This window comes from Psychrobacter sp. CX97 (assembly GCF_057396285.1).
In genome coordinates, this window is record NZ_JBXYJE010000004.1 from 173,015 (window position 1) to 219,853 (window position 46,839).

At 40.0% G+C, this 46,839-nt stretch carries 36 protein-coding genes and 1 rRNA gene; 20 read left to right on the forward strand and 17 right to left on the reverse strand.

All coding sequences use genetic code 11. From position 1 onward, the window contains the following. Positions 1 to 40 precede the first annotated feature (40 nt). Positions 41 to 1,321, forward strand: coding sequence for a lytic murein transglycosylase (locus AC2SLL_RS04980; protein WP_486530572.1), 1,281 nt, complete (start codon positions 41 to 43; stop codon positions 1,319 to 1,321). A 215-nt stretch (positions 1,322 to 1,536) separates the two neighbouring features. After that, entirely contained in the window at positions 1,537 to 2,277 is a 741-nt protein-coding gene (locus AC2SLL_RS04985; protein WP_486530573.1) for an SIMPL domain-containing protein, read from the forward strand. Between the two features lie 51 nt (positions 2,278 to 2,328). On the opposite strand, the gene AC2SLL_RS04990 is transcribed toward AC2SLL_RS04985, so the two are convergent. Next, on the reverse strand, positions 2,329 to 3,222 hold the full coding sequence (locus tag AC2SLL_RS04990) for an acyl-CoA thioesterase (RefSeq protein WP_486530574.1): 894 nt from the start codon (positions 3,220 to 3,222) through the stop codon (positions 2,329 to 2,331). 384 nt (positions 3,223 to 3,606) lie between these two features. On the opposite strand from AC2SLL_RS04990, the gene plsB reads away from it, so the two are divergent. Then, positions 3,607 to 6,486 carry a glycerol-3-phosphate 1-O-acyltransferase PlsB gene (plsB, locus tag AC2SLL_RS04995; RefSeq protein WP_486530575.1) on the forward strand — a complete coding sequence of 960 codons (2,880 nt, stop codon included), beginning with the start codon at positions 3,607 to 3,609 and terminating at the stop codon, positions 6,484 to 6,486. A gap of 156 nt (positions 6,487 to 6,642) precedes the next feature. On the opposite strand, the gene ettA is transcribed toward plsB, so the two are convergent. Beyond that, positions 6,643 to 8,304, reverse strand: coding sequence for an energy-dependent translational throttle protein EttA (gene ettA / locus AC2SLL_RS05000; RefSeq protein ID WP_486530576.1), 1,662 nt, complete (start codon positions 8,302 to 8,304; stop codon positions 6,643 to 6,645). Positions 8,305 to 8,796: 492 nt separating this feature from the next. Between ettA and AC2SLL_RS05005 the strand changes: the two genes are divergently transcribed. The 3 genes from AC2SLL_RS05005 (at position 8,797) to AC2SLL_RS05015 (ending at position 10,656) form a co-directional block, all read left to right on the forward strand. Further along, complete coding sequence (locus AC2SLL_RS05005) at positions 8,797 to 9,081, forward strand: GNAT family N-acetyltransferase (protein WP_486530577.1); 285 nt, start codon at positions 8,797 to 8,799, stop codon at positions 9,079 to 9,081. A 272-nt stretch (positions 9,082 to 9,353) separates the two neighbouring features. Beyond that, positions 9,354 to 9,647 (forward strand): 4a-hydroxytetrahydrobiopterin dehydratase, encoded by a 294-nt coding sequence (locus AC2SLL_RS05010; protein WP_486530578.1) that lies wholly within the window; start codon positions 9,354 to 9,356, stop codon positions 9,645 to 9,647. A gap of 301 nt (positions 9,648 to 9,948) precedes the next feature. Continuing rightward, the gene (locus AC2SLL_RS05015) at positions 9,949 to 10,656 is read left to right on the forward strand and encodes a metal-dependent hydrolase (RefSeq protein WP_486530579.1); all 708 of its coding nucleotides are present in this window, start codon (positions 9,949 to 9,951) and stop codon (positions 10,654 to 10,656) included. Between the two features lie 31 nt (positions 10,657 to 10,687). Here the strand turns inward: AC2SLL_RS05015 and AC2SLL_RS05020 are convergent, their stop codons facing one another. Further along, on the reverse strand, positions 10,688 to 12,034 hold the full coding sequence (locus tag AC2SLL_RS05020) for an Lnb N-terminal periplasmic domain-containing protein (protein WP_486530580.1): 1,347 nt from the start codon (positions 12,032 to 12,034) through the stop codon (positions 10,688 to 10,690). Between the two features lie 262 nt (positions 12,035 to 12,296). Between AC2SLL_RS05020 and AC2SLL_RS05025 the strand changes: the two genes are divergently transcribed. Further along, positions 12,297 to 13,190, forward strand: coding sequence for a CBS domain-containing protein (locus AC2SLL_RS05025; RefSeq protein WP_486530581.1), 894 nt, complete (start codon positions 12,297 to 12,299; stop codon positions 13,188 to 13,190). Between the two features lie 372 nt (positions 13,191 to 13,562). Here the strand turns inward: AC2SLL_RS05025 and AC2SLL_RS05030 are convergent, their stop codons facing one another. After that, positions 13,563 to 15,299 carry a choice-of-anchor I family protein gene (locus tag AC2SLL_RS05030; RefSeq protein ID WP_486530582.1) on the reverse strand — a complete coding sequence of 579 codons (1,737 nt, stop codon included), beginning with the start codon at positions 15,297 to 15,299 and terminating at the stop codon, positions 13,563 to 13,565. A 393-nt stretch (positions 15,300 to 15,692) separates the two neighbouring features. Then, positions 15,693 to 16,274 (reverse strand): hypothetical protein, encoded by a 582-nt coding sequence (locus AC2SLL_RS05035; RefSeq protein ID WP_486530583.1) that lies wholly within the window; start codon positions 16,272 to 16,274, stop codon positions 15,693 to 15,695. Positions 16,275 to 16,588: 314 nt separating this feature from the next. On the opposite strand from AC2SLL_RS05035, the gene argA reads away from it, so the two are divergent. Continuing rightward, positions 16,589 to 17,917 (forward strand): amino-acid N-acetyltransferase, encoded by a 1,329-nt coding sequence (argA, locus tag AC2SLL_RS05040; RefSeq protein ID WP_486530584.1) that lies wholly within the window; start codon positions 16,589 to 16,591, stop codon positions 17,915 to 17,917. Between the two features lie 265 nt (positions 17,918 to 18,182). Here argA and bamJ read toward each other — a convergent pair whose 3' ends face one another. After that, positions 18,183 to 18,932 (reverse strand): BamJ family beta-barrel-assembly machinery protein, encoded by a 750-nt coding sequence (gene bamJ / locus AC2SLL_RS05045; protein WP_486530585.1) that lies wholly within the window; start codon positions 18,930 to 18,932, stop codon positions 18,183 to 18,185. Positions 18,933 to 19,720: 788 nt separating this feature from the next. Here bamJ and AC2SLL_RS05050 point away from each other — a divergent pair. Together AC2SLL_RS05050 and AC2SLL_RS05055 are read left to right on the forward strand one after the other, a co-directional pair. After that, complete coding sequence (locus tag AC2SLL_RS05050; RefSeq protein WP_486530586.1) at positions 19,721 to 21,271, forward strand: mechanosensitive ion channel; 1,551 nt, start codon at positions 19,721 to 19,723, stop codon at positions 21,269 to 21,271. A gap of 305 nt (positions 21,272 to 21,576) precedes the next feature. After that, the gene (locus AC2SLL_RS05055; RefSeq protein WP_486530587.1) at positions 21,577 to 22,278 is read left to right on the forward strand and encodes an SDR family NAD(P)-dependent oxidoreductase; all 702 of its coding nucleotides are present in this window, start codon (positions 21,577 to 21,579) and stop codon (positions 22,276 to 22,278) included. 120 nt (positions 22,279 to 22,398) lie between these two features. Here the strand turns inward: AC2SLL_RS05055 and AC2SLL_RS05060 are convergent, their stop codons facing one another. The 3 genes from AC2SLL_RS05060 to AC2SLL_RS05070 form a co-directional block, all read right to left on the reverse strand. Continuing rightward, complete coding sequence (locus AC2SLL_RS05060; RefSeq protein ID WP_486530588.1) at positions 22,399 to 23,058, reverse strand: lysophospholipid acyltransferase family protein; 660 nt, start codon at positions 23,056 to 23,058, stop codon at positions 22,399 to 22,401. Between the two features lie 66 nt (positions 23,059 to 23,124). After that, positions 23,125 to 25,014 carry a DNA topoisomerase IV subunit B gene (gene parE / locus AC2SLL_RS05065; RefSeq protein ID WP_486530589.1) on the reverse strand — a complete coding sequence of 630 codons (1,890 nt, stop codon included), beginning with the start codon at positions 25,012 to 25,014 and terminating at the stop codon, positions 23,125 to 23,127. Between the two features lie 232 nt (positions 25,015 to 25,246). Beyond that, positions 25,247 to 25,945 carry a YqiA/YcfP family alpha/beta fold hydrolase gene (locus AC2SLL_RS05070; protein WP_486530590.1) on the reverse strand — a complete coding sequence of 233 codons (699 nt, stop codon included), beginning with the start codon at positions 25,943 to 25,945 and terminating at the stop codon, positions 25,247 to 25,249. Positions 25,946 to 26,291: 346 nt separating this feature from the next. Between AC2SLL_RS05070 and AC2SLL_RS05075 the strand changes: the two genes are divergently transcribed. After that, on the forward strand, positions 26,292 to 26,552 hold the full coding sequence (locus AC2SLL_RS05075; RefSeq protein WP_486530591.1) for a DUF1289 domain-containing protein: 261 nt from the start codon (positions 26,292 to 26,294) through the stop codon (positions 26,550 to 26,552). 225 nt (positions 26,553 to 26,777) lie between these two features. Here the strand turns inward: AC2SLL_RS05075 and AC2SLL_RS05080 are convergent, their stop codons facing one another. From AC2SLL_RS05080 to paaN, 5 genes are all read right to left on the reverse strand, one after another. Next, positions 26,778 to 27,554: an enoyl-CoA hydratase/isomerase family protein gene (locus AC2SLL_RS05080; protein ID WP_486530592.1), complete on the reverse strand. Its 777-nt coding sequence runs from the start codon at positions 27,552 to 27,554 to the stop codon at positions 26,778 to 26,780. A gap of 338 nt (positions 27,555 to 27,892) precedes the next feature. Further along, a complete protein-coding gene (locus AC2SLL_RS05085; RefSeq protein WP_486530593.1) occupies positions 27,893 to 29,179 on the reverse strand; it encodes a phenylacetate--CoA ligase family protein in 1,287 nt (428 codons plus the stop codon). A 39-nt stretch (positions 29,180 to 29,218) separates the two neighbouring features. Further along, positions 29,219 to 29,746 (reverse strand): hotdog fold thioesterase, encoded by a 528-nt coding sequence (locus AC2SLL_RS05090; RefSeq protein WP_486530594.1) that lies wholly within the window; start codon positions 29,744 to 29,746, stop codon positions 29,219 to 29,221. Further along, positions 29,736 to 31,280 carry a 3-hydroxyacyl-CoA dehydrogenase NAD-binding domain-containing protein gene (locus AC2SLL_RS05095; RefSeq protein WP_486530595.1) on the reverse strand — a complete coding sequence of 515 codons (1,545 nt, stop codon included), beginning with the start codon at positions 31,278 to 31,280 and terminating at the stop codon, positions 29,736 to 29,738. Before AC2SLL_RS05095 ends, AC2SLL_RS05090 begins: the two co-directional genes overlap by 11 nt. A gap of 98 nt (positions 31,281 to 31,378) precedes the next feature. Then, complete coding sequence (gene paaN / locus AC2SLL_RS05100; RefSeq protein WP_486530596.1) at positions 31,379 to 33,064, reverse strand: phenylacetic acid degradation protein PaaN; 1,686 nt, start codon at positions 33,062 to 33,064, stop codon at positions 31,379 to 31,381. A gap of 622 nt (positions 33,065 to 33,686) precedes the next feature. Here paaN and AC2SLL_RS05105 point away from each other — a divergent pair. The 9 genes from AC2SLL_RS05105 (at position 33,687) to AC2SLL_RS05145 (ending at position 42,169) form a co-directional block, all read left to right on the forward strand. After that, positions 33,687 to 34,487, forward strand: a complete 801-nt coding sequence (locus AC2SLL_RS05105; protein ID WP_486530597.1) for an enoyl-CoA hydratase-related protein — start codon at positions 33,687 to 33,689, stop codon at positions 34,485 to 34,487. Further along, positions 34,487 to 34,960: a PaaI family thioesterase gene (locus AC2SLL_RS05110; protein ID WP_486530598.1), complete on the forward strand. Its 474-nt coding sequence runs from the start codon at positions 34,487 to 34,489 to the stop codon at positions 34,958 to 34,960. The genes AC2SLL_RS05105 and AC2SLL_RS05110 overlap by 1 nt, the downstream gene beginning before the upstream one ends. 211 nt (positions 34,961 to 35,171) lie before the next feature. After that, on the forward strand, positions 35,172 to 36,110 hold the full coding sequence (paaA, locus tag AC2SLL_RS05115; protein WP_486530599.1) for a 1,2-phenylacetyl-CoA epoxidase subunit PaaA: 939 nt from the start codon (positions 35,172 to 35,174) through the stop codon (positions 36,108 to 36,110). A gap of 297 nt (positions 36,111 to 36,407) precedes the next feature. Next, positions 36,408 to 36,689: a 1,2-phenylacetyl-CoA epoxidase subunit PaaB gene (gene paaB / locus AC2SLL_RS05120; RefSeq protein WP_486530600.1), complete on the forward strand. Its 282-nt coding sequence runs from the start codon at positions 36,408 to 36,410 to the stop codon at positions 36,687 to 36,689. A 29-nt stretch (positions 36,690 to 36,718) separates the two neighbouring features. Further along, positions 36,719 to 37,477, forward strand: a complete 759-nt coding sequence (gene paaC / locus AC2SLL_RS05125) for a 1,2-phenylacetyl-CoA epoxidase subunit PaaC (RefSeq protein WP_486530601.1) — start codon at positions 36,719 to 36,721, stop codon at positions 37,475 to 37,477. 8 nt (positions 37,478 to 37,485) lie between these two features. Then, entirely contained in the window at positions 37,486 to 37,977 is a 492-nt protein-coding gene (gene paaD / locus AC2SLL_RS05130) for a 1,2-phenylacetyl-CoA epoxidase subunit PaaD (RefSeq protein WP_486530602.1), read from the forward strand. A 143-nt stretch (positions 37,978 to 38,120) separates the two neighbouring features. Continuing rightward, on the forward strand, positions 38,121 to 39,188 hold the full coding sequence (locus AC2SLL_RS05135) for a 2Fe-2S iron-sulfur cluster-binding protein (protein ID WP_486530603.1): 1,068 nt from the start codon (positions 38,121 to 38,123) through the stop codon (positions 39,186 to 39,188). Positions 39,189 to 39,361: 173 nt separating this feature from the next. Next, positions 39,362 to 40,555, forward strand: coding sequence for a 3-oxoadipyl-CoA thiolase (pcaF, locus tag AC2SLL_RS05140; protein WP_486530604.1), 1,194 nt, complete (start codon positions 39,362 to 39,364; stop codon positions 40,553 to 40,555). Positions 40,556 to 41,140: 585 nt separating this feature from the next. Then, positions 41,141 to 42,169 (forward strand): TRAP transporter substrate-binding protein, encoded by a 1,029-nt coding sequence (locus AC2SLL_RS05145; RefSeq protein WP_486530619.1) that lies wholly within the window; start codon positions 41,141 to 41,143, stop codon positions 42,167 to 42,169. Between the two features lie 159 nt (positions 42,170 to 42,328). Here AC2SLL_RS05145 and AC2SLL_RS05150 read toward each other — a convergent pair whose 3' ends face one another. From AC2SLL_RS05150 to rrf, 3 genes are all read right to left on the reverse strand, one after another. Next, positions 42,329 to 43,750, reverse strand: a complete 1,422-nt coding sequence (locus AC2SLL_RS05150) for an aldehyde dehydrogenase family protein (protein ID WP_486530605.1) — start codon at positions 43,748 to 43,750, stop codon at positions 42,329 to 42,331. 233 nt (positions 43,751 to 43,983) lie between these two features. After that, the gene (tynA, locus tag AC2SLL_RS05155) at positions 43,984 to 46,311 is read right to left on the reverse strand and encodes a primary-amine oxidase (protein WP_486530606.1); all 2,328 of its coding nucleotides are present in this window, start codon (positions 46,309 to 46,311) and stop codon (positions 43,984 to 43,986) included. A gap of 410 nt (positions 46,312 to 46,721) precedes the next feature. Continuing rightward, positions 46,722 to 46,836: ribosomal RNA gene (gene rrf, locus AC2SLL_RS05160) — 5S ribosomal RNA — on the reverse strand. Positions 46,837 to 46,839 lie beyond the last annotated feature (3 nt).

A 46,839-nucleotide genomic window follows, 5' to 3' on the forward strand; every position in this document is an offset into this window, starting at 1 on the left:
GCCTCAGAATTAAAACCAAGACAATGTGAGACTTCTGTTTATGTTAAAGAAAATTAGTTTATTTATTGCGCCTGCACTGGTGTTTGTAGGCTGTGCTCAGGCTCCAGTACAACAAAAACCAGTACAAACAAAACCTACGCCAGTGATTGTGGTAAAACCGCAACCGCCAAAAGTAACCCCACCTAAGCCGCAGCCTGTCCCTAATGCCACTTATAACAGCTTTTCCGAATGGAAATCAGACTTTACCAAACGTGCCATCGCTGAGGGCCATAATGCTTATGATGTGCAACGTTTGATGGATACGGTTAGCTTAAATAGTCAAGCCATTTCGCTGGACTCTCGCCAGCCAGAATTTGCGAAAATGCCGTGGGACTACGCTGACTCTGCTGTATCCAGCGGCAGGGTTAGCACTGGCAAGGGCAAGTTTGCTAAGCAGCGCAGCTTATTGACTAGGCTTGAGTCACAATACGGGGTCGACGCCGAAATTATTGCGGCCATTTGGGGTATGGAGTCCTCTTATGGCGCGGTAACGGGCAGCAGCTATATTCCAAGCTCACTTGCCAGCTTAGCCTATGATGGCCGCCGCCGTGGGTTTGCTGAAGACCAATTGCTATCCTTACTGACGTTGCTACAACGTGGGGATGTATACTCTTCCCAATTAAACGGCTCATGGGCAGGCGGTATGGGACAAACTCAGTTTATCCCTGCCACTTGGCTAACCGAAGGTGTGGATGGCAATGGCGATGGTCGCCGTAGTCCTTGGACAACTGAGGATGCACTCAGCTCTACAGCCAATTATTTAAGCAACTCTGGTTGGGTACGGGGGCTTGAGCCTTTTTATGAAGTTACCTTGCCGCCATCACTAGATTTTTCTTATGTGAATACGAAACAACCTGCGGCACAGTGGCGTGCAATGGGAGTAACGCCTATCAATGGTATACACATAGATGATGGCACACCGCTTGAGCTATGGTTACCAGCGGGTAAAGACGGCCCTGCTTTACTGCTAAGCCCTAACTTTGATGTGATTAAGGTATATAACAACTCGTCAAACTATGCGTTGGGGGTAAGCTTATTGGGTCGTGCTATTTCCGGTCAAAGGGGTATTCAAAAATCTTGGCCACGTTATGAGCAGCCTCTATCTACCGTGCAAGTTAAAAGCTTACAGCAACGCTTGACCAGTGCAGGGTACAATACTAATGGTATCGATGGTATTTTGGGATCAAACACCCGTAGAGCGTTTGCACGTTGGCAAGCTGATAACGGGCAAACACCTGATGGTTTTATCACTCAACGTAGTGCCTCATCATTGGTGTGGTGAAAGCTGATTTTTGTTTACGCACTTGATCGATTAACACCGATGTCGCACCCTAAGTAATCCTATTAGTAATAGTAATAAAGCTAGAGCTTACGACCACAAACTTATCATGTGCTATCAATAAGATAGGGGCTATAGGGTGCTGCTTTTTTATAAATCCGATAATCGACTCAACCATTTACATTTGCTCGTTGTCTTCAGATCTACAAGGAAAACCAATGACTTTAAAATCAATACTCCCTAAAGCGCTATTTGTTTCCTTGATAGCTATTGGCTTGACTGCCTGCAATATGCCTAATAACTCTGTAGGTGGTAAAACTGAAAGTTATGATCGCATTAACCTTCAGGCCAATGCTGTTCAGCGTGTTGATAATGATGAAATAGAAGCCTTGTTATTTATTGAAAAATCGGCCGCCAATCCAAAAAGCCTAACTCAGCAAATTAATCCGTTGATTAAATCAGCGCTAGAAACCGCCAAAGCCTACCCAAACGTTAAACTCTCAACTGCCAGCCAACACACAAACCCTAACTACAATTACAAAACCAACAAAATTACCTCATGGTCAATGCGTAGTGAGCTTAGGTTGATTAGTACCGATTTTTCTGCCGCTAGCGAGCTGATTGGGGTACTTCAAGATGCAGGCTTACAGGTGGCTCATATAAACTTTAGTGTTTCAGATAAGCAGCGCCAAGACGTTGAAAATCAGCTTATTACACAAGTAACAGATAGCTTTAAACAGCGCGCAGAGGTAGCCCAAAACGCATGGGGAGCATCACGCTACGAACTGGTTAATTTATCTATTAAAAGTAATACAAATGTGCCGTCGCAACCTTATTATGGCAATGCCATGTTTACCTCTGCAGATTCAGCAGCAACCAATGAGGCTGCTGCCCCACTGGCAGGCGGCGAGCAGAGAATTGAGATGGTCGCAGAAGGCGCGATTGAACTGGTTAAGTAGACAGAGATGCTGCTTTAAAATGCTATGGTTTTGAAATGCTCTACTTAAAGTTTAACCTTTGAGCCTCATTAAACCTTCTTGTTGCACCGTGGCAACCAAGTTGCCATTTTGCCAGAATTGACCATGGTTTAACCCTTTAGCGTGCGATGTTGTATCGCTCCACATGTCATAAAGTAGCCAGTCATTGATATCAAAAGGACGATGGAAATGCATCGAATGGTCAATACTGGCCGCTTGAAGACCTTTGGTCATAAAGCTTATACCATGGGGCATCAGCCCTGTTCCCACTAAATAATAATCTGAAGATAGTGCTAAGAGCGCTTGCTGAATAGCAACTGGTTGCGGCCCTAGCTTTGGTATGCGCAACCAGTTTGCTTGCTTTGGCGTCATGGGCTCTGGATGAACGGGATCACGTGGTTTCACAGGTTTAATTTCAACATGGCGAGGCCGCATAAAACGCTCTCGTAAGCCTGCGGGCACATTACCCACATAATGCTCTTTCAATACTTGCTCAGACTCTAAATCTTCTGGTGGAGGGTAGGCTGGCATATCTTCTTGATAGTCAAGCCCACCTTCCATGGGCGCAAAAGAGGCAATCATAGAAAATACAACCTGCTCAACCAAACGACCATCTGCATCTTCTTTATTTTGCACGGCAATCACTTCTCTAGCGGATAGACTAAGACCGTCACGCAGCCGTCTAACTTGATAAATGACAGGCTGGTTGATACTACCACCTCGCAAGAAATAGCCATGTAATGAATGGCAGGGCTTATCCTCCTGTAAAGTATGTGCGGCCGCCATGATAGCCTGAGCTAAAACCTGCCCCCCAAAAATACGACTGCCCACATAATCACGGCTCATACCTTCAAACACATCTGGCTTAATTTCAGTCAGCTTTACAGTTTCTAACAACTGGTCTACAAGTGTATGAAAATCAGGCATTTGGCTCTCCGATAGGGTTAGCAGTCTGAACATGATGAAATGCTATAAAAAGGTCTCATTATACATTTTTAGATGCTTTTTGCATTAAGCCTTAGCTTTTTATATAAACACAGTATCAAATATTTCAATGAAATTATTTATAAAGTATCCTATAAGCCGCCATACCATACAAAACGCATGTTTTATTTAATACTCTACGTAGTCTATGCTAACACCGTGGCACTCTTTAGTAACAGATAATATTTTAGTAAAAGATATGAGTAATAGATAATATTCACACTACTATTGTCGACTCTTATGTTTATATCCGCGTATCAATGTATCGTTTTATATAAATTTATGGCAATATAGAGGTATCAATTTTAATAGGTTTAACCACTTATCATGTTACCATCTCGTTTAAAACAATCTTTAAAAAACCGTCTTAAAAATCAACGGGAAAAACAAAAAAAACATCGTGAGGCTAAATCTGCGTCACGGCATACCGCGCAAAGTTTAAAAGAGCAAGCAGCGGCTACTAGCAATACTATTTCTCGTTCTGGACGCTCAGTGAATCAGCTTTATCGCAAGATATCTGGTAAAACTTTAGATGTCGCTGTTAAGCCTAAGTTGCTAGGCGAGCTACCAACGCTTGATACTAGCAATAATGCGTTGACCTTTTATGTATTAAGAGATTATTCCCGTTCCAATAGTATACTCGTAGACTTACAGACTCGTGAGTACGGCTTCCCACCGGCATTGGTTGGTGTTGAAGACTCGGTACATCAGGTGGATGAGAATGCGGCTATTATCTTCTTAAACCATCCTCATGCCGGCGATCGTAAAGTATCACCACGACTTGCTAGGCTCGTCAATGCATGCCGACAGAATAATGCGCCAAAAATAAATGTAGTACCAGTGTCTATACTATGGGGGCGTGCACCAGAAAATGAAGACTCATTGTTTAAATTGTTAATGGCAGATAACTGGGAAGAGCCTTCTATAGCTAAACAGTTGTTTAATATTGGCATAATGGGGCGAGACACATTTGTCGAGTTTCATCCCCCTCAATCTTTGCATGACATTATTGACTCGCTGACTAGCCAAACAAACACTTCAGCAAATGAGCTCACTGATAAAGTCTTCAGTGATGCGTTAGAAAACCATACGTCTAGTGACAGCCCATTAATGACACTGTCATCAGAAGATGAAGACGATATTCTATACCAAGCCAAACTGAACCTCCAAAAACAGAGTGCCTCCTCAACGGCTTTGATGACCGCTGCTGAAGCCAATTATAGTTTATCGATACTGGTGCAATATAAGCTAAATGCCTATTTGGACAACAAGCGCAAAAGCATGTTAGGACCTGACCTGTCTGATAGGCGTAATCTAGTGGATAAGCTTATTTACTCTCCTGCCATTAAACAGGCCTGTAAAGTTGAAGCTGAATCCACTGGTATCAGTACCAGTAAAGCACAAACGCTAGCTCGTGATTATGCTAATGAGATAGTGAACGACTACTCCTACTCTGTTATTCGCTTTTTCGACCGATTTTTAACGTGGTTATGGACTCAGCTTTACGATGGCGTTGAAGTCCATCATTTTGATCGAGTGCGTGAATTAGCAGCTGATCATGAGCTGGTTTACGTGCCTTGCCACCGCAGTCATGTTGATTACTTATTATTAACATATGTCATCTTTAAGCGGGGACTAAGCCTACCCTACGTGGCAGCAGGTAAAAATCTGGATGTGCCTATAATTGGCCCATTGCTACGTAGTGCAGTGGCTTTCTATATCCGCCGTAGTTTTAAAGATAACCACCTTTATAAAGCAGTGTTACGTGAATATGTTCATACCTTGATTCAGCGCAATACCCCTATTGAGTATTTTATTGAAGGCGGACGCTCACGATCAGGTCGCTTACTTCCCCCTAAGCTTGGTATGCTTGCCATGACAGTACATAGCCAACTGCGTCAATCTAACAGACCCATGGTATTTATCCCAACCTATATTGGCTATGAGCGCATCATGGAAGGTGGCACATATATTGGCGAACTAAAAGGTAAGCCGAAAGAATCTGAATCTTTATTAGGTCTACTGAAAATCAGCCGAAAAATTGAGCGTATTTTTGGTCATGTGCATGTCAGCTTTGGAACCCCACTGCATATGGAAGACTTCATGAAGAAGTTTGATGTAGAGCCAAACTCCCTGCCTGCTGACCGCAATGACACCACGCTTGATGACAAATCCACAGCCATGATTAATAACCTGAGTGTTAAAATCATGCAGCATATTAACAAAGCTGCGGTGGTCAATCCCATTTCATTATTGTCGCTGGTACTGTTATCTACCCCTAAAGCGGCATTAGATGAAGACAGATGCCGTGAGCAAATTGCCCTATGTCAACGACTTGCTAATGATGTGCCTTATGATCAAGACACCATTATTACCGATATGCTACCGCAAGCTATTATTGACTATGGTATAAAATTAAAGCTTATTGAACGCACACCCCATATTTTAGGCGATATGATCAAGGTGTTGCCTAAACAAACGGCAATTTTAAGCTACTTTCGCAATAATATTTTGCATGTGTTCATTATGTCTTCATTTTTAGCAGCCCTTATTGTTCGTAATGGCCGTATCGAACGTAGACAGTTAGACAGTATCGTTACTCAAATGTACCCATTTTTACAGGGCGAACTCTTCTTATATTATGCCGCACGCAATGTACCAGACTTAATTACCAAACAGCTAGACAGTCTTATTAAACAAGACATAATCATTGATTTGGGTAACGATGTGCTTGGTACGCCAGAAGCTAACAGTGAAAACTATCAACAACTGACTATGTTGGCAGCTCCGGTATCACAAAGCCTTGAGCGATACTTTATGACGTTAGCACTTTTAGCACAGCAAGGGTCAGGCAATCTAACGGCAGACCAGGTAATAGATTTATGTCATTTGCTGGGTCAGCGTTTGTCTGTTTTATATGCCGATGACATCCCAGATTTTTTTGATCGCGCTTTATTCAGCAGCTTTATCGGTGCGTTGGAACGATTTGGTTATGCAAGCAAGGATGAAGATACAGACACCCTGATATTTGATGAGCGTATTAACAACATCGCTCGCTTTTCAAACTATGTGCTGAGCCCTGATGTGATGCAGGTATTGCAACATGTCGCTACGCTCGATGAGGACGAGATTGAACATGCGATTAATGAAATTAACAACAAAAAGCAGAGTAAGTTTAGCCGTAAAAACAAAGCTAACACAGCATAGGTAGTAGAGCAAAACTACACAAACAGGGTTAAAGTAGACCCTATATAATAATCGTAAGTTGTGGTGTTGGATATCGTTGAATGTTATTTAAATTAAACCTTAAATAAAAAACGGCATAACTCGAAGATTATGCCGTTTTTAATACTACTCGATAAATTAAGTCGCAATTTTCTTATATTTCATCCTTTTAGGACCGGCATCATCGCCTAAGATTTTCTTACGGTACGTCTCATACTCAGAGTAATTGCCGTCATACCAAACTGGACCTTCTGGTTCAAAAGCGAGGATATGGGTCGCAATACGATCAAGGAACCAGCGGTCATGCGACACAACCAATACCGAACCTGGGAACACTTGAATCGCATCCTCAAGCGCACGTAGCGTCTCTACATCCAAATCGTTTGATGGCTCATCGAGTAAGATAACGTTAGCACCCTGCTTTAAAGTTTTGGCAAGCTGCAAACGGTTACGTTCACCACCAGACAAGTTGCCAACTAGCTTCTGCTGGTCTTGTCCCTTAAAGTTAAAACGACCAATATACGCACGGCTTGGCGTTTCATAATCACCCACTTTAATGATATCTAAGCCGTCTGATACTTCCTCCCACACGGTTTTGCTATCATCTAAATTATCACGTACCTGACCAACATAAGCCACACTGACACTCTCGCCAAGCTCAACCGACCCTGTATCTGGCTCATCCTTACCCGTCATCATATTAAATAATGTGGTTTTACCTGCACCATTTGGTCCAATAATACCAACGATAGCCGCAGGCGGTACATTAAAGCTTAAGTTTTCATAAAGCAGACGTCCATCAAAAGATTTTGAGATATCATTAACCTCAATCACTTTATTACCTAAACGAGGGCCAGGTGGAATATAAATTTCAGCCGTTTCGTTACGTTCTTGGAACTCTTTTGAGTTAAGCTCCTCAAAGCGTTGCACACGCGATTTAGACTTAGCTTGCTGACCTTTTTGGTTTTTACGAATCCAATCAAGCTCTCTTTTAAGCGCTTTAGCAAACGACTCCTCTTGCTTTTGCTGCTCTTCTAAGCGTTTGTTTTTCTGTTCTAGCCACTGTGTATAGTTACCTTCATACGGATAACCATGACCACGATCAAGCTCTAATATCCACTCAGCAACATTATCTAAGAAGTATCTATCATGGGTAATGGCGACGATAGTACCGCTGTAATTTTGTAAGAACTGCTCAAGCCACGCTACTGACTCTGCATCCAGATGGTTAGTTGGCTCGTCAAGCAGTAGCATATCTGGTCGAGATAGCAATAGACGACACAGTGCCACACGACGTTTTTCTCCACCAGAAAGTTTGCTAACATCAGCATCCCAAGGTGGTAGACGTAGTGCATCAGCCGCTTTCTCTAGCTTAGTATTTAGATTATGTGCGTCCCATGCCTGAATAATGTCTTCCATTTTGCCTTGTTCTTCGGCTAACTTGTCGAAGTCTGCATCAGGCGCAGCATATTCTGCATAAATTTCATCAAGGCGAGCAAGCGCATCAAGTGCCTCACGCATGCCATCTTCTACATTACCGCGCACATCTTTGCTATTATCAAGCTGGGGCTCTTGCGGTAAATAGCCAACCTTAGTACCCGGCTGGGCACGGGCTTCACCGCTGTAATCGGTATCTACTCCCGCCATAATGCGCAGTAAGGTGGATTTACCTGCACCATTTATACCCAGCACACCAATTTTGGCACCAGGGAAGAAAGAAAGATTAATATTTTTTAGAATTTCACGCTTAGGTGGAACAAGTTTTGACACGTTGTTCATCGTGTAGATATATTGCGCCATTAAGACTCCATTACTCTAGTTTCAGTAGCCAGATTTTCTGTACTATTTGCAGTTATAAAATTAAAAACAATTGATGGCTGCATTATCGCATACTTAGCCTCATCTTATCATCTCCACTTGATGGCTTATTTCCAATTAATACGTTAATACGAGCTGCCTAACAATCACAGATTAGACCCACTACACTGCTAGCATAAAACTGTACTGGTTCTGAATAAGCGGCGAGGTAATCTGGATAAGCTATGGGATCCATAGTGATAACGATTGAGCTATAAAAGAAAATGCGATAGCAATAGAACAAACACCCTCATTCCTATCATATCTTTGTGATAAAGTAGTACAAATTAATACCATAACACGTAAAAATCAAACACTTAAATGAGTGTTAAGAGTAGATAATATGAGTATTAATTGACTGGTATAAGTTTATTGCTTAATACTCCGACCAGTCATTGATTATAATATATAAAGAATATATAAAGGAATCTGCACATGAAAGAACACGTTAACATTACCCACAACACTGAGGCAAAGCGATTTGAAACTACTATAGACGGGCACACGGGTTACATCAGCTATCAGGACCAAGGGGACACTTTAGTATACGACCACACTATTGTTCCAAAAGAACTTGGCGGTAAAGGCGTTGGTTCGGCACTGGTTAAGCATGCTTTAGATTTTGCTCAAGCGGAAAACAAAAAGGTAATCCCAGCCTGCTCCTTTGTAGAGTCTTATATTAAGCGCCATCCCGAGTACCAAGATTTAGTGCATTCATAGCACATCCAAAAATTAAAATAGCAAAAAACGAGTTCAAGCCCTAAGTTCAAGCCCTAGAAGCTATAGTCAAAGAAGTCTAAAATGGTTACAAGGCAACCGAGTGCAAGTACTACTGCAGTAGGCTTAACGAGGTTAACGCCGTAACCGTTTAGTAGTTCGCTGACTATACCATCGCTACAATTAGTAGGCTCAGTGAGGTTGATACTGCTAATTTATTTTTTGGTAAAATCGCAATACCCCATTCTAAATATTTTTATCTATTAGGAGAGTTTATGAGTCATCTTACTGACGCTCAAGTTGCCCTACAATTAGACGAGTTGCCAGGCTGGACAAAGGATGGCCAGTACATTATCAAAACTTATGAGTTTGGGAGTTTTGTAGAAGCCATTAGCTTTATGACTCAAGTTGCTTTTCATGCTGAGGAGATAGAGCACCATCCTGAGTGGACTAACGTATATAATAAAGTGCACGTTCGACTAACTACACATGATGTGAGCGGTATTAGCAGCCATGATATTCGCTTAGCCAAACGAATGGAACACATATTTAAACCCAGAGATGTTTAGATATTTAGATCCATAGATATTTGAACCTAATTGAGTCTGCCTTTACAAACACACAACCTACTACTAAAGCCAAAAACTTAAGTAGTGAGAAAAACCAGTGGAAGCCCTACAAATATCATGGTGTGTTTGATAAATCAATTATGGCTACGACTATGGCTCATAGGGTTTACCCCTCCTACTATATTTTCATTTTCAAAAAAGGTATAACTTACCGTTACGGACAGTTGTTAAGCGCTTAAGCCTGTAGTATGCTTCGAATCGCAAAAATCAATGCGATTGGATATTAATAGGTAAAATAGTTGTGGCAAATTTCAATACACACCTCACTGGTGGCTTTTCTATCAGTGGGGTTCTAGGATTAGTGGCTTATAAAGCAGGACTGGTCAACGCTAACGAATTTTTACTATGCGTGCTTGCCGGCACTGCTGGTGGGCTGCTTCCCGATATTGATTCTGATAATTCAACACCTATCAACATAGGCTTTGACTTGATGTCACTTGCCTTAGCGTTTACCTTAACTATCCAATGGCGAAGTTCACTGTCTTTAGTGTCTATGTTGGCATTGTGGATATCAGGCTATGCCTTAATTCGCTATGGTGTTTTTTACATATTTACCCGTCTAACGACCCACCGAGGTATCATTCATTCTGTTCCTTACATGGCTGTGATGGCATTGGCCCTAGTGTGCATTAACTATTATTTTTTGGAGAGCTCTTCTATTGTCAGCTGGCTGTATGGTTTATTCTTAATGATTGGTACTTTAGTTCATTTGGGACTAGATGAAGCTTACAGTGTCGATTTATTAAACAGACGTCTGAAACACTCATCTGGCACTGCCTTTAAATTTTATAAGGACAGCCAGCGTTTTCACTATCTAGGCTTGTACGCCATATTGGTTCTATTTATAACAGTATCACCACCATTTGACCCTTTTTGGCGCAAGCTAACTGATCCCATCACATGGTGGTTATTAAAAGAAGCGTTATTTCCCGCCCTATTAGTAAGCTAATTTATCTCATTAATAGAGTTGTTGTGAGTGCTTATTGTCTACCAGCGCTGAGATTGGTTTCCCTCCTATCATGTGATTTACTGACGAAAGTGCTAAATATTGGCACGGGAAGATTCTGGCGGATTAATTGTGAATATACATAAGAAGTATTGTTTTCGGCAAAACTTAACTCGGCTACTTTCGGATTAATATAGGCATGTTGATACCACTCTTCCACCGTCCAGTGCTCTGCCACATAATTATCTTTTACATCATTGGTCTCGTTTGCTTCTTGATCACTACTGGATAAAAGACCCATATCAAAGAGATAGTTGGGCAAATAGCCAGACATCCATATACGGTAATCTATAGGCAAGCGTCCTCCGCTTACTTGTCTCGCCATTTCAAACACCACGTTGGTACAGTTACTGGTCAAGGTGTTGTACCACTGTGGCTGACGTTGCAGTGTCTCTGCTCTGTTTAAGTAAGATTCAAATAAGCCACGCACTTCATTAATTGTCACACCACGAATCGGAAAAATATATACGTGCTCACCACGCACATTCGAGCGTGTATATAAGATATCCCGCTCCTCTGCGGCGATAAGGCTCATTTCAAACTGACGAAAAAATCCAGCTAACGCTGAAAAAGACTCTCCATTTTCTTTGCGTATCTCCACTGAAAAAGTAAGCGGACGCTCATCAATAAACCGAAAACTTATCAAAGTATGTGCAACTTCTGGGCCCATCCAATATGAGTTAATCACATCCAAACCACTAAGCTTACTCATATCAATCGTTCGACTATGCCAGCGCTCTTCTACTACCTCAATACCCTGTGCATCATCTGCAAGTTTTTTGTAGCTAGGTATCTCGCTTTGCACACTCACATTAACGCCGTCGGAGCGTTTCCAACTAAAGTCTCGCACATTGTGTAGCGTGACAATATCCGGATTGGTATCATCTCGAGTTACGCTTAATGCGCGAGCCACTTGCGGCTGCCACATTCTGTCCTGCTTAGCAGGCAACAGCACAAACCAAGTTGCCGCGGCCAGCCATAAGGCAGCATAGCCAAGTAATACACGCACCCAATAAGGGTGTCGGCGCATAAAACCCAATAACGTGATGGTGGCGGCTGAGAAAGCAACTGTACCAAATACCACTTTAAACAAGGGATAGTCGGCAAAATGAAACCACATGATAAAACCAAGCCACAATGCTGATAGTAACAAGCTTAGGAATATGAAGGTTTTAATGATGTAAGCGCTTATTACACTCAGTATAGACTGTTGATTTAGAGCACTGTCTAATACCTCATGGTGCTGGCAGGGTAGTTTATTTTTTAACCTTCTTAACCTAACTTTTGAGCCACTTTGTGAGTTTTTCGAGTTTTTTGACATAGAGACCTTTTGTGCAGCGTTTAAAGCTAAATAGCCATTAATGCTTGTGAATATAACAAATTATTTGTTATAACATTGAAAATTTCACACCTATTAATATGCTAAAACCAGCCTACAGCAACAAATAATGCCCTAGCTACAGCCTGTATAACGATATCTCACACTGACGATACAAAATATTCTGCTTAACCGTTGAATATAAAACCACCTTGGGATAAAGTGAAAATAATTTTGGTAACAATACGAGGTTAATGACTTTCTCATGTCTGATGACAATTCCAGTACAGCCAGTTGGTCAATGCCCGGATTAAAGCGCTGGCTAAATACCGCCCCCGAAACTCGCGATGAACTGATTAAATTAGTGCAGGATTCTCATAAATTTTTAGAGCCTGATACTGTCGATATGCTTGAAGGTGTATTAGATCTACCCGCCACCCCAGTGCGTGAGATTATGACCCCACGCCCGCAAGTAGAGGGGGTACATGAGAACGATAGCTTGGCTGATATCATGGACATGATTTTAGAGACCAGCCATTCACGATATCCTGTTTTTGATAGCCAAGACGATGATGCTGTTATCGGGATTTTACTGGCAAAAGACCTTCTACCGCTTTTGGTTAATTTAATCCGCCAAGGTCAAGACACCATTAACTCATTCCGTTTAAAGTCCATAGTACGCCAACCTTTATATATTAGCGAGACCGCCCGATCAGACACTTTACTCCGTTCACTACAGCGTACCCAAGTGCACATGGCCGTGGTCGTTGATGACTTCGGTAATATGGTGGGTGTGGTAACCATGGAAGATCTGCTTGAGGAGATTGTGGGCGACATTGTTGATGAACACGACGACATTGTGGAAGACAGTGACTTAAATAATATTGTTCCTCATGAAGAAAAGGCTAATACATGGGTCGTTCAGGCATCTACACTCATTGAAGATTGCAACGAAGAGCTAAACACCCCGTTTGATGATACTGACGTAGATACCATGGGTGGACTTGTGATGCAGGCACTTGGCGATGTTGGGGGAGATTTAGAGGGAGAAACCGTCACTATTGATGGTTGGCTCATCTCTATCATAGATGTAGAAGGTAGGTTTATTAAGGTGCTAGAGTTAACGCCTGTTAATACAGCCATACCCCACGATAAGTAGGCATAAGGTAGCCTTATTATACGTTTATGATTAGGCTATATGGTATGGGTGTCGTTGATTATTCGGTATTATCCTCTAGCTAAAAGCTTATGGCGACTCTAATAATTTATGGCGACTTAACCGCAGTGAGCATGTTCGACGATGATACACAAGAGTATCGTCAAACATGCTCATCATCAAACTGTCATTGCTAAATATCGCCAAACCAATTTAAACTGACGATAAGGAAGCCAAACGCAGACTCGTTATAAAGTACTAGGTTGGCAAGATAATGGTAACTCAGTCATAATTTAATATCGTGCTGACGCAACAGCAATTACGAAATAAGTTTACGGGTCATACTCATTATCGACCTTCTTAAGGTTCAATCCATTACTCAGAAAAGTCCAGCTCAAATACGACTGAACTTCCACTAACCTCAAACCCCACCAATAATAATGGCTTACCAGATGGCGAGTTATCCGCTGAGATGAATGTTAACCCTTCTGGACCCAAATCGCCATCTACATCAGCTGCTAATACTCCCTCTTTTGCAGCAGCAAGCTTGTCATCATCAAACGTGCGTGTATTTACCTCACCTAAAAACTTAACATCAGTTGGGTCAGTGACATCAAAGGCCATCACGCTAGAAATACGCTCAAGCCCTATGAAAGCAATGGTCTGTGAACCAACCTGACCCACTGTAACACCTTCTGGTTCGACACCTTTATTATCACTACGGTTATCAAAGCTATTTTTATCATTACTTGCGTTAAAGTTATCGGGATACTTGTCAGCGGTGTACATTGCCATAAAGCTGCCACTATCGTAGACAGGCGTACTTAAGTCATCAGTATCCCAAATACTAAATGAACGTGCACCAAAACTATATAGGTTCTCATAAACACCATCACCATTGCTATCGCCCATAGATGCTGAGAATTTGATTTTACCTAAAGCTTTTTTATCGCCACATTCTAAGTTGTGACAAGCCATCACATTAAATTTAGCAGGATCAACCTGTACATCATTAAAGCCTATTTCCTCTCCAAAATTACCCCATTCGCGGGCATCACCTTCATTGGCGGTGATGAGATAGTTTTTACCATTGATAGCATAAGTGGCTATCGAATCAGGCATATACATCCCCATTATCGGCCATGTGGTAATGTTAATTGCATCATCTTTATTACTTACATCCAGCGCATTACCTTGAATCGAATGATCTTTTGCACCTAACGGCTCAATGGCTGCGACGGTAGCGCTTACAATATCCACAACCGCTATGGCATTATTTTCTTGCAAACTCACATAGGCGGTTTTGCTGTCGCTATCGACAGCAATATACTCTGGCTCTAAGTCTTCAGCGACTGTACTCAACGTACCATCGGCTTTTTTACCAAAAATACGTACGCCTGCATCAAGCAGCGATTGTTTTTGGCTATTAAAGTCTGTAAATGTGGCAGTTTTAACAATTGGGTTGTTGATATCCATGATGTTAATAACACTAATAGAACCTTCGGCATCTACCACATAATCGTCATCAGGCTCACCTTCATTAGCCACTATTAGATAATTACCATCTGGCGTAAAAGTAACCATATCTGGCAATGCACCCACTTTCAGACTGTTTAGGCGTTTTAACGTGTTGGCATCATAAATGACCACATAGCCATTGTCTGTTTTTACGTCTGCTTGCACCGCAATTGCCATTACATCACCAAACACCGCCACACTGTTCACTGTACTACCAACGTCTGATACATCCAATGACTGGATAAGTGTTGGTGTCGTTATATCTGACAAATCAAGCACATCGACTTTTCCATTCTGTGCGTTAACCACAAACCCACGTTTACTGAGAGGATGAAAAGCGGTAATTTCTGCGGCAGACTCATCAAAAGCCCCATGAACATAACTACCAGTTTTGGTAAAGGTCACACTTTTATAGTTGGTAGGCGCAATAACATCTGGTCTTGGATTGTCATTCACATCAACTGCCGTGTTTGAGTCACTACCACAGCCCGATAAAACCATTACTGAAGAGACAAGACCTAAAAGCAGCGTAGACTTCATCAGTTTATAATGTTGTGTTTTATCAGTCGGGTTGGATACTGAGCAGTTTCTCATGGATTGACCTTTTGAATCGAAATGAGCATGAATGTACACAAAGTATCTGGTCAGATTATCTAAACTTTGTTAAACCTTGATGACATTCGCCTATTTAGTAACTATTTACGAAAAGCTTAATAGTACAAAGCTTATAGTCGTCAAACTTAGCGAGTTGAACCCAGGTATCAAATTAATATCATACAAAAGCCCACTATCTTAATAAAGACAGTGGGCTTCGTAAAAATGAGCTTACTAAAAAGGATTTAATACAAATATTGGGCTATTCAACAATTGATTAATACAGCATCAAAGTACGCTTTCATTCGCTTACTTTAGCCCCTTTTTTATTCCCTTTATAGACACTATTACAGGGGCTTTAAAAGCATCACATTAATCTAACTAAATTACTAACTAACGGACTACCGTACGATATTTAACGACGGCTGTTTCATTAATACCTAGTGCTTCAAGTGTCCAGCGTAAATGTTTATAGTATTCCAGTGGTAAATCTTGTACTTGACCATTTATACGTGTACGTAACGGTGTACGACTAAACGTATTACCATCAATACTGGCAAAAGCATTCTTAGGTGAGATATCGCCTAGCAGTTTAACCTGATCAGGGATGCTCATTGTGACCGTCATAGAGCGCATACGATCCGCACTGCTATTGGTAATATAGGTATGATATTCAATGACATTGCCCTGACGTAGACGTGTACTTGAATCAATTGGCATCAATGTTGGGTTGCCTTGAGCATCTGTACTGACTAACGCAGCTACCGTTTTTGTCGAAACATTTGCTGCTTCGGATCTGGTACCATCTTCCACCATCTGTGCATTACTGGCGCTTGTTGGATTGTCTAATTCTGGTTCTGGAGTTGGCAATATTGCCTGTGCACTCATACTGACACCACATGCCAGCACCATTAATGCCCGACCTGTTAATTTTGAAGCAACCTTTGACGTGCTAAAGACATCTAATGCTTTCATAAAGCTTTATTCCTTATTATATTTAAAATGATCAATAAATTTTATCTACGCGTTTCAAGTTGTGCAAATGAACTATAGTCAAACTATTTTAATAAGCCACTTAAAAATGGTTAACCATACAATTATTCATAATAATCACATTTGCGAAGAATAAATATCAAATATTGGTTGATAGTATGCAATAAAATTAATAAATTATCTGTATTAAGTCCGTTTAACTGTCTTTACTGGTAAAATAAAGATAGCTCAACATGGCATTTTTTGCTATCGTAAAAGCGTTACCTTCTCTTCTTAAAGCCTAATTTGATGTTTATATGATTGATACTGCTATGCCACAAACTACAACCGACTATGTTCATTGGTTTCGCAACTCTGCTCCCTATATTAATACCCATCGAGGCAAAACATTTGTCATCATGTTTGGCGGTGAAGCTGTCAACCATCCTAATTTCAAAAATTTAATTCACGACTTTGCGCTACTGCATAGTTTAGGGATTAAACTGGTACTGGTACATGGAGCACGGCCTCAAATTCAGAAAAACCTCGAAAAACAAGGGCTAAACTTAGAATCTCCGCTTCATAACGACATTCGAGTTACCCCTCGCGAGGCACTGCCTTGTATTTTAGAGGCAGTCGGCGCTATTCGCCTTCAAATCGAAGCTCAGCTTTCTATGGGGCTTGCTAACTCACCTATGTACGGGTCACGTATTGATGCCGTATCTGGTAACTTTGTTACCGCAAGACCTTACGGTGTTCGAGACGGTGTCGATTATCAAATGACAGGGGAAGTCCGCTCAATCGATGTAGAAGCAATAAGAAACAACCTATTGCATAACCATATGGTCATCTTAGGCTCTATGGGTTACTCTGCAACCGGCGAAGTATTTAATCTATTAGGCGAAGACGTTGCTTTAAATGCCGCTGTTGCTTTAAATGCAGATAAACTCATATTCTTAGGTAGTGAGGATGGCATTAATGAAGAAGGTCGCCTACTGCACGCCATGATACCAAATGAGGTGGATCGCTTCTTGCGCGACCGTGATTTAGATCGTGAAATATACTATTTTTTACACTGTGCAAGTCAGGCGTGTCGCCAAGGCATTCATCGTACTCACATCATATCCTATGCTAAAGATGGCGCCTTGCTTGAAGAGCTATTTACACGAGATGGTTCAGGGACATTAATTAGTCACGACCCATATGAAGAAATTCGGCGTGCAACTATCGATGATATCGTTGGACTTATTGAGCTACTTAGCCCGCTTGAGCAACAAGGTATCTTAGTACAACGTTCACAAGAACGTCTAGAGCAGGAAATAGATAGCTATAGTGTCATTGAGCGAGATGGTATGGTATTAGGATGTGCTGCATTGTACCCTCTAGATAATGACTCTGCAGAGGTAGCCTCAATAGCCATACATCCTGACTACCGAAATGGTAGCCGTGGCGCAGATTTACTGGCTTTTTTAGAACAACAAGCCCGCAGTCATGGCCGTCACACTCTTTTTGCATTAACCACACGCACCTCACATTGGTTTATTGAACAAGGGTTCGAAGAAGTTTCAGCCGATACTTTACCTGAGCCTCGCCGTACTGCATATCACAATGGGCGAAACTCAAAAGTTTTCAGAAAAAATCTTTGACACTTACCCCATTCATAGTAAAAAAAGCCTTGCATCACTAAATGCAGGGCTTATTTAATACTAACTTTCTCAATTTTGAACTTTACTAACCCGAATTGATTAATGTAGCTTTAATGATTCTACATCCATACTCTGTAGTGAAACATCTTAAAGTGACTACCCTAAAAAATAAAATAGATAGAGAAACAAAGTAAATCAACCCTTTCTAAAATGAGGCAGTTTTGAGAACAAGATGCTAATCTTAATTGATTACTTAGCCTTTAACTTACTGTTTTGGCATTTCAGGATTAACTTCCAACATCTCTACTTTGAAAATCAACGTACTGTTCGGATCAATAGCAGGATTGCCTGTTTCACCATAGGCTAAATCAGAAGGGATATAAAGTTCATACTCCCCGCCTTCTTTCATTAAACCCAAGCCCTCAGCAAATCCAGGTATCATTTGTTGAACTGCAAATATAGCCGGCTCTTCACGTTCATATGAGCTATCAAAAACAGTACCATCAATAAGCTTACCCTCGTAGTTAACTTTTACCATATCGTTTTCACTAACTGCTTTACCGGTACCTGCTTTAATGACTTTGTACTGTAAACCAGACTCTGTGGTTTTAACCCCTTCTTTTTTAGCATTCTCAGCGAGAAACTTTTGACCTTCATCTTTGTTAGCAGCCGCTTTTTCTTGCATCTTCTCCATCATCTCGATTTGTTTCTTTTCTTGGTAAGTAGTAACCACTTCTTGCATTTGTTCTTCAGTCAGTGCGGCTTCTTTGTCAGCATAAGCATCACGAAATCCCAGTTCAAAAGTATCAAGATTAAGGTCATCAACTATGTCTTTATTGCCTTTAGCCATCATATAGCCAATGCTATAGCCGACTTTTTCAAGCTCACTACTTTGCTCGTTAACCGTGGACACTGAACCCGCTTTCTCAGCTTTATTACCATTATTAGCACAACCAACTACTAGAACACTTATTAAAGCAACTGAAAGAACTTTAGGGGCTATGAATTTTTTCATGTACAAAATCTCTTTTTAATTAAAATAAGGTAATTTAAATCAACTATCGTAAATTGATTGCATTCATTAAATAATCTAGTGATTATTACAAGTTTGCAGTAAACATAATTAATAATAAATGATTGTCTGGTAAGTACACTAGATAATTCTCTTAAAAACGCGGTAGATAGTTTTAGATCACACTCAATAGTTAAGCATATTAATAAAAAATTAATAAATACTACTTAAACTTATAATAGTTGAAATATAATAGTTCAAATGCATAAACTTATAATGACTCGATAGTGGATAGTACCAAAATAGATATTAGATAACCACTACAGTAGGTTAACTGATAAATTTAATGTATATATTTTGTTAAAAATTTAAGCTAATGTAACAACTTTATACACTTATTAAGCAATAATTAATGTTTAGGTGTTTATTATTGGGAATTAATCCGCTAGAGTGTCGTTATAAACTATCTGTTACTCGGGTACTAGTCATTATCAATGCCATTGATACTTATTTAGATTGATTGGTACCGCCAATTTAAATATTAAGCCATATCGTTTAAACCAGCCTACGCTATAAAACGCTAACTTAACTATTTGAATTGCAGAGGTTATCACTGATAAAAACTATAGATGTACGAGAAAGAATATTTCTAGTTTGTTGCTTCAATTTGCTATTATATAAGTAGTTCTTCACAGGTTTAGCATCAATCTAGAATTTGGATTTCTTATAAATCGAATTTTAATCATCAAGTTTTTGTACTTATTACATGTACTTATTACAGGAGAAACAACATGGACAACATGTTTGTTTGGTTTAATAACAATCTTGGTGGGCCAATAGGTTCAATTATTGCCGCCGTACTTGTTTTCGTTATTGGTTGGTTAGTTGCAATGGCTTTAGGCGGTGTTGTTCGTAACCTGCTTTCTCGTATGAATCTAAACCAACGTATGAACTCATCAACGGGTAAAACATACGACATCGAAAATATCATTTCAAAGGTGGTATTTTGGTTTGTTTTCTTAATGGCCATATCTGGGGCATTGAGCATGTTGAGCTTAAATGCTATATCTGCACCGTTTGCCAACATGATTGACGGTGTACTGTCGTTTATACCCACTTTGATTGGTGCTGTAATAGTCGGTGTGATTGGTTGGGTAGTAGCGACTGTTGCTCGTACAGCAATTAATGCTGCTTTATCAAAAACATCACTTGATGAAAAGTTAAGCGCGGAAGCTGGCGTTCAGCCAATGAGCGGTACTATCGCTGATATGGTTTACTGGGTAATCTTGTTATTTGTTTTAGTGATAGTATTGGGCAAATTAGAGTTAGATGGGTTATTTGCACCTCTAACCAACATGCTAAATAAAGCCATTAGTTTCTTACCTAATATCTTTATGGCTGGCGTTGTCTTCTTTGTGGGCCTAATAGTTGCTAAAATCATTCGTGGTATTGTTACCAACATGGTCGCCAGCTTAAATCTTCAAGGGTTTGCAGAAAAAGCAGGCATTAGTAACAACCGTGAAAATAGCCTACCTAATATTGCAGGCTCGCTTGCGTTCTTAATGATCATTATCCCAACGACTATTATCTCGTTGGACACCTTAAATATTGAAGTCATTTCTCGTCCAGCTACCAATATGCTGAACAAGATTATGAACGCATTGCCTAATATCTTTACGGCAGCCGCTATATTAATCATTACCTACTTTATCATGAAGATGGTAGCTAACGTGATCAAAGGTTTATTAGAGAACACAACTGTTAATGCCCTGCCTGCTAAAGTTGGCTTACAAAGCGCATTGGGTACTACTAAAGTATCAGACCTTGTGGGCTATGCTATTATTTTCTTTGCCATGTTGTTCGCTGCTATTCTTGCGGCTGACTTATTAGGTTTTGAACAGATCAGTGCCATTATTACTATGTTTATAGCCTTTGGTGCAGACATTATTTTAGGTGCGATTATTCTGTTCATTGGTTTCTGGCTAGCTAATATTATTGCAGGTGTGGTTGAACGCTCTGATAAAGGCTCTCAATTCCTAGCAAATATTGTACGTGTCCTTATCATGGGTCTAGTACTTGCAATGGGCCTTAAAGCAATGGGTATTGCTGATTCAATTGTTAACCTTGCTTTTGGCCTTACATTGGGTGCGGTTGCGGTTGCTTTTGCTCTATCCTTTGGTCTTGGTGGTCAAGAAGCTGCCGCTCGTTTCTTGCGCAAAATGCAAGATAAATGCGATGCTGAAGAAAAGAAACCAGTTGTTAAATCTGAAGAAACGTTACCACTGTCAACAACAGGTACTTTACCTTCTGATGACACGTTTAACTCTGATAACAACTTATAACTGAACTCTATAATTGGCTGTTTGCTCAGTGTGTATCTTTTAAAGTGATATACTCAGTTAGCTTCAGAAAGGTAGCCTTAGGGCTGCCTTTTTTAGTAGGTCAATTTTATATACCTAATAGATTATAGGCCTTAATAAGTGTATACCTATACGAATCTGCCAATGTCTATGAAAGGTCTATGAAAGTTTACGTAATTTTTACCGCTTATCATTGTCATACCCTCTATTATTATCAAAATCTGCTATTGTCAAAATCAGAGATAATGAACTATATTTATAGCTAAGCACTCACAAGGATATTACCTATGAAACGATTCAAAGATAAAATAGTCATTATTGCAGGAGCGGATTCTGCAATTGGACACGCAACTGCCTTAAGATTTGCCTTTGAAGGGGCGATTGTGATTTTAGTAGGTCTAGATAGAGACTTTATGGAAAATACAGCAGAACAACTTCCTGTTGATACGACTTGGATACATGCTGAGCCCCATCTGACAATCACATGTGATATTAACGAGATAAGCCAGCTTCAAGCTTTAGTCGAACATGTGATTAAAAAATATGAAAAAATTGATGTACTAGTTAACTTGAATAGTAATTTTGACGTCTGTCAAGTAACTCTACCAGAGCTTATTAAGTCAAAAGGAACTATCGTCAGCGTTCCCTCACTATCAAGTATGATAAATGACTGGAATATGGCTACTTATAATGAAGCTATTAATAGCGTATCCAACCTAACCCAGTCTTTAGCGAGAGAAAATGGAGCGTACGGTGTTCGGGTAAATGCGGTTAGTCCAAGTGTGACTCTTGAGGACATGCGTTCCCATGATCCCAGTGCGGACGACAAAATCCAAAGATTTTTAGCTCGAAGCCCATTAGGTAGATTAGCGAATTCTGAGGATATTGCTGCGGCTGTAACTTTCTTAGCCAGTGAAGATGCAGATATAATTACTGGTGTGACTTTACCTGTGGATGGTGGCGTGAGTATTAACCACTCAACGCTGTAAATCAAACTTAGAATTGCTGAAAAAAGCATTTTTACGACTGAAAGACCTTACCTGAGCAAGCATTTATTCATAAAATATTTTAATCAGATTTTACCTTGCTTAAGCTGTCTTACCTATATCCTACAAGTTTATATCCTGCAAAGGCTTTGACAGCCTTTCTGGATGTTTTGGTACAACTCCTTTATACTGTTTTACTATTTTAGCTAAATCCGCATCTATATTGCCAGTTGGTTCTAAAGGGGGCATAAACCGTACTTCTTTCGTCTTATAGTCCATAGCCACTGGAATAATAGGAACATTCGCTCCTTCAGCAATGTAGTAAAAACCAGTTTTCCATTTATCAGTATACTCTCTCGTTCCTTCAGGCGCCAATCCTAAATACAGCGCCTCGCTAGAGTTAAAACGATCAATACTGGCCTGTAAAACAGTACCTTGCTTACCGCGATTTATTGCGATAATACCTGCCCATTTAAAAAACGTGGAGAGAACCGGATATTTAAACAAGCTCTCTTTGCCTAAAAGCTTAATGTCAAGATCAAGCCCTAAAACCAGCGGAATGGTGTAAACACCATCAAAATTTGATGTGTGTGGCAGACAAATTAATACAGCCTTTGGCACATTAGGAATAGATCCTACTACTTTCCAGCCCATTAACTTAAAAATAAATCGTCCAATAGGGGGTGCTATTATCCCGCCACGTCGAGGAACCTTCTCTCCGATAGATTTATAGGTTATTACTTGTTTTCTGTTAACTACTGTAGCGTCTGATAGCTTAGGCATTACCCTTTATTCCCACGGTTGACTTTACTCTATACAGCCCTAAATTTAATGACTAAGGCTTGATAATCACACCATAATTTCGGCCAAATCGCCTTTACTTTCAAGCCATGACTTACGGTCTGAAGCACGCTTCTTAGCAAGTAGCATATCCATCATACTATTGGTTAGCTGCATATCATCCATATCCAGTTGTACTAGCCTACGCGTATCAGGGCTCATCGTTGTTTCACGTAGCTGCTCAGCACTCATCTCACCCAACCCTTTAAATCGAGTGATTTGGGCTTTTTTATTGCCTGTTATATTCGCTAAAATATGTTCAAGCTCACTCTCATCAAGGGCATAGTGCACTTCTTTGCCAATATCAATACGATAAAGTGGCGGCATTGCTACAAATAAGTGACCTGAGTCCACAATGGCTGGAAAGTGTTTGACGAATAGCGCACAAATAAGGGTGGCAATGTGCAACCCATCTGAGTCAGCATCCGCTAAGATACAAATTTTATCATAGCGCAGTTCGGACAAATCATCTGAAACTGGATCAACACCAATTGCAATCGCTATATCATGAATTTCACGACTCGAAAGTACCGTATCGGGTGATACTTCCCAAGTATTTAAAATCTTACCCCGTAATGGCAATATTGCCTGAAAATGGCGATCTCGAGCTTGTTTAGCACTTCCGCCAGCTGAATCGCCTTCAACCAAAAACAGCTCTGCGCCATCTCGGACGCCGCCTCGACAATCCGCTAATTTTCCAGGGAGTGCAGGACCTTGAGTGATTTTTTTACGTGCTACTTTTTTAGAAGACTTAAGTCGTCTACCTGCTTTCGATATCGCCATTTCCGCAATCTGTGTGCCCAATTCTGCATTCTGGTTTAACCATAGGCTAAACGCATCTTTCGCTTGAGCCTGCACAGCAGCGGCGGCTTCTCTACTAGACAATCGCTCTTTAGTTTGCCCGGAAAATTGAGGCTCACTAAACTTTAGTGAAAGAATGTAATTAACCCCATCCCAAACATCCTCACCTGTAAGTTTGACATTGCGAGGCAATAAGTTATGAATATCACAAAACTCACGTAACGCCTCTAAAATACCAGTGCGAAACCCATTAACATGCGTACCACCTTGCGCGGTCGGGATAAGATTGACATAACTTTCTTGGATGGGCGTACCACCCTCAGGCAGCCAAGACAAGGCAAAAGTAACGCCTGCTCGCTCCCCTTTTTTAGCGTCATAAGTATAATAAAATGGCTCTGGTGGCAAGGTTTCTAAGCCATCAAGCTGCTCATTTAAATATTCCACAACCCCATCAGAAAACTGCCAAATTACTTTATCATTATTAATATCATCAACAAATTCAATGGACAAGCCTGCCGACAGGACAGCCTTCGCTTTTAAGTTATGTTTTAACTGTTTAATACTAAACTTGGGCGAATCAAAAAAAGACCCATCCACCCAAAACCTTACTTTGGTGCCCCTTTTGCGCTTATTTGAACTGACAGACTCTACTAAATCAGTTGTTGGCACACCATTTTCGAAAGTAATATCAAATTGAGATCCTTCCCGCCAGACAGTGACTTCTACACGCTTTGAAAGTGCATTCACAACAGAGATACCAACACCATGAAGTCCACCTGACACTTGATAGTTATCTGTTGTAAACTTACCTCCTGCATGTAGACGAGTGAGAATCAACTCAATACCAGTTTGACCAAACTCCGGATGGATATCTGTAGGCATCCCCCGACCATCATCTTCAACAGACAACGATCCATCTTTATAAAGTTGCACTTTAATTGATTTTGCATAACCTGCAAGTGCCTCATCAACAGAGTTATCAATGACTTCTTGTGCAAGATGGTTGGGTCTTGTCGTATCGGTATACATACCTGGACGACGACGAACTGGTTCAAGCCCTTCTAAGACTTCAAGATTTTGGGTGGTGTACTGACTCACTATTATTATCCTTAGGCCTATACTCCGCGAGCTGAGATGCAGCTTTGCTTTCAAACTCGCTCTAAGTATCTGACGGTATCACTAGTCGATAGATTTTACTCGGATTGGTCTTATCTATTTATCTGTTAACCAACACAACTGGGTCTGCGTTCTATTTGAGCGTTTATTATACCCAATCTGGTTACTATTATTGGGATTGAATTTTAGATTACGACACACAGTGTCGTTTGAATTATCTATTTATCAAACCCTCATTGTTCATTAGCGGTGCTAAATGCTCAAAAATTAAAGGAAGCTGTTCTGCAAAATCCGTCATGCGATGGTCTCCCCCTTTTTGTACGATAACCTTAGCGCCTTGCTCGCTATAAAAATCAACGGCAATTTTTGAGTTGAGTAACTCATCATTTTCTTTAATAACCACAAGCACTTTTTCAGGATACATCAAGCTGTCAAGCTTATGCTCATTGAACCATTGTATATCTGCATAAGTCATATCCCAGCCACCAGATGTCTGATAAATAACAGTATGGGCATTTTTATTATCTGACTTTGACTTTATATCAGGATCAAAATCAGGCTCTGCAAATGAACCTAAATCTGAATCTAAACGCAGCTCATGGCTATCTATAAATCTTTTTAAACTCAGGTGAGGTTGGGTGCTAGGGTTCAATAATACTGCCGGAGTTCCCGTCTTATTGCTAATTAAACTGGCAAAATAACCACCCAGTGAACTGCCCATAAATAAGATATCTTTACCTTCTCTATCTTTCACATAATTGCATAATTTTTTTAATACCTTTGCGGGGGCTACGTTTAAATCAGGACGTAACACATCAACATTAGGGTAATAACTTTTGCAAAACTGCTCTAGCAACTGTCCTTTAACGGACTGAGCAGAGCTGTCCAACCCATGGATGTATATAATTTTCATGGTATATTCCTATATCAATATCTATAGCCAAGGTGTTCTAGGTTCGCTACAAGGCCTCGGTTCCCAGAGAATATCCTGATTATAGCATTAAGGATATTTATGGAGATTGACAATATATAGTCCGTCCAATGTTAAACTACTACATTGGTATTCTTACTAGCAGTATTATCGTCACTAGCCATACCACTGTATAGCTTGCACTTGGATTCGTTTGTAGGCAGTTTATATTGCTGTGACTGTAGGAGCTTTCAATTCCTACAACTATATCTTAACAAACACACTTAGTAAGGTTATCATGAAAAAAACCATGATAAAATCAATCAAATTATGACGCCTTATTCTCTCTATGCCTAATCAAATTGAACTCTTCGAGATTGAAAACCCATGCATTGGCGTCTGTCAAAGCAATAAAAAGGGCTATTGTTTTGGATGCCTACGTCATCGTACGGAAAGACAGTTATGGCTAAAGATGAGCAATGAGGAAAAACGAGAGGTTTTAAGACTTATTGTTGGCCGAAAAAGAAGGGTTGAACAAATGCGCATGCGCCAAAAAGATCAAATGGATTTAGATTTTGAAGAAAATTGGGAAATGGGAGAGTTATTTTGAGTCTGTTCAAGTGAACTGACCGAAAAATAAGCGTTTTTTAACACTCTCCCCATCTGGTTTGTGCTTATGAATAACTATCAATGACTTAAACAGTTATTACCTTTGTTGCCAGTATACTAACCCTACTGCAAAGGCTAATTTCTAAGCAGAAATCAATAGTAGATTCAATATTATAAATAAACCATGTCGTAAAATTACTAATTATCCAGATTAGGTTAATTGCATCTATCTACCTAAAAACTTTGCATGCCTTTTTTCTTTAAAGGCAGCAATACCTTCTACCTTATCCTCTGTCGAGGCTAAAATAGAAAAAGTCTGACGCTCATAGTTCATAGCCGACTCTAGACCCATCTCCACCGAGTTATTCAGTGATCGCTTAGCTTGACTAATAGCAAAAGGAGCATTGCGTGCTATTTTTTTAGCAATTGATAAAGTCATATCTAACACATTATCATCACATAGCTCCGTTACCACACCCCATTCGACCATAGTTGATGCTGACATAATCTCGCCACTATATATCATTCTCGCTGCTCGATTCTTACCAATGAGCCGTGGTAATATCTGAGTGCCGCCAGCGCCCGGCATCAATCCTAACTTAACTTCAGGTAAGCCAAATTTAGCTTCTTTATCTGCCACAGCAAAATCACACGAAAGCAAAAGCTCCATACCTCCCCCCAAGCAATAACCTTCTACTGCCGCTATCAAAGGAATAGGGCATTGCCTAATAAGTCTCCAAGCACTGACTCTCGCATCGAGTAGAGCTTGTTTAGGTGTTAAGGTCGCGATTTCATCAATATCCGCACCAGCAGCAAAGTCTCCATTTAATCCATGAATAATGATGACTCTGGCTGACTCATCTGATATTAGTGACTCAATGGTTTCAGCTAAGTGCACCACAAGCGCTGTGTTGAGTGCATTTTTGCGTTCAGGACGATTAAGTCCCAATTGAAAAATATGATTACCACAATCTTTAACTTTTAAAAAATCCTTGTCTTCCATAACTACCTTCTTCATCACATTAGAGTATTCATTAAAATGGCTTAAGATGCCGAGGGTTGTGTGTTTTGGCCTTATTGATTAAAATAATTTGTGCTATAGATTATAGTCAAAGAAGTCTAAAATGGTTACAAGGCAACCGAGTGCAAGTACTACTGGAGTAGGCTTAACGAGGTTAACGCCGTAACCGTTTAGTAGTTCGCTGACTATACCTTAACGAAAATTAAAAATGCTTATTTAAAAAGGCTTATGAGGTAACCTCTAAGCCTTTTTAAATAATTGGATAGCAATTCATAGCAGCGCAGACTTGTCTTCCAAAAAAATAATCATAGCAAGTTAGTTCATCGATTTCGGCGTAAGTCTACCACACGTTTTGCTTTACCTTCAGAGCGAGGTAATACACCTAACGGCTCAATATTGACATCAACCGTCGCCCCAATTGTTGACTTAATCTTATAGATAAGTTCATTTTTTAAGCGTGAAGCATCCTGATCTTCGTCCACAGGCTCGACACGTATACGCAATTGATCCATAGCGCCCATTCGATAACGCTCAATAAGATAGTTTGAAGACAAGCCCGCAACTTTCATAATCTGCTCTTCTAGTAACGAAGGATAAATATTAACCCCACGCAAGATAATCATGTCGTCGTTACGTGCGGTAATTTTTTCAATACGACGCATTGAACGTACATCGCCAGGAATAATCCGAGTAATATCACCTGTACGATAACGAATAACAGGCATAGCTTCCTTCGCAAGTGTCGTAATAACTAACTCGCCTTGCTCTCCATCAGGGAGTACTTCGCCGGTTTCGGGATTAATAATTTCAGGATAGAATAAATCCTCCCAAATAGTAAGTCCACCCTTACTAGCAACAGCTTCTTGAGCAACACCGGGCCCTACAACCTCAGACAACCCATAAATATCGACAGCATCTATATCAAACAACTCTTCGATATGTTCACGCATCTCATTGGTCCAAGGCTCTGCACCAAATATACCGACGCGCATACTGGTCTTACGAGGATCAACCCCTAGCTTTTCCATGGCTTCGGCTATATTAACCATATACGACGGGGTTACCATCATAGCCTCAGGCTTAAGTTCCTCAATAATTTGAATCTGACGGTTGGTCATACCACCTGAAATGGGGATAACCATAGATCCAAGCTTTTCGGCACCATAATGGGCGCCCATACCGCCAGTAAATAAACCATAGCCATAGGCAATTTGCACCGTATCGGTGGGAGTGACTCCCGCTATGACTAGAGATCGGGCCACCGCTTCTGACCACATTTCGATATCATTTTTAGTATAAGCAACAATCGTAGGCTTACCAGTCGTTCCAGACGAGCCATGCAATCTAACCACATCACCTCGATCAACACAAAGTAGCTTTAAGGGATAGTTATCCCTAAAGTCATTCTTAACCATAAAAGGGAACTTAGCGAGGTCATCTAAAGATTTAATATCTTCTGGATGAACATCTGAATTCGCCATATGGTTCTTCCAGAATGCGTTATTTTCATAGGCATGTTTAACAATATTCTTTAAACGTTTAAGTTGTAAAGCAGATATCTCGTCACGGGAAGCAACTTCAATACGGTTAAAGTAGTCTAAACTCATTTTAAATTCCTTTTTAAAATATAATAGTAGTGATTAGAATCATGTAAAATGACTCTGACCTTTTAATGATCGGCTAAACCCTTGAAATTCAGCCACTATTTCACCCTGTTTACCACGAGTTATTTCAACTCGATATGACCCCGAACGACCATATACGCCAGACTCATAGGCATACGCATATAACTCATCACCAATATGCGCTGGTTTCCAGTAAGCAATCGTGCAGATATGTCCAACTGTAATTTGATTGCTAGCATTACATAAATGCGCAAACGTCGTATCCGCTAAACTAAATATTGCCCCGCCATGACAGGTGTCATGACCATTGGTATGAACGGGTTTTACTACCATTTTGCAAACAGAATAGTTAACCTTCGCATCGACAAGCTCAATGCCCAAATGAGAAGAGAAATCACAGTTATCCAGCATTTTTTCGGCAATATCAAATGCCGTTTTGTTAGCGTGCGACTTTTTTGCATCAGAGTCCGTTTCGTTCTTACTATTATCGTTCGCAACAGACGGTTTTTTTATAAACAAACTACTTTGTCTCACGCTGTCACTTGACATGACTCCCCTCCTCCTCTTTTGACTGTAGCAAAAAACGAGGTACGGTATAACAACCGCTACCATATAGTCGGCGCAGCGTGGTTAACGTATTAATGACCACATCTTTGCCAATGAAATTTAGCCATTCAAAAGCGCCTAAAGGATAATTAACGCCTCCTTTAAGCGCGCTATCGATGCCTTCAGGAGAAGCAATACCTTGAGTGGCGCATAGTGCAGCCTCATTGATAATCATACTGATGACACGCAAGTTGATTAATCCAGGTGTGTCCTCTACTAAAGACCAGTCTATATTGCCTAAAGGCATTGGCAGACGGTTTGCCATGGCTTTTTTGGCTTTAGGACCAGCAGCTATGGCAACGGTAGCAGCCTTTTTATCAGGATGCTTAATATCTGCCAACATAACCGGCACATTGAGCTCAGCTTCCCAGTCTGAAGCCAAGCGGCCATCAGAGGCATATAGATGCACCTTATTTTCTAGTACACCGATCAAACATTCGGGATTTGATACCTCTATATCCACAGAGGGGGATGGGGATGTGTCAGTAGTCATGTCTAATAGGCTTTGCTTTTGCTCATCCACCCACGAATGGCTGCCATAACTTACGAATGAGGCATAATTATTATTCTGTGGTAAAGAAGATCCCCCGCTCTTGTCTTGCTGATTTGAAGAATTTTCCTGGCTATAATCGTAGAATCCTTTACCGCTTTTTCGGCCCAGAAATCCGGCTTCTACTAAACTGCCTTGAACATAACTTGGACGTAAATGAGCAGGATAGAACAAACTATTGAATAGTGAGCAGCTAACCGCATAGTTCACATCTTGACCTATGAAATCAGTTAGCTCACAAGGCCCCATTTTAAACCCTGCACTTCGAATACTGGCATCAAGTTGAGCTGGTGTTGTGATTTGCTCTTCAATGAGCCGAAAACTCTCCACATAAAATGGACGAGCAACTCGGTTGACGATAAAGCCAGGGGTGTTTTTACAACGCACGGGGGTCTTGCCCCAACTTTGCATTAAGTCGATACAAGATTGAGTGGTTTGAGGACTGGTTTGTAGCGCCTCAATCACTTCGACTAACGGCATGATGCCGGGTGGGTTAAAGAAGTGTAAACCAATAAATCGTTGCGGTTTTTCCAAACAGGAAGCGATTTCTGTTACTGATAATGAAGAGGTGTTCGTTGCTAAAATGGCTTCTTCACTGACGATTGACTCAAGCTCCGTAAACACAGCTTGTTTGATTTCTATTTTTTCAACAATAGCTTCAATAACCAATTTAGCATTGGCCAAGGCTTCATTTTTGTTACTTAGGGTTAATGAGCTAAGCCAGCTGTCTTTATCTTGCTGAGAGATTTTTGATTTAGAAACAAATTTAGCAAATAAGGCATCAAGTGACGCTTTGGCACTATCTAATTGTGACGTTGACTGGTCAACTAGAATAACGCTATGACCTGCTTGGAGAGCTATCTGAGCTATACCTTGACCCATTGTACCAGCGCCGATAACACCGACGGTAAATGTTTTATCACTCATATAACATCCTTGTTATTCGTGCTTATATTTTTAATTTGTAAGTAGGCTTGTTGCAGCACTCTACGATATGTCGCAACAAGCTTTTTAAACCGTTTTATTTAATTGGTTTGTTCACGCACAGTGACCCAACCAAAGCGTGGTGCTACGAAGCCCAAGTCAGTTAAGCAAACATTGGCAGCGGGGTTAACACCTGAACCATGGAAGTCTGAATATGCACTAGACTGGTTAACATAGACGCCCCCAGTTAGATTAACAGACAACGGCGAGCCAGCATCCGCAATATCATCCATAGCCTTATTTTTGAATTCATCATGAACACTGTACAGAGCAGTCGTCATAGCCCCGTGTTCTTCAATGCTGTCGCACACTAACTCTAGACCACTTTGAGCATCATCAATGGCAATAACGTAGGCGATTGGTCCAAACTGCTCTTCATAAATGACAGCATCATCTTGACCCACTTTAATAAGTTGTGGCTTGGCCGTTTTAGCATTTGGGAAGGCCTCAAAGTTTGCTTTTTCCATACCGAGAACAAAGGTTTTACCACTTTGAGCACTTTCATTAACCCGTTTATTAACATCATCGCTATTCAATGCGCCCATTAAAGCAAAGGCACGCCTATCATCGCCCAATAGCTTCTCAATGCCAGTAGCGATACCACTAGCAACGTCATCAAAGCTCTTATGTCCATCCGCAGTTTCAATACCATCTTTAGGAATATAAATGTTTTGTGGTGCTGTACACATTTGTCCAGAATATAACGATAATGAGAAAGCAATATTACTGGTCATCGCTCTAAAGTTATCCGTCGACTCAATTAAAATGTTGTTAAGACCAGCTTGCTCTAGGTATAACTGAACCCCATTAGTGTTCTCTTGAAGCCAATTACCAAATGCCGTTCCACCAGTGAAATCCACCATCTTAATGCGCTTATCTTTAATAATTTCTTGTGTATAAGCTCTATCTCCATTAGAGATAGCAAGTTGAACAACATCTGGATTGACATTTTGTTCTTGTAGCACTTCACGCATCACGTCTACAGTGATTGCTAATGGTAAAATGGCGCTATCTGAAGGTTTAACAATAGCACTGTTGCCAGTCGCTAAAGTTGCAAAAAGACCGGGATAACCATTCCAAGTTGGGAATGTCGCACAACCGATTACCACGCCAATACCTTTACCACGTGGTTTAAAAGATTTATCCATCTTAACGGAAATTAAGTTACCCTCTTTATCTTTGCCCGTTACTTTATCCCACTTGGTTGTAGGAGAAGTCGATTCAATAGCTGTTGCAGTATAAGCAAGAGTTTCAAGACCACGCTCTAAAGCATGCGGGCTACCTGCTTGAAAAGACATCATATAAGGTTGACCAGTCGTATGCATGATACTATGCACCATTAATAAAGATTTTTGGAACAACCGGTCTAGCATCTCCATACAAATACCAAGACGCGTTTGATAGTCTAGTTTTCGCCATTCTTTTTGAGCATCAGCAGAACGCGATAATAAAATCTCTTTTTCAAGCTTAGGGTATTCAAGAGTCATATCGATGCCGTAGGGAGACGTTGAGCGGCACTCAACATACTTTGCATCCTGCATAGGCACTTTAAACTCGTATTTGCTACCTAGTAAAGCATTAAAGTCATCTTCGCCTTTTTGTTTTGCACCTTCACCATGATACTTTTCACTGGGCATTTCTGGAAAAGCCGCCCATTCTTCGCGAGTTTTTATGACCTCTTGGGCTTTTAATAGTGTTTCCTTGTGCTTACTGTATAGCTCTGACATTTGTTATTGCTCCTTGTGAATATCCATTATTTATATTAGTTGTTAGTCTCATTATTTATCATTTCTATAACCAACACGTGCTAAGCGCTTCCTAAGCGTAGGTTATTCTTGGCTCAAAAAACATACTACATAATTTATTATGTTGCAATGAATGAGCTGTCTACTAATAGTAAAATTATGCGCTATAAGGTTTAAAGATAAGTGCCTAAAATATGAAAGGCTTGTAATAACTCACTGACTTTATTTTATATAGGACCATAATTTTATTGATAATTTACATTAATATTATTTAGTTTAATTAAACAGTATGTGAATAAAGTGTTTATTTACTTAATTAATACAGTTTTTCTTATACTCCAGATATGCCGTTTGTATTAAAATTTTTATTGATTTTGAAACCTCAAATCTAATATAAAATTTACTTAAAAACTCAATACTTAACAAAATATAAACGTGTCATTCTATGTCCATAAAATATCATAAATATCTAAAGTTTTATTAGTGGCTTGATTTTTGCCCCCTTGTTAATTCTCATTAATTTAACTAGTATATAAGTAATGGATTATTTAACAGGATTTAAAAATCGTGTATTACCCACCACACTCAAAGGATTGAAAATATAATGAATATTGAATCAGAAACTATTCAACTCTCCTATTGTGACGGCATTGCGACAATCACTTTAAACCGTCCTAAACAATTCAATTCTTTTAATGAAGAGATGCATCTTGCCCTTGCCTCCGCCCTCGATCAGGTGGCCTCGAATGACAATGTCCGGGCTGTCATTATTACTGGTGCGGGTAAAGCTTTTTGTGCTGGGCAAGACTTAGGTAACAGAGACCCTCGTGTTCAAACTTATGATTTAGGTCAAACTATCACTGAGTTTTATAACCCCTTAATCAACCGTCTGAAAAATCTAGGCAAGCCAATTATTGCATCGGTAAATGGTGTGGCTGCAGGGGCAGGAATCGGTATAGCTTTAGCGTGTGACATCGTTTTATGTTCGGATAAAAGTAAATTTGCCATGGCATTTGGTAAGATTGGCTTGGTTCCAGACTCGGGCTTAACGTGGCAGTTAGTTAATTTACTTGGTCTCGGTCGTGCTAAAGCATTGGTGCTAACCAATGCAACTTTAACTGCTGAAGAGGCGTTAAATTACGGACTGGTTTGGAAGGTTTATGATGCTGAGAGCTTAAGCGAAGAAGCCCTCAAGCTTGCCAGATCATTAGTTTATGGACCTGCACTTGGCATCAAATTAACTATTGATGCTTTGAATCAAGCGACAAGCAATACTCTTGATGAGCAACTCAAACTTGAAGCGACATATCAAAGAGAAGCAGGCTTTAGCGATGATTATAAAGAGGGCGTTACAGCATTTTTAGAAAAGAGACCTGCTAAGTTCTTTAAGGGTGATGTAGAGTAATGATTACTGCTAATTCTGAGATTTTTGCCAAGTATGGTCATATTTTTGAAAAACAAGTAGATGACGTTTTACCCCAATGGGTATTAGATAACTTTTCTTTAGAGGTCGTTGAGCTTAATGAAGAAAAAGCACGTTTCGAGCTGGCTCATAATCCAAACTTATATCGGAAAATTCCAGGGCCCGATTCAATAAAATTGCTATCTGGTCAAGCGATTATGGCATTAGCAGATACCTTATTAATCTTTCCAGTCATTGCTCAAGTCGGCCAAGAAAAAGAGTTTGTCACATTAAATTCAACTACTGAATTTTTAAGACCTATTAGAATAGAAAATAATGGTAAAGATAGCAAAAAAGTTACGATAGAAGCGAAAGTTATACGAGCGGGCAGTAAAGTCATTAGGGGGCAGGTAGAAATATATGATAGTGAAAGCAAATTAAGTGCCTTAACTACCATTTGCTACATCTATACTTAGACCACCTTATTAAATTAATTGAATTTTATTTATAGAATTTAAATTAGTATGTCATTAAAGATTATTTAGAATCAAAAGTATTATTTAGAATCAAGAATTTAATACATAAGCAGCATAATGTTTCAAATTCATTATTTTAGCTTATGAATTAACTCGTAATTACCGTCTAGTTATTGAATTAGATAGGTAATCAGTCAAATAGGAGTACGTCATGACAACAGCTGAAATGAGTAAGTTCGAAGACAAAATTGAACGTGAAGTAAAAATTGAGCCAAGAGATTGGATGCCAGAAGCTTACCGGAAAAACCTTATCCGCCAAATCTCACAGCATGCTCATTCTGAAATTGTCGGTATGTTACCTGAAGCAAACTGGTTGACTCGCGCTCCTTCATTACGCCGTAAATCTATCTTAATGGCTAAAATTCAGGATGAAGCGGGTCACGGTCTGTACCTTTATTGTGCTGCTGAAACTTTGGGAGCAGATAGACAGGCGACAATTGATGCCATGCTTGAAGGAAAAATGAAATATTCATCTATCTTTAACTACCCGACCTTAAGCTGGGCTGATATGGGCATGATTGGCTGGCTAGTAGATGGCGCCGCTATTGTTAACCAAGTTGCTTTACAGCGAACCTCATATGGCCCTTATGCACGTGCCATGGTTCGTATTTGTAAAGAGGAGTCTTTTCATCAACGTCAAGGCTATGAGTTACTCACTGAAATGGTACAAAGCGGCGATCCTGAACAAAAAGCGATGGTTCAAGATTCCATGAATCGTTTCTGGTGGCCTGCATTGATGATGTTTGGACCTCATGATAGTGACTCTGCAAATGGTGAACAATCAATGCAGTGGAAAATCAAAAGGTTTGGGAATGACGAGCTACGTCAGAAATTCATAGATATAACTGTACCTCAAGCCGATTATCTAGGCCTGACTATCCCCGATCCTGACTTGAAATATAATGAAGTAACAGGTCATTATGAACATGGCGAGATTGATTGGAAAGAGTTTAAGCAAGTTGTTAGCGGCTTTGGCCCTTGTAATAAAGCAAGAATGGACGCACGCCGTAAAGCTCAAGAAGATGGTCAATGGGCTGTTGACGCTGCCCTAGCTTATGAAGAAAAGCAAAATGCTAAAAAAGCTGCTTAGCCCTTTGCTTAAACCTTCTATCTTCTAAATCGTATTAATTATTTGATGCTGATGAATTAAGCGTCGTTAATATTTACTTATAGGTTCTGAGACTAATACACCACTTAGCTTTGACGTCCAAGGCTTTGTGGATGCTATAGATTTTGTCCTATAGCATCATTTTTTAATATTACTGACTAATTATATTCATTAAAGTAAAGGCCTATTGATCACATCAGAATTTTAATTTGACTTTAGCCTAATGTGATTAAGAACCCTACAAATCCCCTCCCTACATAATAGCTAAAGGAGTTAGCAATGAGCCAGTCCGAGTTATATGAAGTATTTATAAGAGCTAAAGCTGGGTTATCTCATCAACATGTTGGTTCACTACATGCCACAGACGATGAAATGGCATTACAAAACGCCCGTGACTTATATACTCGTCGTAATGAAGGTACCTCGATATGGGTTGTGAAATCAAAAGATATCACTTCTTTAGACTATGCAGACCAAGAAAAATTTATTGAACCTTCTGTTGATAAGATTTATCGTCATCCTACCTTTTATAAAATACCAGACGAAGTAGGCCACATGTAATTGACGAAAACTTAACAATGGATACCATTATGAACCCTGAAAAAACGTACTTTGATTATTCACTAAGATTAGGCGATACAACCCTTGTATTGGCACAGCGATATTGTGAATGGGTAGGTAAAGCACCAACACTTGAAGAAGAATTAGCATTGGCTAATATCGGCTTAGATACCTTGGGTCAAGCTATGGCTTGGCTAAGTGTTGCCAGTCAAAATGATGAACAGAAAAGAGATGAGGATCAGTTAGCCTATTTTCGTAATGAACGCGAGTATACCAATTACTTATTAGCTGAACTCGAAAATGGCGACTTTGGCTACACTTGCTTACGTGGTTTTTTTGTGAGCACTTATTTTAAGTATCTCTACCATTCTATGCAAAAGAGCGAGGTCGACAGTTTTAGAGATATTGCTATCAAATCATTAAAAGAAGTAAGGTATCACTATACTCACCAACGCTCATGGCTAGTGCGCTTAGGCAATGGGACTGATGAAAGCCATCGCAGAATACAAGCAGCACTTGATGACTGCTGGGCTTATACCAATGAGCTATTTGAAGAAGATGATATTATTAAATCTGCTCAAAAATTGGGTATTATTGGCGCTATGGATGAGATTAAAAAACAGTGGCGTGCTGATGTGACTGAGCTTCTTAATGAAGCAAATCTTACTTTACCACAAGAAATATATCACCACCGTGGCGGAATTGAGGGTCTACATACCGAAAAGCTGGGTATATTGCTTGCAGAAATGCAGGCATTACGCCGTGAATTCCCAAATGCTAAATGGTAAATCCTACTATGTCAAAAATTCAGCTGACCCCTATGCTAGATATTGATGAAATTAAAAAGATACTGGCAGCTGTACCCGATCCAGAGGTGCCCGTATTAACGTTGGATGAATTGGGCATTATTAGAGATGTCAGTATAGATGAAGCAGAGGGCTCTATTACCATTACCCTAACACCAACTTATATTGGGTGTCCAGCAACCGAAGCTATTAAAAAAATGGTCAGTAACGCTTTAATAGAAGCGGGCTACCCAAAACCAAATCTAAAAGAACAATTGATACCGGCTTGGACTACTGAATGGATCAGTCCTGAAGCTCTAGAAAAGTTAGAAGCTTATGGGATTGCTCCTCCAACTTCAGACCATAATAATGAACCTAAGCGCTGCCCCAATTGTGGGAGTAATCAATTTAAGGTAGTTAGCGCTTTTGGGTCTACTGCTTGTAAATCGCTTTATCGTTGCTTGGAATGTCTGGAACCATTTGAATATTTTAAATGCCATTAGGATTAATTAATCTCATTTTATATAGACAGCTTATTGTTAGTGATGAACGAGCTGGCCCTTACGCCTCTCTTTTTTTAAAATCAAGTTTTTAAAATCAAGTTCATCTACACATAACGCTATTGACTCATATTAAAGGAATAATTATGTCGATTTACTATCCTCTTAAAGTAAATGAAAGGCTTCCTGAAACTGAAGACGCAGTTACCTTAAGATTTGATATCCCCCGAGAATTATCCAATCAGTTTAAAGCTAAACCTGGTCAACATCTAAAGCTAAAAACACGCATTGCAGATAAAGATGAAGAGAGATTCTACTCTATTTGCCAGATAGGTGATGGCTTTGTTCGCGTTGGTATCAAACATGTGCCTGAGGGGGTGTTTTCTGAACATGTCAACAAAAACACCCAAGTTGGTGACACAATAGAAATTATGGCACCTCAAGGCGACTTTTGTTTGCCTTTAGATGATGACGCCACAATGCAAGAAGCCCATCAGTATCTTTTTGTCGCTGCTGGTAGTGGTGTTACTCCTATTCTGTCTATGATGACCTACTTATTAGAGAATACGGAACACACAAAAATAGACTTCATATATATTAATGCCAAACGAAAAACTATTATGTTTTTTGAACAAATTGAAGCGTTAAAAAATAAATATATGGATAGACTCTCAGTCGTTAATGTTTTGACCCGTGAACCTCGTGATTTAGAGCTATTATCTTCTCGACCAGAGGGTGAACGTTTTGATAAGTTACTCACGTCATTTGTTAATCTTAAAGAGCTTGATCACACGTATCTATGTGGACCTATGCCCATAATTGAAGGTTTTAGATCTGCACTTATCGATAAAGGGGTTGATAAAAAAACCATTCACCTTGAATTATTTGGTACACCAACAAGTCAAACGGTTCGCCGTCCAGTAGTGAGAGACGGTAATGAGAAACAAATAACGGTTATCTCTGGTGGGCGCGAGCAGCTTGTAGATGTTCCTGAAGGACTGAATGTATTAGATGCTGCCATTGAAGCTGGCGCTAGCGTGCCTTTTGCTTGTAAAGGCGGGGTTTGTGCAACTTGTAAGGCTAAGCTTGTTAGTGGTTCTGCGACTATGGATGTCAGTTATGGTCTAGAAGACGATGAAATTGATAATGGATATATATTAACGTGTCAGGCTCATATTCAATCTGAAACTGCCATTGTAGACTTTGATGTCTAGTTAAACCTTTATCGCCCTTGTTAGCTTGATTTCTGATTTTTTACCATCAAGATCTTATCGCTCTAAAATGGTTATCATGCAACTGTGCTTGCTGTCATTGTCATCGTATTACCCACTATAATCAGCACCATAAAACAATCACATACCATCAATATAAGATATCGAGAGATACCATGAAAAATGTATATATTGTAGATTATTGCCGCACTCCATTTGGACGTTATGGAGGAGCTTTGTCGTCTGTTAGACCCGATGATCTTGCTGCCATAGTATTGAAACAGATTCGTGAAAATAATGACTTCGATCCAAAGTTGATTGATGATTGTTTATTCGGTGCAGCCAATCAAGCAGGTGAAGACAATAGAAATGTTGCACGTATGGCGCTTTTATTAGCAGGTTATCCTGTAGAAGTGCCTGGTACGACTCTCAATAGATTATGTGGTTCTGGACTTGATTGCATCGGTTTAGCAGCACGAACTATTAAAGCTGATGAGGCCGATATTGTATTAGCGGGTGGCGTTGAATCAATGTCCAGAGCACCTTTCGTAATGAGCAAACCCACCAAAGCCTTCGATCGTAATGCTGAAATATATGACACGACTATTGGCTGGCGATTCACAAACAAAAAATTAGCAGCACAATACGGTAGTGATTCCATGCCACAAACTGCTGAAAATGTCGCTAAAGAATATAACATTTCTCGTGAAGCACAGGATGAGTTTGCCTATCACTCGCAAATGAAGGCAGCGAATGCCACAGAACGTTTAGCCCAAGAAATAGTACCAGTGGTTTATCATGATCGTAAAAAAGGCGAGATTGTTGTAGATAAGGATGAACACCCACGCCCCGATACCACTATTGAAAAGCTGGCAAAACTAAAACCTATTTTTGAGGGTGGTACAGTAACAGCAGGTAATGCCTCAGGTGTTAATGATGGTGCCGTTGCTCTACTACTCGCCTCTGAAGATGCGTGTCATAAAAACAATTTACAGCCAAAAGTAAGAGTTATTGCAACAGCCTCTCGTGGTGTTGAGCCTCGAGTGATGGGTATTGGTCCTATCGCTGCCGTGGAAACACTGTTTAAGAGAACAGGTTTGACCATGGATGATTTCGACATCATAGAGCTAAACGAAGCTTTTGCCAGTCAAAGCTTAGCCGTGCTTAATCACTTCGGCCTCAAGCCAGATGATCCAAGGGTTAACCCTAATGGTGGGGCTATTGCCTTAGGTCACCCGCTAGGTGCTTCAGGTGCGAGAATAGCGGGTAGTGCGGTCACTGATATTGCTGGAAAAGCGGGTAGTAAAGCTTTAATCACTATGTGTATCGGAGTTGGGCAAGGTATTGCTATGGCAATCGAAGCCGTATAGCGCTAAATTTTTAGAAAATCATATCTTGGATTCACTATTTTCAAATACAGAGAAGAGGAAGGAGGAAAAATAGGTATAACAAAATGAACTAAGGAACTAAGAAAGTAGCGTTGTACCACAAAAGTGGATAATTGGATGCTACTGTCACTGGCTTAAATTCATTTGATTATACCAAATTATGAAGTTGTTAATTTCTATAACGAGGTGGCCAAAATTCAGTTATAAGGTCAAGAGTGAAATACATTTTCTGTTGCTCGATATAAGTTTAAATAAGAATATAAGTTTATAAAAAGTAAGGCAAATATTACCCTCTTCTTGCCTAAAAAATTTAAGTTTACTTAAATAAGGCTAACCTTAATAAATGTCATAGAAATACGATATATAAAAGCACCATAAAGGAATGTCTCTAGGACAACGTTAATGCCGTGCTTTAACCTATTTATGACAGTTAGAAAAATTCTAGGGATTAGAATTATTTATCATCAAGGAAGAAATAAAATGTTTTTAAATTTCAAAACAAGTTTAATATCACTACTAATAGCTTCTGCAATGAGTATCACTGCATGCTCTGACAAACCAGAAGATATGGTATCAACTACTGCTGATACAACGAGCACTAATAATACATCTGAATCTGATACGGCCTCAAATGTTGATCCAAAAGAGGTAACAACTCTAAGATTCTCACATTTTTGGCCAGCTACTGCAGCAATGCATACAGATGTATTTGATGTATGGGCAAAAAAAGTCGAACAGGAATCTAAAGGTAGGATTAAAGTTGAGATATACCCTTCAGCCACCCTTAGCAAACCTGCCGTTACCTATGATGCTGCAACAAAAGGTACTGTAGATATCGGTGTTCAAGCTCAAGGTTACACCGCTGGCCGCTTTCCATTAACACAAATTGCAGAGCTTCCTGGTCTATCAAACACAGCAGGTCAAATGAGCTGTATGCTACAAAAACTATATGATGAGGGCGTGGTTTCAAGTGAATATGAAGATACTCATTTACTGTTTATGATGGGTGCTGGACCAGGTGTTATTCACTCTATTGACAAACCTATTCGTACTCCAGCTGATATGAAAGGACTACGTATTCGTCGTCCCTCTGCCATTGCTGGGGATATCATCGAAGCAGCGGGTGGATCACCTGTTGGCTTACCTGCACCAGATTTATATACTTCATTAGAGCGTGGCGTTATTGACGGCATGAGCCTTCCTTGGAGTCCTACAGGATCTTTCAGATTGACTGAACTTGTCAACAATCATACGAACATGCCTTTTTATAGCTCTGCGTTACTTGTGACCATGAATAAAGATTCATATAACAATCTCTCTGATGATCTTAAAAAGGTTATTGATGATAACTCAGGCAAAGTCATGGCTGATCTAGCTGGTCAAGTTTTCGATAGAGAGGATAAGAAATATTTAGATGAAGCGATTGCCAAAGGTGATACCATCATAAACATCCCGGATCCTTTGAATGATCCAGCTTGGAAGGTCCCATTAGAAGCCGGCACACAGAAATACTTGGACAATGTTAGATCTCTAGGCCTAGATGCTGATGGTACTTATCAAAAGGCTAAAGAAGCCAGTATCGCTTGTAAAAGCTAGATTAAACAGAAATGTTAAAGAGCGTTAAATCTTCACAATACCGGCCTAACTAGAGGTACTTACCGCTTCTAGTTAGGTTTTTTATATTAAAATATCAAGTTTTTTAAGGTTGCAATTAGCTTTTAGGGTAATCCTTTATAGTATTTTATAAAGATTACTCTATTTAAATATCTGTACCGTCTGAATAAAGGTAAACTCTTTCAAACCAGCCTCTCCAAACTCAACCCCGAACCCTGAGTCTTTTGTACCACCAAAAGGTGCATCTGGCTGAATCATAGCATGGTTATTAATCCACACCGTACCACACTCTAGACGCGACGCTATACGCTGTGCCTTCTCTGAATCTTTTGACCACACTGAGCCACCAAGACCGAAAGCCAAACGGTTTGCTGATTTAACGGCATCTTCCACATCACTAAACTTGATAATCGGCAAAATAGGCCCAAACTGCTCTTCATCAACTAACCTTGCACCATCTTCAATATTATTAACTAAAGTAAGGGGGTAAAAGTAACCACTATCATCCGTAACTTCACCACCACATAAGAAGTTTGCTCCACGCGTTCTAGCATCCTCTGCCAACTCTTTAACAATGTTTAATTGTTCTTCATTTTGAAGTGGTCCAAAGTCGGTATCTTCATCAAGACCATTACCCGTTTTCATGGATTTAGCCATATTTGTTAATGCTTCGCAAAGCTCATCATGTACGGACTCATGCACATACAGGCGCTTTAAAGCGGCACATGTTTGACCATTGTTAATGAAAGAGGTCGCAAAGATTTTTGGCGCACTGGCTTCGATATCCGCATCGTCCAATACAATACCTGCATCATTACCGCCAAGCTCTAGAGTTAAGCGCTTTAGGTTGCCAGCAGCACTTTTCATGATGGCTTTACCCGTAGGTGTCGAGCCAGTAAATACAATCTTACTGATATCATCATGTGACGACATTGCAGCACCAATCTCTCCAGCGCCAGTAACAACATTTAAAACACCAGCGGGAAGAATGTCTTTGGCTAATTCGCCAAAACGTAACACCGTTAATGGTGTCATTTCTGACGGCTTCATAACAACAGTATTACCTGTTAACAAAGCTGGAATAATGTGCCAAATACTGATGAGTAAAGGATAATTCCAAGGAGTAATAGAACCTACCACACCAAGTGGTTTACGGTGTAACTCAATACGTGCTGTTTCATTATCTTGGATAACCTCTGGCTCTAGCGACATACTCGCTGTACCGCGGATCCATGCTAATGTGCCACCAAATTCAAACCCAGAACCTAAGTTAGCAAAACCTTCGAGAGGTTTACCTTGCTCTTTAGTTAGCAGAGTCATTAACGCTTCTGCATTTGCTTCCACAGCGTCAGCGAGTTGCATTAACATATCACGCCGCTCAGCCATACTTAGTGATGACCACGCTGGGAAAGCGGTTTTAGCTGCTGAAACAGCCTCATCTAATTGCTCAGTTGTTGCCTTTGGGCATTTAGCAACCACTGATTTATCTGCAGGATTTATAACATCCGTATAATCAGTCGTCGCGACACTATTTCCATTAATTATGAGTTTAAAATTTTCCATTGTACTTCCTTATACAATTTATTTATTGGTTATATACCAGATACTAAAAATAATTTTCCTAGGCTAAGCTAAAAGTAATCAAAAGCCCCAGATGATATTTATGATTATTGAACTTAGCCTATTAATTTTTTAGAACAGTACTAGAATTAAAGGCTATTGTATTATTTAGTCGTAAAAATCCAATACTACGTATGGTTTTTTTAATATCAGCTCTAATCTAATGTGCTGTTAAGCTACTCGTTTTCGCCATGATTTAATTGCAGAGTTGGTGTCTCATCAAAGAAATTCCAAGGCTTAAGCAGAACGTTTACCCATTCTGTCGGCATCATTGGCCATTCTTCAGCTCGTGCCACATGCGTTGTGCCGGTGGTCAGCCATACGACTATATCCTTGTTATGAATACCTTCATCATCTGCTGTATACATTCCTAAACCAGTATCACTATCAGAACGGTTCGGATATTTACCTTCTGGATATAGCTCATCAGGCTTGTATTTAGTAACCCATATCTGTTTATCCATAAAGTTGAGACGATTGTATAACCACTCATCTTGGGCAAAGTTAGCACCTTTAGCAATAGGATGTGTCCCTCCTGCGAATGGTATTATTTGATAAGACACTGGATTACCCATACGGTTTTCTTTAGTAGCATTACTAATTAAACGAATCGTAGATGGATCAAATTTTTCTTGTGCCTCTAACTCTGTTCTCACTGTGGTTTCGCGTGTTGCCATAGCACTTGTTCGAGGCCCACCACGCGTGTTTTTCTCAATAAAAGGATCTATACGATTGATGTGATTAAATTCGCCATCTACATCCATATCTAAACGGAAGTTATAAATATGCTGATGGGTCGGCCCAACAATATTATGGTCAATCAAGGTGCCAAAACGGGTGTCTTCCGCAGCAGTATCATCATGCATCGTCTTAGATAAAACCCCTTTAACAGCCTCAATACCTGTAGCCCCAGCATTGATACCTATTGTGCCATTCGCTTGTAGTACCCAATCAAAGATATAGTCATAGTTACCAACAGTGCTTATCCACCGAACAACAAGTTCACGGCGTTCGGTACTGACGTTTGGCTGTCCCATTTCTTGATGTTTGTATTCAGGCCCAGCATAACGTTCAAATAAGGCAATGGCATTAGGAATATTGTAGGTATTGCCCTCGAAATCAGCAATTACAGCATCTAAGAACACAGCGTTTTGCGGTGCATCTATATTCTTCTCCATTGGTGAAGTCAGCATACCCATACCATATTCACCGGCATCTAAATAAGACTTAAAGTACCACCCTAAATCTGGATCGCCGTAAGGAACAACCATGCCTGATAAATTACCTTGATACATGACCTTACGATCTATACCCTTGTCTTTAAAAGTAACAGTACTCAGTTGTAAGCCCGTGCGACTGTCTAAACCAATATGGAACTTCCAATTACCCCATTCAACATTTCTACCAGTGATAGTAAAGTTTTTACCCTCAGGTTCGATGATATTCAATGGCTTACTATTAATCATCTCCTTCCCACGTCCATCATACGGGCGAGGGGTCATCGGTACAGGAACAATACTGCCTTCTTCAATTTTAATGATTTTCCTTTCATCTAGATCAAGCACGGCTACCAAGTTCTCAATTGGGTGCGCCCAATAATTACCATCCCCGACATCCAAATAAGAAACAATCTTTAAAACTCGTAACTGTTTATCTAAATTGTCTTGATCACCAAAATATCCAACTGTAAGAGGTGTCCCAACTACCTTAGTAACGTCATCTATACCGCGTTTTTTTAAGGCTTTGGCATACTCTGGACTGTTTTGGATGGCTTCTTGTACGGCCATAAAATCATCATATAACACCATACCAAAGGTATTATCTAATACCTTCCAGTCAGTTAACTGATTCTTTGTTAAATTTGCCTCCCCTTCAAAGACAGTATTCCCCTTTAGAATAGTAAAAGTAGCAACTCGGTCAGCAGTATAAGGTGTATCATCAAGTACATTATTCCATACAGTTTTTTTCTCAGGCGGTTTTAGGCGAATGTCAGAAAATCGTAAATTCGTCTGCTTAGGCTTTTCTTTTTTGATGATCGCCAGAGTTTGTGCGATCTCGTCACTATTTAATGAGTTCAAAGGATGTGGTGTACTTTCCACTTTAAACGTATTGTCTAGACCTGATTGTAATACCTCATTAGCAAGCGTATCTGGAACTAAAGCATTGCCATTTTTTATCACTAATGGATTTTTAATCTTTAATGGCTTACCGTTCACCTTAACGGTTGTCACATTGGGCTTAATTTGTACTCGGGTTGAGTTTTTAGTGATGATATAAACATCAGAATAGTCATCATAATCAACATCTGCCCCTGCTGCGCTCATTGCTTGATCGATTGGCACCATCTTAACAGTTCCACCATGTGCTAATGCTTGCCCACTATAGGCAAGCATTAAACTAGTGAATAAGGTAGCTAATGTTGTTTTTATTATTGATTGAGACGGACTAATGGTTAGTTTAGATTTTTTAATTTGTCTCGGAGAGAAATATTGTGAGTTCTGCATAGGTGACTTCCGTATTGTCTTGAAAAGATAGAGATAGCTACTCTATTTTGGCATTGAAACAATATCATAGTGCTAAAAAATCGCTTAAGCATACTTAATTACACATTAAGTAATAAGCTAGGCCATTTTTTATTACTTCCATGTCGCACATTGTGAAATTGTACGATTTAGATTAACACAATTTATATTGAAATGTCATCATCTGGGCAAATTGAAAAAACCTAGAGTTATTAATTTAATTAAAATCAATAATGACGTTAATAAGAGCATCACTTTTGGCTCGCAAAAGGGCTCCACTATAACTAGGTTGTACTCACTCAATATTAGGTTTTTATTTGCAATAATAAAAGGAAACTAACGCAAAGGAAAAAGCCCCCCTTCGAATGAAGGGGGGCTTTTAGGGTATAGGGAGCTGACGATGACCTACTCTCACATGGGCGGACCCACACTACCATTGGCGCTACGATGTTTCACTTCTGAGTTCGAGAAGGGATCAGGTGGTTCCATCGTGCTATTGTCGTCAGCAAA

What these genes read in the sequence shown, in the direction of transcription:
- AC2SLL_RS05105 (WP_486530597.1), top strand. Translation starts at nt 33,687, where the DNA reads ATGAATATTGAATCAGAAACTATTCAACTCTCCTATTGTGACGGCATT.
- AC2SLL_RS05055 (WP_486530587.1), top strand. Translation starts at nt 21,577, where the DNA reads ATGAAACGATTCAAAGATAAAATAGTCATTATTGCAGGAGCGGATTCT.
- AC2SLL_RS04990 (WP_486530574.1), bottom strand. Translation starts at nt 3,222, where the DNA reads ATGCCTGATTTTCATACACTTGTAGACCAGTTGTTAGAAACTGTAAAG.
- AC2SLL_RS05095 (WP_486530595.1), bottom strand. Translation starts at nt 31,280, where the DNA reads ATGAGTGATAAAACATTTACCGTCGGTGTTATCGGCGCTGGTACAATG.
- argA (WP_486530584.1), top strand. Translation starts at nt 16,589, where the DNA reads ATGATTGATACTGCTATGCCACAAACTACAACCGACTATGTTCATTGG.
- AC2SLL_RS05145 (WP_486530619.1), top strand. Translation starts at nt 41,141, where the DNA reads ATGGTATCAACTACTGCTGATACAACGAGCACTAATAATACATCTGAA.
- AC2SLL_RS05030 (WP_486530582.1), bottom strand. Translation starts at nt 15,299, where the DNA reads ATGAGAAACTGCTCAGTATCCAACCCGACTGATAAAACACAACATTAT.
- AC2SLL_RS05010 (WP_486530578.1), top strand. Translation starts at nt 9,354, where the DNA reads ATGAGTCATCTTACTGACGCTCAAGTTGCCCTACAATTAGACGAGTTG.
- AC2SLL_RS04985 (WP_486530573.1), top strand. Translation starts at nt 1,537, where the DNA reads ATGACTTTAAAATCAATACTCCCTAAAGCGCTATTTGTTTCCTTGATA.
- paaN (WP_486530596.1), bottom strand. Translation starts at nt 33,064, where the DNA reads ATGTCAGAGCTATACAGTAAGCACAAGGAAACACTATTAAAAGCCCAA.
- AC2SLL_RS05035 (WP_486530583.1), bottom strand. Translation starts at nt 16,274, where the DNA reads ATGAAAGCATTAGATGTCTTTAGCACGTCAAAGGTTGCTTCAAAATTA.
- plsB (WP_486530575.1), top strand. Translation starts at nt 3,607, where the DNA reads ATGTTACCATCTCGTTTAAAACAATCTTTAAAAAACCGTCTTAAAAAT.
- ettA (WP_486530576.1), bottom strand. Translation starts at nt 8,304, where the DNA reads ATGGCGCAATATATCTACACGATGAACAACGTGTCAAAACTTGTTCCA.
- AC2SLL_RS05060 (WP_486530588.1), bottom strand. Translation starts at nt 23,058, where the DNA reads ATGCCTAAGCTATCAGACGCTACAGTAGTTAACAGAAAACAAGTAATA.
- paaD (WP_486530602.1), top strand. Translation starts at nt 37,486, where the DNA reads ATGTCAAAAATTCAGCTGACCCCTATGCTAGATATTGATGAAATTAAA.
- bamJ (WP_486530585.1), bottom strand. Translation starts at nt 18,932, where the DNA reads ATGAAAAAATTCATAGCCCCTAAAGTTCTTTCAGTTGCTTTAATAAGT.
- AC2SLL_RS05080 (WP_486530592.1), bottom strand. Translation starts at nt 27,554, where the DNA reads ATGGAAGACAAGGATTTTTTAAAAGTTAAAGATTGTGGTAATCATATT.
- paaC (WP_486530601.1), top strand. Translation starts at nt 36,719, where the DNA reads ATGAACCCTGAAAAAACGTACTTTGATTATTCACTAAGATTAGGCGAT.
- AC2SLL_RS05020 (WP_486530580.1), bottom strand. Translation starts at nt 12,034, where the DNA reads ATGTCAAAAAACTCGAAAAACTCACAAAGTGGCTCAAAAGTTAGGTTA.
- AC2SLL_RS05005 (WP_486530577.1), top strand. Translation starts at nt 8,797, where the DNA reads ATGAAAGAACACGTTAACATTACCCACAACACTGAGGCAAAGCGATTT.
- AC2SLL_RS05050 (WP_486530586.1), top strand. Translation starts at nt 19,721, where the DNA reads ATGGACAACATGTTTGTTTGGTTTAATAACAATCTTGGTGGGCCAATA.
- AC2SLL_RS05025 (WP_486530581.1), top strand. Translation starts at nt 12,297, where the DNA reads ATGTCTGATGACAATTCCAGTACAGCCAGTTGGTCAATGCCCGGATTA.
- paaA (WP_486530599.1), top strand. Translation starts at nt 35,172, where the DNA reads ATGACAACAGCTGAAATGAGTAAGTTCGAAGACAAAATTGAACGTGAA.
- AC2SLL_RS05070 (WP_486530590.1), bottom strand. Translation starts at nt 25,945, where the DNA reads ATGAAAATTATATACATCCATGGGTTGGACAGCTCTGCTCAGTCCGTT.
- AC2SLL_RS05075 (WP_486530591.1), top strand. Translation starts at nt 26,292, where the DNA reads ATGCCTAATCAAATTGAACTCTTCGAGATTGAAAACCCATGCATTGGC.
- tynA (WP_486530606.1), bottom strand. Translation starts at nt 46,311, where the DNA reads ATGCAGAACTCACAATATTTCTCTCCGAGACAAATTAAAAAATCTAAA.
- AC2SLL_RS04980 (WP_486530572.1), top strand. Translation starts at nt 41, where the DNA reads ATGTTAAAGAAAATTAGTTTATTTATTGCGCCTGCACTGGTGTTTGTA.
- AC2SLL_RS05135 (WP_486530603.1), top strand. Translation starts at nt 38,121, where the DNA reads ATGTCGATTTACTATCCTCTTAAAGTAAATGAAAGGCTTCCTGAAACT.
- pcaF (WP_486530604.1), top strand. Translation starts at nt 39,362, where the DNA reads ATGAAAAATGTATATATTGTAGATTATTGCCGCACTCCATTTGGACGT.
- AC2SLL_RS05085 (WP_486530593.1), bottom strand. Translation starts at nt 29,179, where the DNA reads ATGAGTTTAGACTACTTTAACCGTATTGAAGTTGCTTCCCGTGACGAG.
- AC2SLL_RS05110 (WP_486530598.1), top strand. Translation starts at nt 34,487, where the DNA reads ATGATTACTGCTAATTCTGAGATTTTTGCCAAGTATGGTCATATTTTT.
- AC2SLL_RS05150 (WP_486530605.1), bottom strand. Translation starts at nt 43,750, where the DNA reads ATGGAAAATTTTAAACTCATAATTAATGGAAATAGTGTCGCGACGACT.
- AC2SLL_RS05090 (WP_486530594.1), bottom strand. Translation starts at nt 29,746, where the DNA reads ATGTCAAGTGACAGCGTGAGACAAAGTAGTTTGTTTATAAAAAAACCG.
- paaB (WP_486530600.1), top strand. Translation starts at nt 36,408, where the DNA reads ATGAGCCAGTCCGAGTTATATGAAGTATTTATAAGAGCTAAAGCTGGG.